The organism is Roseibium sp. RKSG952 (genome assembly GCF_009711355.1).
This window is the reverse complement of the sequence record NZ_SMMF01000907.1, coordinates 1-49,857: the sequence shown is the minus strand read 5'-3', so window position 1 is coordinate 49,857 and position 49,857 is coordinate 1. Positions and strand designations below refer to the sequence as shown.

Annotated in this window: 43 protein-coding genes; 41 read left to right on the top strand and 2 right to left on the bottom strand. The window is 58.6% G+C overall.

The window, feature by feature from the left end:
* Positions 1-464 precede the first annotated feature (464 nt).
* From E1297_RS18060 to dnaE, 24 genes are all read left to right on the top strand, one after another.
* Positions 465-830 carry an NADH-quinone oxidoreductase subunit A gene (locus E1297_RS18060; protein ID WP_155140759.1) on the top strand — a complete coding sequence of 122 codons (366 nt, stop codon included), beginning with the start codon at positions 465-467 and terminating at the stop codon, positions 828-830.
* The gene (locus tag E1297_RS18055; RefSeq protein WP_155140757.1) at positions 821-1,402 is read left to right on the top strand and encodes an NADH-quinone oxidoreductase subunit B family protein; all 582 of its coding nucleotides are present in this window, start codon (positions 821-823) and stop codon (positions 1,400-1,402) included. The genes E1297_RS18060 and E1297_RS18055 overlap by 10 nt, the downstream gene beginning before the upstream one ends.
* Before the next feature lie 80 nt (positions 1,403-1,482).
* The gene (locus E1297_RS18050; protein WP_155140755.1) at positions 1,483-2,088 is read left to right on the top strand and encodes an NADH-quinone oxidoreductase subunit C; all 606 of its coding nucleotides are present in this window, start codon (positions 1,483-1,485) and stop codon (positions 2,086-2,088) included.
* Between the two features lie 13 nt (positions 2,089-2,101).
* Positions 2,102-2,536 (top strand): GFA family protein, encoded by a 435-nt coding sequence (locus tag E1297_RS18045; RefSeq protein WP_155140753.1) that lies wholly within the window; start codon positions 2,102-2,104, stop codon positions 2,534-2,536.
* The gene (locus tag E1297_RS18040) at positions 2,529-3,713 is read left to right on the top strand and encodes an NADH-quinone oxidoreductase subunit D (protein WP_155140751.1); all 1,185 of its coding nucleotides are present in this window, start codon (positions 2,529-2,531) and stop codon (positions 3,711-3,713) included. Before E1297_RS18045 ends, E1297_RS18040 begins: the two co-directional genes overlap by 8 nt.
* A gap of 71 nt (positions 3,714-3,784) precedes the next feature.
* The gene (locus E1297_RS18035; RefSeq protein WP_155140748.1) at positions 3,785-4,972 is read left to right on the top strand and encodes an NADH-quinone oxidoreductase subunit E; all 1,188 of its coding nucleotides are present in this window, start codon (positions 3,785-3,787) and stop codon (positions 4,970-4,972) included.
* Positions 4,973-4,980: 8 nt separating this feature from the next.
* Positions 4,981-6,285: an NADH-quinone oxidoreductase subunit NuoF gene (gene nuoF / locus E1297_RS18030; RefSeq protein WP_155140746.1), complete on the top strand. Its 1,305-nt coding sequence runs from the start codon at positions 4,981-4,983 to the stop codon at positions 6,283-6,285.
* A 27-nt stretch (positions 6,286-6,312) separates the two neighbouring features.
* Entirely contained in the window at positions 6,313-8,409 is a 2,097-nt protein-coding gene (nuoG, locus tag E1297_RS18025; protein ID WP_155140744.1) for an NADH-quinone oxidoreductase subunit NuoG, read from the top strand.
* Positions 8,410-8,424: 15 nt separating this feature from the next.
* Positions 8,425-9,480, top strand: a complete 1,056-nt coding sequence (gene nuoH / locus E1297_RS18020) for an NADH-quinone oxidoreductase subunit NuoH (RefSeq protein WP_155140742.1) — start codon at positions 8,425-8,427, stop codon at positions 9,478-9,480.
* A gap of 8 nt (positions 9,481-9,488) precedes the next feature.
* Positions 9,489-9,713, top strand: coding sequence for a hypothetical protein (locus tag E1297_RS18015; protein WP_155140740.1), 225 nt, complete (start codon positions 9,489-9,491; stop codon positions 9,711-9,713).
* Positions 9,714-9,737: 24 nt separating this feature from the next.
* On the top strand, positions 9,738-10,226 hold the full coding sequence (gene nuoI / locus E1297_RS18010; RefSeq protein ID WP_155140738.1) for an NADH-quinone oxidoreductase subunit NuoI: 489 nt from the start codon (positions 9,738-9,740) through the stop codon (positions 10,224-10,226).
* Between the two features lie 96 nt (positions 10,227-10,322).
* On the top strand, positions 10,323-10,937 hold the full coding sequence (locus E1297_RS18005; RefSeq protein WP_155140736.1) for an NADH-quinone oxidoreductase subunit J: 615 nt from the start codon (positions 10,323-10,325) through the stop codon (positions 10,935-10,937).
* A gap of 100 nt (positions 10,938-11,037) precedes the next feature.
* Complete coding sequence (gene nuoK, locus E1297_RS18000; protein ID WP_155140734.1) at positions 11,038-11,346, top strand: NADH-quinone oxidoreductase subunit NuoK; 309 nt, start codon at positions 11,038-11,040, stop codon at positions 11,344-11,346.
* Between the two features lie 9 nt (positions 11,347-11,355).
* Positions 11,356-13,356: an NADH-quinone oxidoreductase subunit L gene (gene nuoL / locus E1297_RS17995; protein ID WP_155140732.1), complete on the top strand. Its 2,001-nt coding sequence runs from the start codon at positions 11,356-11,358 to the stop codon at positions 13,354-13,356.
* Complete coding sequence (locus E1297_RS17990) at positions 13,356-14,873, top strand: NADH-quinone oxidoreductase subunit M (RefSeq protein WP_155140730.1); 1,518 nt, start codon at positions 13,356-13,358, stop codon at positions 14,871-14,873. Before nuoL ends, E1297_RS17990 begins: the two co-directional genes overlap by 1 nt.
* 33 nt (positions 14,874-14,906) lie before the next feature.
* Positions 14,907-16,340: an NADH-quinone oxidoreductase subunit NuoN gene (nuoN, locus tag E1297_RS17985; RefSeq protein WP_209015835.1), complete on the top strand. Its 1,434-nt coding sequence runs from the start codon at positions 14,907-14,909 to the stop codon at positions 16,338-16,340.
* 23 nt (positions 16,341-16,363) lie between these two features.
* A complete protein-coding gene (locus E1297_RS17980) occupies positions 16,364-17,161 on the top strand; it encodes a biotin--[acetyl-CoA-carboxylase] ligase (RefSeq protein ID WP_155140726.1) in 798 nt (265 codons plus the stop codon).
* A gap of 19 nt (positions 17,162-17,180) precedes the next feature.
* Entirely contained in the window at positions 17,181-18,848 is a 1,668-nt protein-coding gene (locus E1297_RS17975; protein ID WP_155140724.1) for a ribonuclease J, read from the top strand.
* A 35-nt stretch (positions 18,849-18,883) separates the two neighbouring features.
* Positions 18,884-19,288 carry a methylmalonyl-CoA epimerase gene (gene mce, locus E1297_RS17970; RefSeq protein ID WP_155140722.1) on the top strand — a complete coding sequence of 135 codons (405 nt, stop codon included), beginning with the start codon at positions 18,884-18,886 and terminating at the stop codon, positions 19,286-19,288.
* A gap of 6 nt (positions 19,289-19,294) precedes the next feature.
* Positions 19,295-19,576 (top strand): DUF1467 family protein, encoded by a 282-nt coding sequence (locus E1297_RS17965; protein ID WP_155140720.1) that lies wholly within the window; start codon positions 19,295-19,297, stop codon positions 19,574-19,576.
* A gap of 519 nt (positions 19,577-20,095) precedes the next feature.
* Positions 20,096-21,424: a proline--tRNA ligase gene (gene proS / locus E1297_RS17960; RefSeq protein WP_155140718.1), complete on the top strand. Its 1,329-nt coding sequence runs from the start codon at positions 20,096-20,098 to the stop codon at positions 21,422-21,424.
* Positions 21,425-21,489: 65 nt separating this feature from the next.
* Positions 21,490-22,794, top strand: a complete 1,305-nt coding sequence (locus E1297_RS17955) for a lipoprotein-releasing ABC transporter permease subunit (RefSeq protein ID WP_244327799.1) — start codon at positions 21,490-21,492, stop codon at positions 22,792-22,794.
* Between the two features lie 9 nt (positions 22,795-22,803).
* Positions 22,804-23,523 (top strand): ABC transporter ATP-binding protein, encoded by a 720-nt coding sequence (locus E1297_RS17950; protein WP_244327798.1) that lies wholly within the window; start codon positions 22,804-22,806, stop codon positions 23,521-23,523.
* Between the two features lie 422 nt (positions 23,524-23,945).
* Complete coding sequence (gene dnaE / locus E1297_RS17945) at positions 23,946-27,443, top strand: DNA polymerase III subunit alpha (RefSeq protein ID WP_155140716.1); 3,498 nt, start codon at positions 23,946-23,948, stop codon at positions 27,441-27,443.
* Between the two features lie 81 nt (positions 27,444-27,524).
* Here dnaE and E1297_RS17940 read toward each other — a convergent pair whose 3' ends face one another.
* Positions 27,525-27,836 carry a VOC family protein gene (locus tag E1297_RS17940; protein WP_209015836.1) on the bottom strand — a complete coding sequence of 104 codons (312 nt, stop codon included), beginning with the start codon at positions 27,834-27,836 and terminating at the stop codon, positions 27,525-27,527.
* A gap of 325 nt (positions 27,837-28,161) precedes the next feature.
* Between E1297_RS17940 and E1297_RS51310 the strand changes: the two genes are divergently transcribed.
* The 15 genes from E1297_RS51310 (at position 28,162) to lpxB (ending at position 43,594) form a co-directional block, all read left to right on the top strand.
* Positions 28,162-28,611 carry a cysteine rich repeat-containing protein gene (locus tag E1297_RS51310; RefSeq protein WP_155140714.1) on the top strand — a complete coding sequence of 150 codons (450 nt, stop codon included), beginning with the start codon at positions 28,162-28,164 and terminating at the stop codon, positions 28,609-28,611.
* Positions 28,612-28,880: 269 nt separating this feature from the next.
* The gene (gene rpsB / locus E1297_RS17930) at positions 28,881-29,678 is read left to right on the top strand and encodes a 30S ribosomal protein S2 (protein ID WP_155140711.1); all 798 of its coding nucleotides are present in this window, start codon (positions 28,881-28,883) and stop codon (positions 29,676-29,678) included.
* A gap of 156 nt (positions 29,679-29,834) precedes the next feature.
* Positions 29,835-30,752 (top strand): translation elongation factor Ts, encoded by a 918-nt coding sequence (gene tsf / locus E1297_RS17925; RefSeq protein ID WP_155140709.1) that lies wholly within the window; start codon positions 29,835-29,837, stop codon positions 30,750-30,752.
* Positions 30,753-30,824: 72 nt separating this feature from the next.
* The gene (gene pyrH, locus E1297_RS17920; protein WP_155140707.1) at positions 30,825-31,544 is read left to right on the top strand and encodes a UMP kinase; all 720 of its coding nucleotides are present in this window, start codon (positions 30,825-30,827) and stop codon (positions 31,542-31,544) included.
* Positions 31,545-31,654: 110 nt separating this feature from the next.
* Positions 31,655-32,218, top strand: coding sequence for a ribosome recycling factor (frr, locus tag E1297_RS17915; protein WP_155140705.1), 564 nt, complete (start codon positions 31,655-31,657; stop codon positions 32,216-32,218).
* 40 nt (positions 32,219-32,258) lie between these two features.
* Entirely contained in the window at positions 32,259-33,026 is a 768-nt protein-coding gene (locus E1297_RS17910) for an isoprenyl transferase (RefSeq protein ID WP_155140703.1), read from the top strand.
* On the top strand, positions 33,026-33,877 hold the full coding sequence (locus E1297_RS17905) for a phosphatidate cytidylyltransferase (protein WP_155140701.1): 852 nt from the start codon (positions 33,026-33,028) through the stop codon (positions 33,875-33,877). Before E1297_RS17910 ends, E1297_RS17905 begins: the two co-directional genes overlap by 1 nt.
* Positions 33,878-33,887: 10 nt before the next feature.
* Positions 33,888-35,108, top strand: coding sequence for a 1-deoxy-D-xylulose-5-phosphate reductoisomerase (locus E1297_RS17900; protein WP_155140699.1), 1,221 nt, complete (start codon positions 33,888-33,890; stop codon positions 35,106-35,108).
* Between the two features lie 174 nt (positions 35,109-35,282).
* Positions 35,283-36,419, top strand: a complete 1,137-nt coding sequence (gene rseP / locus E1297_RS17895) for an RIP metalloprotease RseP (protein WP_155140697.1) — start codon at positions 35,283-35,285, stop codon at positions 36,417-36,419.
* 182 nt (positions 36,420-36,601) lie between these two features.
* Positions 36,602-38,980, top strand: coding sequence for an outer membrane protein assembly factor BamA (bamA, locus tag E1297_RS17890; RefSeq protein WP_155140695.1), 2,379 nt, complete (start codon positions 36,602-36,604; stop codon positions 38,978-38,980).
* Between the two features lie 124 nt (positions 38,981-39,104).
* Complete coding sequence (gene lpxD / locus E1297_RS17885; protein ID WP_155140693.1) at positions 39,105-40,142, top strand: UDP-3-O-(3-hydroxymyristoyl)glucosamine N-acyltransferase; 1,038 nt, start codon at positions 39,105-39,107, stop codon at positions 40,140-40,142.
* A gap of 55 nt (positions 40,143-40,197) precedes the next feature.
* On the top strand, positions 40,198-40,662 hold the full coding sequence (gene fabZ, locus E1297_RS17880) for a 3-hydroxyacyl-ACP dehydratase FabZ (protein ID WP_155140691.1): 465 nt from the start codon (positions 40,198-40,200) through the stop codon (positions 40,660-40,662).
* 6 nt (positions 40,663-40,668) lie between these two features.
* Complete coding sequence (gene lpxA / locus E1297_RS17875) at positions 40,669-41,466, top strand: acyl-ACP--UDP-N-acetylglucosamine O-acyltransferase (RefSeq protein ID WP_155140689.1); 798 nt, start codon at positions 40,669-40,671, stop codon at positions 41,464-41,466.
* A 30-nt stretch (positions 41,467-41,496) separates the two neighbouring features.
* Positions 41,497-42,354 carry an LpxI family protein gene (locus E1297_RS17870; protein ID WP_155140687.1) on the top strand — a complete coding sequence of 286 codons (858 nt, stop codon included), beginning with the start codon at positions 41,497-41,499 and terminating at the stop codon, positions 42,352-42,354.
* A gap of 10 nt (positions 42,355-42,364) precedes the next feature.
* The gene (lpxB, locus tag E1297_RS17865; protein WP_155140684.1) at positions 42,365-43,594 is read left to right on the top strand and encodes a lipid-A-disaccharide synthase; all 1,230 of its coding nucleotides are present in this window, start codon (positions 42,365-42,367) and stop codon (positions 43,592-43,594) included.
* Between the two features lie 39 nt (positions 43,595-43,633).
* On the opposite strand, the gene E1297_RS17860 is transcribed toward lpxB, so the two are convergent.
* Positions 43,634-46,060, bottom strand: a complete 2,427-nt coding sequence (locus E1297_RS17860) for a methyl-accepting chemotaxis protein (RefSeq protein ID WP_155140682.1) — start codon at positions 46,058-46,060, stop codon at positions 43,634-43,636.
* 355 nt (positions 46,061-46,415) lie between these two features.
* Here E1297_RS17860 and E1297_RS17855 point away from each other — a divergent pair, with 355 nt between their 5' ends.
* Both E1297_RS17855 and E1297_RS17850 read left to right on the top strand, forming a co-directional pair.
* Positions 46,416-48,173 carry an ABC transporter permease subunit gene (locus E1297_RS17855; protein ID WP_244327800.1) on the top strand — a complete coding sequence of 586 codons (1,758 nt, stop codon included), beginning with the start codon at positions 46,416-46,418 and terminating at the stop codon, positions 48,171-48,173.
* Positions 48,174-48,184: 11 nt separating this feature from the next.
* On the top strand, positions 48,185-49,495 hold the full coding sequence (locus tag E1297_RS17850; RefSeq protein ID WP_155140680.1) for a nitrate/sulfonate/bicarbonate ABC transporter ATP-binding protein: 1,311 nt from the start codon (positions 48,185-48,187) through the stop codon (positions 49,493-49,495).
* Positions 49,496-49,857: the final 362 nt, after the last annotated feature.

The window sequence follows — 49,857 nt, the reverse complement described above, 5'->3', positions numbered from 1 at the left end:
TCGCGGGTTCGAGCCCCGTCACTCGCGCCATTCACGGACGCCTTTTCTTGTTTGAAATCTCCCATTCAATCTGCCGGTGGTCCGCATTTTTGACTGAAATGCGGTAAATGCCCTGCGGTTTATATCGGCCTTGTGCTGTAAGGGCTTGATTCTTCGCTGCTGGGATTGAACTCTACGGCTGCGGCGAATTGGTCCTCGCCCTGTGCATAGTTTTACAAGTGCTCTAAAATACGCAGTATTGCACGGGTCAGGGGTGATGCCTGTTGTGCATTAACAACTGTGGCAATGGTTTGGCAGGCGAGGGGTCTTGCGTTGCACGGGGTCGTGAGCTAAGCGTGCGCTCGCATGTTGGTTTTTATAAATCCGACAGGGCTTGCCACGGCGCGCTGTAAGACGACTTGGCCGTTGCAGCTCCGGCACCGGATCACCTCCCGATCCGATCGATATGCAAGGACGCGAAACACATGGAAGAGCTTCTGCGGGAATATGCCCCGATCGTCGTGTTCATCGGCATTTCGCTGGTGATCGGCTTGGCCCTGCTCATCTCGCCGTTTATGATCGCCCACAAGAATCCGGATCCGGAGAAACTCTCCGCGTATGAGTGCGGTTTCAACGCATTTGACGACGCGCGCATGAAGTTTGACGTGCGGTTTTATCTGGTTTCGATCCTGTTCATCATCTTTGACCTTGAAGTTGCCTTCCTGTTTCCCTGGGCAGCGACTTTCGGCGACCTCGGCTGGTTCGGTTTCTGGTCGATGATGATCTTCCTGGGCGTCTTGACCATCGGCTTTATTTACGAATGGAAAAAAGGAGCGTTGGAATGGGATTGACCAATACATCCGGCACTCTGATTGCCGACAAGCCCAAGGGCGTTATCGACCCCAATACCGGCAAGCCGGTCGGAGCGGACGACCCGTTCTTTCTGGAAGTCAATGACGAGCTTGCCGACAAGGGGTTCCTGGTCACATCGACCGACAATCTGATCCAGTGGGCGCGCACCGGCTCGCTCATGTGGATGACATTCGGTCTGGCCTGCTGCGCGGTCGAAATGATGCAGATGTCCATGCCGCGCTATGATGCCGAGCGGTTCGGATTTGCACCACGCGCCTCTCCGCGCCAGTCCGATGTCATGATTGTCGCGGGCACGCTGACAAACAAGATGGCACCGGCTCTGCGCAAGGTCTATGACCAGATGCCCGAGCCGCGGTATGTCATCTCGATGGGGTCCTGCGCCAATGGCGGTGGTTATTACCACTATTCCTACTCCGTGGTTCGTGGTTGTGATCGGGTTGTGCCTGTTGATATCTACGTGCCCGGATGCCCGCCGACAGCTGAAGCGCTGCTTTATGGCGTGCTGTTGCTGCAAAAAAAGATCCGGCGGACCGGAACGATTGAGCGCTAAGCGCGAGTTTTGAAAAATGATGCCTGGCGGAACGGTCCGCCAGAACTCAAGAGGCTCCTGAGGAGTGAGGTCAGAGGAACATGGACGAGACGCTCAAGGAACTGGCTGAGCATATTGAATTAGGGCTTGGCGAGTCCCTTCTGTCCTGGACCGTCGATTATGGCGAGTTGACGCTGAGTGTTGCGGCGTCCGACATTCTGGATGTGGTACGGTATCTGCGCGACAATAGCTCCTGCAAATTCGTCAACCTGACGGATATTTGCGGTGTGGACTGGCCGGCGCGCGAAAAGCGCTTCGATGTGGTGTATCATTTCCTGTCCCCCATGCAGAACCAGCGGATCCGCGTGAAGCTGGCAGCGGACGACAACACGCCGGTTGCGTCGATCACGCCGCTGTTTCCGGGAGCTGCCTGGTTTGAACGTGAAGCCTATGACATGTACGGCGTTCTGTTCTCCGGTCATCCGGATCTGCGCCGCATCCTGACCGACTACGGTTTTGACGGGTTTCCGTTGCGCAAGGACTTCCCGCTGACGGGCTATGTCGAAGTTCGCTACGACGACGAAAAGAAGCGGGTGGTTTACCAGCCGGTCCAGCTCAATCAGGAATTCCGCAATTTTGACTTTTTGTCTCCTTGGGAAGGTACGGACTACGTGCTTCCGGGCGACGAAAAGGCAACCACGAATTAAGGTGGGTGCGGAGATGGGTGAGCGGCTATCTGGTGGATGCCTTTGCGGGGATGTGCGGTTTACCGCGGTTCCTGTCGATCAGACCATGCAGGTGTGTCACTGCGAGATGTGCCGCAAGTGGACCGGTGGGGTTCTCATGGCTGTCGCGTGCGGGCCGCACGTCGAGTTCGAGAGTGAAGCGGCTTTGAGTGTCTACAAGTCTTCCGCCTATGGTGAGCGCGTGTTTTGCAAGTCCTGCGGGTCGACACTCGCATGGCGGCTACAGGACGGATCGCACGCCTCGATGTCGGCGCAAGCTTTCGACGATCCGGCCCGGTTCGCGCTGACGAGCGAAATCTTCGTGGATGAACAGCCGGCCAATTATGCCTTTGCGAACAAGACGCAACGGATGACTGGCCCGGAAGTCTTCGCATTTTATGCAGCAAAGCAGGAACCTCAAAATGGCTGAGGCTCAAGTTCGAAATTTTAACATCAACTTCGGTCCGCAGCACCCGGCCGCGCACGGCGTGTTGCGCCTTGTGCTGGAGCTGGATGGTGAGGTGATCACCCGTGTTGATCCCCATATCGGCCTACTTCATCGCGGCACCGAAAAGCTGATCGAGCACAAGACCTATCTGCAGGCCGTTCCTTACTTCGACCGGTTGGACTATGTGGCGCCGATGAACCAGGAGCATGCGTTTGCTCTTGCGGTCGAGCGTCTTGTCGGTGTCGAGGTGCCCAAGCGCGGACAGCTGATCCGGGTTCTGTTTTCTGAGATTGGCCGTTTGCTGTCGCATCTTCTGAACGTGACCACTCAGGCCATGGACGTTGGTGCGTTGACGCCGCCGCTGTGGGGCTTCGAGCCGCGTGAAGAGCTCATGGTTTTCTACGAACGGGCTTGTGGCGCGCGGATGCACGCCGCATACGTTCGTCCGGGCGGGGTCCATCAGGACCTGCCGCGCGACCTGCTCGACGATATCTGGAACTTCTGTGACCCGTTCCTGCAGACGCTGGACGACATTGAGGGCCTCCTGACCGACAACCGCATCTTCAAGCAGCGGAATGTTGATATTGGCGTGGTCGATCTGGACGATGCATGGGCTTATGGCTTTTCCGGCGTGATGGTGCGTGGCTCCGGCGCTCCGTGGGACCTGCGCAAGTCGCAGCCTTACGAGTGCTATTCCGAACTGGACTTCGATATTCCGATCGGCAAGAACGGCGATTGCTACGACCGCTATCTGATCCGCATGGAAGAGATGCGCCAATCGGTGCGGATCATGAAGCAGTGCCTTGAAAAACTGACGGTGGAAACCGGTCCGGTATCGTCAATCGACGGCAAGATTGTCCCGCCGAAGCGCGGTGAAATGAAGCGGTCGATGGAAGCTTTGATCCACCACTTCAAGCTCTACACGGAAGGTTACCACGTTCCGGAAGGCGAAGTGTATGCGGCTGTCGAGGCGCCCAAGGGTGAATTCGGCGTCTATCTGGTGTCCGACGGCACCAACAAGCCGTATCGCTGCAAGATCAAGGCTCCGGGCTTTGCGCATCTTCAGGCGCTGGACTTCATGTGTAACGGCCACATGCTTGCGGATTGCTCTGCTGTGCTCGGGTCGATGGATATTGTGTTTGGTGAGGTCGACCGGTAATCCGGCTTCACCCTTTTTGAGCCCGGGCTGCTTCGTGTGGCCGGGTTTTGCAACAAGACGGGGATTACACCATGGCGGTTCGCAGACTTGCCGCGGAACAACCTGAGAGCTTCGCGTTCACGCCGGAAAACCTGGCATGGGCGAAAAAGCTGATTGACCGGTACCCGGCAGGACGTCAGGCCTCTGCTGTCATTCCGCTGTTGTGGCGGGCGCAGGAACAGAATGAAGGCTGGGTCAGCGAGCCGGCAATCCGCTGTGTCGCGGACTTGCTCGACATGCCGCATATCCGCGTTCTGGAGGTTGCGACTTTCTACACCATGTTCCAGCTGCAGCCGGTCGGCAAGAAGGCGCATATTCAGGTTTGCGGCACGACGCCTTGCATGCTGCGCGGCGCTGGCGACCTGATCAATGTCTGCAAGAGCCGCATTGCCAAGCACATGCACGAACTGTCGGATGACGGCATGTTCTCTTGGGAAGAAGTTGAGTGCCTCGGCGCCTGTGTGAACGCTCCGATGGTCCAGATTTTCAAGGACACCTATGAAGATCTGACCGAAGTAACTTTCAACACGCTTCTCGATGACATTGAAGCGGGCCGCGAAGTAACGCCTGGCCCGCAAAATGGCCGGCGTTTTGCCATGGCCGAGGGTGGGCAGACCAGCCTCACCGATGTAAAGGACGCGACCAAGGGCGCTGATCCGGTGCCGCACATTGTTGATGGCGCTGAAAAGGCTTCTCATGCTTTTGCAGGTCCGGCAATCAATGCAGGCGGCAACGATTATGACGGTGTGCCAGTGCCAGCCGAAGAGGCTGTTGCCCGGGTCAAGGCCGCATTTGCGGCCAAGCAGGCGGGGGCGGCTCCTGCCCCGGTCGAAAAAAAGGTTGAACAGGCCGCCAAAAAGCCTGCAGAACCCGCACCGGCATCCAAGGCCAAGCCCGAGCTTTCTGCTGTTTCCGCCGAAGGCGCGCAGCCCGAGCTTTTGGAAGCTGCCCGAGGCGGCAAGTCGGATGACCTCAAGAAGCTCAAAGGCGTAGGCCCGAAGCTTGAGGCAACCCTGAACGAGTTGGGAGTGTTCCATTTCGATCAGATCGCGTCCTGGAGCGAATCAGAAATCGCCTGGGTCGACGAGAACCTGAAGTTCAAGGGGCGGATCGAGCGCGACGGCTGGGTCGAGCAGGCCAAAACGCTTGCCAATGGCGGCGAGACAGAATTCTCCAAACCATCGGAAGCCGGAAAGGCGTCCGACAAGAGCGACAGTTAGGAGAAGACATGCTGAAAGATCAGGACAGGATCTTCACGAATATCTACGGTCTTCACGACTGGGGTCTTGAAGGCGCGAAAAACCGTGGCCACTGGGATGGTACCAAGGCGCTGCTCGAAAAGGGGCGCGACTGGATCATCGGTGAAATGAAGGAATCTGGCTTGCGCGGCCGGGGCGGTGCGGGCTTCCCGACCGGCCTGAAATGGTCGTTCATGCCGAAGGAATCCGATGGCCGCCCGGCGTATCTGGTGGTTAATGCCGATGAATCCGAGCCCGGCACCTGTAAGGACCGCGAAATCCTGCGCCATGACCCGCATACGCTGGTCGAAGGCTGTCTGGTCGCCGGTTTTGCGATGAACGCTGTTGCGGCTTACATCTATGTGCGCGGTGAGTTCATCCGCGAACGCGAGCGCCTGCAGGCCGCGATCGATCAGGCTTATGACGCCGGTTTGATCGGCAAGAACAACAAGAACGGCTACGATTTCGACATCTACGTCCATCATGGGGCAGGGGCTTATATCTGTGGCGAGGAAACCGCGCTGCTGGAAAGCCTTGAGGGTCGCAAGGGTCAGCCGCGGCTGAAGCCGCCGTTCCCGGCCAATGTCGGCTTGTATGGCTGCCCGACGACCGTGAACAATGTGGAATCCATTGCTGTCGCACCGACCATTCTGCGTCGGGGCGGTGCTTGGTTCTCCTCGTTGGGCCGCCCGAACAACACCGGCTCCAAGCTGTTTTGTGTGTCAGGTCACGTCAATCAGCCGGCGACCTTCGAAGAAGAGCTCGGAATGCCGTTTTCCGAGTTGATCGACAAGCACTGCGGTGGGATCCGCGGTGGTTGGGACAATCTTCTGGCTGTGATCCCGGGTGGTTCGTCCGTGCCTTGCGTGACGGCCGACGAGATCAAGGATGCGCCGATGGACTTCGACGGGTTGAAGGAGAAGGGCTCTGCGCTTGGAACTGCGGCCGTGATCGTCATGGACAAGTCCACCGACATCATCAAGGCGATTGCCCGGATCAGCTATTTCTACAAGCACGAGAGCTGTGGCCAGTGCACGCCCTGCCGGGAAGGCACCGGCTGGATGTGGCGCGTGATGGAGCGGATGGTCAAGGGCCAGTCCTCGCGCGAGGAAATCGACATGCTGTTCAATGTGACCAAGCAGGTTGAAGGCCATACCATCTGCGCGCTCGGGGATGCGGCTGCATGGCCGATCCAGGGTCTGATCCGGAATTTCCGCCCGGTGATCGAACAGCGCATCGATGATTACATCGCCAAACCGAAAGCACCGGCGGCGACGCTGGTTGCTGCGGAATAAGGCGCCACGGGATTTGGAGAGCAGCCGATGACGAAGCTCATCATTGACGGCAAAGAGGTAGAGGTCCCGGCGGATTACACCCTGCTGCAGGCCTGTGAAGAGGCTGGCGCGGAAGTCCCGCGGTTCTGTTACCACGACCGTCTGTCGATTGCGGGCAACTGCCGCATGTGTCTGGTCGAGGTCAAGGGCGGACCGCCCAAGCCGACCGCATCCTGCGCCATGTCGGTACGGGACCTGCGTCCGGGACCGAATGGCGAGCCGCCGGTGGTCGAAACCAAGAGCCCGATGGTCAAGAAGGCGCGTGAAGGGGTGATGGAGTTCTTGCTCATCAACCACCCGCTCGACTGCCCGATTTGCGATCAGGGCGGGGAATGTGACCTCCAGGACCAGGCGATGGCCTATGGTGTAGATGGGTCCCGTTTCGCGGAAAACAAGCGGGCTGTCGAAAACAAGCAGATCGGTCCGCTGGTCAAGACGATCATGACCCGCTGCATCCATTGCACGCGCTGTGTCCGGTTCACGACGGAAGTCGCAGGCGTCTCGGAAATGGGGTTGGTCGGCCGCGGTGAAGACGCGGAAATCACCACTTATCTGGAAGCGGCCCTGTCGTCCGAGCTTCAGGGCAATGCGGTCGACCTGTGTCCGGTCGGCGCGCTGACCCACAAGCCTTATGCGTTCCATGCCCGTCCGTGGGAACTGACCAAGACCGAAAGCGTCGACGTGATGGATGCGGTCGGGTCGGCAATCCGGGTCGACACCCGCGGCAAGGAAGTCATGCGCGTGATGCCACGGCTGAACGAAGCCGTGAACGAGGAATGGCTTTCCGACAAGTCCCGTTACATTTGGGACGGTCTGAAGACCCAGCGCCTCGACCGGCCCTATGCCAGTAAAGACGGCAAGCTGCAGCCGGTGTCCTGGACCGAAGCGTTCCAGATCATCTCCGAGCGAATCGGCAAGCTGGACGGTGCCCGGCTCGGCGCGATCGCCGGGGATCTGGCAAGCGTTGAGGAAATGTTCGCGCTCAAGAAGCTTTTCGAAGCACTTGGATCTGCGAATATCGATTGCCGCCAGGACGGTGCGCGGCTTGATCCGGCCAAGGGCCGTGCAAGCTATATCTTCAATCCGACCATCGAAGGCATCGAGGATGCCGATGCTGTTCTGATCATCGGCTCCAACCCGCGCCACGAAGCGGCCGTGCTCAATGCGCGCATCCGCAAGGCATGGCGGACCGGCAAGGTCAAGGTTGGTCTGATCGGCGAGAATGCTGACCTGACATATGACGCCCGGTATCTTGGGGCGGGGCCGGAAACGCTGGCCGATGTGATTGCGGGCAAGAACAGCTTCGCTGACGTACTGAAGGCCGCGAAGCGTCCGCTGATCATCGTCGGGCAGGGGGCTCTGGCGCGTGTTGATGGCGGGTCGATCCTCGCCAATGCTGCAAAGCTTGCCGAAACGGTGGGTGCTGTCAGCGATGACTGGAACGGTCTGGCCGTCCTGCACACGGCTGCCAGCCGTGTTGGCGGGCTCGATATCGGTTTTGTCCCGGGCGAAGGTGGCCTTGATGTTGCCGGTATGCAGGGGGCTACTGAAAAGGGTGATCTGGATGCGGTCTTCCTGCTCGGTGCCGATGAACTCGACATGGACGCGTTCGGTTCGGCTTTTGTGATTTACATGGGCACCCACGGCGATCGCGGTGCACACCGTGCCGATGTGATCCTGCCCGGAGCTGCCTACACCGAGAAATCCGGTTTCTACGTGAACACCGAGGGCCGGCTTCAGCTGGCCGAACGTGCCGGCTTCCCTCCGGGGGATGCACGTGAAGACTGGGCGATCCTGCGGGCTCTGTCCGGAGCGTTGGGCAAGGCCTTGCCGTTTGACTCGCTCGCGCAACTGCGCAGCGAACTGGCCGACGCCCATCCGCACATGTTGTCCATTGACGCCATTGAAGCCGGTTCGGCAGACCAGGTGCAGGCGCTGGCAAAGGATGCCGGCAACATGGAAGCTGCGGCCTTTGCCAATCCGATCCGTGATTTTTACATGACCAACCCGATCGCACGCGCTTCGGCAACCATGGCGGAATGTTCCGCCCTGGCCAAGTCGCGCGCTGCAGAAGCAGCCGAATAAGGGCAGGGGAACGTAATGTCAGACTTTATGACGACCTATGGCTTTCCGTTTCTCTGGATGGTGCTCCAGAGCGTGGTTTTGCTGGTCTGCCTCCTGGTCATTATTGCTTATGTGCTTTACGCGGATCGCAAGATCTGGGCTGCCGTTCAGATCCGGCGTGGTCCGAACGTGGTTGGCCCCTGGGGTCTCTTGCAGAGTTTTGCCGACCTTTTGAAGTTCGCGCTGAAAGAGCCGGTGATCCCGGACGGGTCCAACAAGACCATGTTCCTGCTCGCACCGCTGGTGTCGGTGCTGCTGTCGCTGTCGGCCTGGGCCGTGGTTCCCGTCGCACAAGGATGGGTGATCGCCGACATCAATGTCGGTATCCTTTACATCTTCGCGCTGTCATCGCTTGGTGTGTACGGCATCATCATGGGCGGTTGGGCGTCGAACTCGAAGTATCCGTTCCTGTCGGCGCTGCGCTCGGCAGCTCAGATGGTATCTTATGAAGTCTCGATCGGCTTTGTGATCGTCACCGTCCTGCTGTGTGCGGGAACGTTGAACCTCACCGGCATCGTGGACTCGCAGCAGACCGGTCTGGCAAACCTGCTCGGCGTGCCGTGGTTGTCGATCCTGAACTGGTACTGGCTGCCGCTGTTCCCGATGTTCGTGATCTTCTTCATCTCGGCGCTGGCGGAAACCAACCGTCCACCGTTTGATATGGCGGAAGCGGAATCCGAGCTTGTCGCGGGCTTCATGGTGGAATACGGCTCCACCCCGTACATGATGTTCATGCTCGGCGAGTATGTTGCCATTGCACTGATGTGCGCCCTGATGACGATCCTGTTCATGGGTGGATGGCTGCCGCCATTCGATTTTGCACCTTTCACATGGGTGCCGGGTGTCGTCTGGTTCCTGTTGAAGTCCTTACTCGTGTTCTTCATGTTCGCCATGGTGAAGGCGATGGTGCCGCGGTACCGTTATGATCAGCTGATGCGTCTTGGCTGGAAGGTGTTTCTGCCGCTGTCGCTCGGAATGGTCGTTGTCGTTGCCGTCGTGCTGCAGGTGATGGACTGGGCGCCAAAAGGGTGAGTGTCTCGATGACCGGCCTGATTGGAGCTGCAGTCGGGCTGTATATCGGCTGGCTTGATGCGAAGATCCTCAAGGGTCTCATCCAGGCCACCGAGATGAAAAACAGGGAAGCGGGCGGCGACGGTGGGTTTGCCGCCAGACATGGGGCCCTCCTCAGGGGGCTGGTTTATGGGATTGGGATGGTCGGGTTTCCGATCATCGGATATTGGGCCGGCAGCGCGCTGACCGGTTGAGCGGAGAAGGAAGGCAACAAGGCGATGGGACTTGATCAAGCTGCCAAATCGCTGTTCTTGAAGGAATTCGTATCGGCGTTCTTTCTCGCCATGCGCTATTTTTTCAAGCCGAAGCCGACGGTGAACTACCCGTTCGAAAAAGGGCCGGTGAGCCCGCGGTTCCGCGGTGAGCACGCCCTGCGGCGTTACCCGAACGGGGAAGAGCGCTGCATTGCCTGCAAGCTTTGCGAGGCGATTTGCCCGGCGCAGGCGATCACGATCGAAGCAGGCCCGCGCCGGAATGACGGCACGCGGCGCACCACCCGTTATGACATCGACATGGTCAAATGCATTTACTGCGGTTTCTGTCAGGAAGCCTGCCCGGTGGACGCCATTGTCGAAGGGCCGAATTTCGAGTTCGCGACCGAAACGCGCGAAGAGCTTTACTACAACAAGGAAAAGCTGCTTGCGAACGGAGATCGCTGGGAACGCGAAATCGCCCGCAATATTGAAATGGACGCTCCTTACCGGTAGGAGCATGACGCAAATCAATCTGGTCCGCTCTGCAAACCGGCTTGGGCGGGCCGTTCTTACGGCCGGTTCCGGCCAGACGACAGGCAGGTCTGTTCAATGATCCTGAGCGCCCTCTTTTTCTACCTCTTCGCCGGGGTAACCGTTGCTTCCGCCTTTATGGTGATTGCGGCCCGCAACCCGGTTCATTCGGTTCTGTTTCTGATCCTCGCGTTCGTGAACTCGGCCGGACTGTTCATTCTGCTCGGAGCCGAGTATCTGGGGCTGCTCCTGATTGTCGTCTATGTCGGCGCGGTCGCGGTGTTGTTCCTGTTCGTGGTGATGATGCTGGATGTGGACTTCGTCGAATTGCGCCAGGGCTTCTTGCAGTATCTGCCGGTCGGCGCGCTGGTCGGCATCATCCTGCTGGTCGAGCTGCTGCTTGGACTGGGCGCCTGGGTGATTGCACCGGAGATTGTTCAGCACGGATCACAGCCCATGCCGCCGCTTGATCAGGCAAACAACATCCAGGCCATCGGCCACGTGCTTTACACAAAGTATGTCTTCTTCTTCCAGGTTGCCGGCCTGATCCTGCTGGTTGCCATGATTGGTGCGATTGTCCTGACCTTGCGTCACAAGGAAAACGTGCGGCGCCAGAACGTGGCCGATCAGGTCGCCCGGACGAGGGAAACTGCCATCGAGGTTCGCAAGGTCGAATCCGGCAAGGGAATTTAAAGAGCGCTTGAAAAAAGCGCGTATCGATAATCTGGCTTGCAGCGAAACCTCCGCGCTGCTTGCCGGTTGGGAAAAGTGAGGGGAGCACGGCGAGGCGCCCATGGAAATCGGTCTGTCGCACTACCTGTCGGTCGCGGCGATCCTGTTCACGATCGGGATCTTCGGGATCTTCCTGAACAGGAAAAACGTGATTGTCATCCTGATGTCGGTGGAGCTCCTGCTGCTCGCCGTCAACATCAATTTTGTCGCCTTTTCATCATTTCTCGGCGACCTAATGGGTCAGATCTTCACCCTGCTGGTCCTGACGGTGGCGGCTGCAGAGGCGGCCATCGGGCTTGCCATCCTGGTGGTCTTCCACCGGAACCGCGGTTCCATTGCCGTGGAAGACGTCAACATGATGAAAGGCTAGGAACACCTCATGTATACAGCCATTCTGTTCCTTCCTGCGATCGGGTTCCTGATCGCCGGCCTGTTTGGCCGGGTGATTGGCTCAAAAGCCTCCGAATACATAACAAGCGGCCTTGTCATCCTGGCCGCCCTGCTGTCATGGATCGCGTTTTTCACGGTGGCCTACGGGGATACCGGGCTCTACCAGATCCAGATCCTTCGCTGGATTTCGGCCGGCGCGCTTGATGTCAGCTGGTCGATCCGGGTGGATACGCTGACCGTGGTCATGCTGATCGTGGTCAACACGGTTTCGGCATTGGTGCATGTCTATTCGATCGGATACATGCATCATGACCCGCACCGTCCGCGCTTCTTTGCCTACCTGTCGCTCTTCACCTTTGCGATGTTGTCGCTGGTGACCTCCGACAACCTGCTTCAGATGTTCTTCGGCTGGGAAGGTGTCGGCCTTGCGTCCTATTTGCTGATCGGGTTCTGGTACAAGAAGCCATCTGCCAATGCGGCGGCCATGAAGGCGTTTGTTGTCAACCGTGTCGGTGACTTCGGGTTTGCGCTTGGCATCTTCGGCGTGTTCTATCTGTTCAACACCATCGACTTCAGCACGATCTTCGCCAATGCCGGTGCGGTTGCCGGGGCTGAGGGCGAGGCCATGACGTTCCTCGGCGCCCATCTGGACGCTTCGACGGCCCTGACGGTTGTGTGTCTGCTTCTGTTCATGGGCGCGATGGGCAAGTCGGCCCAGTTCCTGCTGCACACCTGGCTGCCGGACGCGATGGAAGGCCCGACCCCGGTCTCCGCACTCATTCACGCCGCGACCATGGTGACGGCAGGGGTGTTCATGGTGGCGCGCCTGTCTCCGCTTTTCGAGTATTCGCATACAGCACTTCTGGTGGTGACCTTCTTCGGTGCAACGACAGCGTTCTTTGCTGCCACGATCGGTCTGGTCCAGAACGATATCAAGCGGGTGATTGCGTATTCAACCTGTTCCCAGCTCGGCTACATGTTTGTGGCCATCGGGGTAGGGGCCTATTCGATCGCGATCTTCCATCTCTTCACGCACGCCTTCTTCAAGGCACTCTTGTTCCTGTGTGCGGGTTCGGTGATCCATGCCGTGTCCGACGAGCAGGACATGCGCAAGATGGGCGGCCTGCGCAAGCACATCCCGATCACCTACTGGACGATGATGATCGGTACGCTGGCACTCACCGGCGTGGGCATTCCGCTGACCCATATCGGGTTTGCCGGGTTCGTGTCCAAGGATGCGATCATCGAGGCGGCCTATGCAGCAGCCGGTGGTGATCATCCGCATGCCATGGCCCTTTACGGCTTCTGGCTGACGGTCGCCGCAGCTGCCTTGACCTCGTTCTACTCCTGGCGTCTGACATTCATGACCTTCCACGGCAAGCCGCGCGCGCCTGTCGATGTCATGAAGCACGTACATGAATCGCCCTGGGTCATGACCATTCCGCTGTTCATCCTCTCCATAGGTGCGGTTCTGGCCGGTATGGTGTTCTACAACGACTTCTACGGCTCGGGTCACGATGCCTTCTGGAAGGGTGCACTGTTCCTCGGTGAGGAGAACCACATTCTGCACGCGATGCATGACGTGCCGAAGTGGGTCAAGGTCTCGCCGTTCGTTGCCATGGCAGTCGGTCTTGTGACCGCATGGTACTTCTACATCCGCTCGCCCGAGACGCCGAAACGCCTCGCCGAGCGCCATCAAGGCCTCTATCAGTTCCTGCTGAACAAGTGGTATTTCGACGAACTCTATGACTTCCTGTTCGTGCGTCCCTGCTATTGGCTGTCGCACAAGCTCTGGAAGGTTATGGATCACAAGGTCATTGACGGGCTGGGCCCGCACGGAGCGGTCGCGCTGACGCGGACCGTCACGGCCCGGGTGATCAAGCTGCAGACGGGATATCTCTATCACTACGCATTCGCGATGCTGATCGGTGTTGCGATCCTGATCACCTGGTCGATGTTCACGGGCGCAGGCACTGGAGTGACTCACTAATGCTAGACTTCCCAATCCTGAGCCTGACGACGTTCCTGCCGCTCGTCGGGGTGCTGTTCATCCTCATCGTCAATGGGGACGATGAGAAGGCCCGCAACCAGATGCGCTGGCTTGCTCTGGTGACGACGACCTTTACGTTCCTGTTGTCACTGACCATCTGGTTTGCCTTTGACTATAATAATCCGGGCTTCCAGTTCTTCGAGGACACGCCTTGGCTGGGGGACACGATCCGTTACCAGATGGGGGTTGACGGGATCTCGATCCTGTTTGTGATCCTGACCACTTTCCTGATGCCGTTCTGCATTCTGGCATCCTGGAACGTCCAGAAGCGGGTCCGCGAGTACATGGTCGCGTTCCTCGTTCTGGAAACCATGATGATCGGCACGTTCTGCGCGCTGGATCTGGTTTTGTTCTACATCTTCTTTGAAGCCGGTCTTGTGCCGATGTTCCTGATCATCGGGGTCTGGGGCGGCAAGAACCGGGTCTATGCGTCCTACAAGTTCTTCCTCTACACGCTGCTTGGCTCCGTGCTCATGCTTGTTGCCATCATGGCGATCTACTGGCAGGCAGGGACCACGGATATTCCGGAGCTTTTGGGACACAATTTCCCGGCAAGCATGCAGACTTGGTTGTTCCTTGCCTTCTTCGCAAGCTTTGCCGTGAAGATGCCGATGTGGCCGGTCCACACCTGGCTGCCGGATGCGCACGTTGAAGCGCCGACGGCGGGGTCGGTGGTTCTGGCGGCAATCCTTCTGAAGCTTGGCGGCTACGGGTTCCTCCGGTTCAACATTCCGATGTTCCCGATCGCATCGGACTATTTTGCGCCGCTGATCTTTGCCCTGTCGCTGGTGGCAATTGTCTATGCATCGCTCTGTGCCTTCGTTCAGGAAGATTCCAAGAAGCTGGTGGCCTATTCGTCGATTGCCCACATGGGCTACGGGACGATGGGGATTTTCACCGCAACGGAGCCGGGTGTTCAGGGCGCGATCTTTGCGATGCTGTCGCACGGTATTGTTGCCGCTGCACTGTTCCTTTGCATCGGCGTCATTTACGACCGGATGCATACCCGTGAGATCGAGGCCTATGGCGGCCTTGTGAACCGGATGCCCAAATACGCTGTCATCTTCCTGATTTTCATCATGGCAAATGCGGGTCTGCCGGGAACAAGTGCCTTTGTCGGCGAGTTCCTGACCCTGCTGGGAGCCTTCCAGGTCAATACCTGGGTCGCGCTGCTGGCAACCACGGGCGTGATCCTGTCAGCCGTGTACTCGCTCTACATGTACCGGCGGATCGTGTTCGGCGCGCTGACCAAGGAAAGCCTGAAGAACATTCTCGATCTTGACAGGCGGGAGAAGATGATCCTGATCCCCTTGGTGGTCCTGACAATCTTCTTTGGCTTCTACCCGATGGCATTGCTGGATGTGACACAGGCTTCCGTGACCAACCTGATTGTAGACTATAACGCCGCCCTGAATGCCGCAGACATCAACCCTGCGCATATCGCCGGCCCGCACTGATCGTAAAAGGACGAGACAAGAGCTATGTCAGAAATGACCCAATTGCCTGATCTCCTGCCGGTCCTGCCAGAGTTGGTTCTGGCCGTCGGTGCGATGGTCCTTTTGATGGTTGGCGCCTTTGGCGGTCCGCGCGTCAGCTTTCTGGTCAACGGAATGTCGATGGGCCTGATCGCGGCAACGGCCCTGTTTGTAATGCCTTTTGGCGCGAAAATGGGGACCACCTTCGGCGGTTCCTTCGTGCTGGACCAGTTTGCCTATTTCATGAAGCAGCTGGTGCTGATCGGATCGTTCTTCGCGATTGCCATGTCGTGGGCCTATGCGAAGTCGCAGAACTTCGACAAGTTCGAGTATCCGGTTCTGATTGTCCTGGCGACGGTTGGCATGATGCTGATGTTGTCGGCGAACGACATGATCGCGCTCTATCTGGGCCTGGAATTGCAGAGCCTTGCGCTGTACGTGATTGCGGCGATCAATCGTGACAGCGTGCGTTCGACCGAAGCGGGCTTGAAGTACTTCGTGCTCGGAGCGTTGTCGTCGGGGATGCTGCTCTACGGCATGTCGCTGACCTACGGCTTCACCGCACAAATCAGCTTCGAAGGGATCACCGCCGCTCTGGTTCAGGAGGGTGCATCTCTCGGATTGATCATCGGCCTGACCTTCATTCTTGCGGGCCTCGCCTTCAAGATTTCGGCCGTGCCGTTCCACATGTGGACACCGGATGTCTATGAAGGGGCGCCGACACCGGTGACTGCCTTCTTCGCGGCAGCGCCGAAGGTTGCTGCCATGGGCATGACCATCCGTATCATCATCGATGCGTTTGAACCGGTCACCGCCGATTGGCAACAGATCATCGTGTTCGTGGCGCTTGCGTCCATGCTGCTCGGGGCATTTGCCGCCATCGGGCAGACAAACATCAAGCGTCTGATGGCCTATTCCTCCATCGGCCATATGGGCTATGCGCTTGTCGGTCTCGCCGCTGGCACCCAGGCTGGCGTTGAGGGTGTCGTGTTCTACATGGCAGCCTATCTGGCAACGACACTCGGCGTGTTCTCCTGCATTTTGTCGATGCGCCGCAAGGACGGCATGGTCGAGGAGATCAACGAGCTTTCAGGCCTGTCGCGCACGAACCTGCCGATGGCGATCACTCTTGCGATTCTTCTGTGGTCGCTTGCAGGCATTCCGCCGTTCATCGGGTTCTTCGGCAAGTGGTTCGTGTTTGCGGCCGCAGTCGAGTCCGGGCTCTATGCTCTTGTCGTGATCGGGGTTCTGGCGTCTGTCATCAGTGCCTACTACTATCTGCGGATCATCAAGATCATGTTCTTTGACGAGCCTGCGGAAGCCTTTGAGCGGATGCCGATGGAATTGAAGGTGGTACTCGGCCTGTCCGGTCTGATCGTCACATTCTTCACGTTCATGCCTGCTCCCCTTGTGGAGGCGGCAAGTGCGGCGGCGGTTTCACTGTTCTGATTTTGACCGGCCCTTCACGCAACATGAATGATCAAAAGACTGAAAACCCGGCGCCACCAGCGCCGGGTCTTCGCATTGAAAGGCACAGCTCGGTTTCGTCGACCAATACACTTGCCTTCGCGCGGGCCCGGGCCGGGGATCGGGGCGGTTTGTGGATCCGGGCTGATGAACAAACCGCCGGGCGCGGGCGTTTGGGCCGGAACTGGACATCGCCGGTTGGCAACATGTTTGCCAGTTTTCTGCTGGTTGATCCTCAGCCAAGGGAGCGGATTGCGGAACTGCCGCTGGTGGCAGCCGTGGCCCTTGCCGATGCGATTGACAAGGCGGCTGGAACATTCGGCCTTGCCCGGCTCAAGTGGCCCAATGACCTTCTGGTCGAGGGGGCAAAGCTTTCCGGCATTCTTCTGGAAGCCGAAACACTCCCGGATGGCCGCTTGGCCGTCGTTCTGGGCATAGGGGTGAATTGCGTCTCCCATCCTCAAGGGGGGCTTTATCCTTGTGTCGACTTGAGGGCGCTCGGCTACCGGGTGAGTGCCGATCAGGTGTTTGACTGTTTGCGGCGCGAAATGTCGGAGCGGCTGGAACAATGGGCGCAGCCGGACGGGTTTGAGGCAGTCCGGAAGGCCTGGTTGAATCGTGCCGCTCACCTCGGCAAGCGCATTACCGTCAAGGGCACCCGGGAGGTGACCGGGACTTTTGTCGATCTCGATAACCGAGGTTATCTGGTACTGGAACTTGAGACTGGAGTACGGGAGACCATCTACGCGGGTGACGTCTTCCTGCTGGGCTTTGAGCACAAGGGCTCGCCCGGAACTCCGTGATTATGTGGAGCTGTTGAGTATGGCATTGGCCAACGACCTTGTCTTCCTGCCCCTGGGCGGGGTGGGCGAAATCGGAATGAACCTGGCGCTTTACGGCATCGGTCCGGACGACGACCGGTCCTGGCTGATGGTCGATTGCGGGGTAAGCTTTGCCGGACCGGACCTGCCGGGGATCGATCTGGTCTTGCCCGATATCCAGTTTCTGGAAGAAGTGCGGGACCGGATTGTCGGCATGGTCATCACCCATGCCCATGAGGACCACTACGGCGGAATCATGCATCTGTGGCCGTTCCTGAAGGTTCCGGTCTACGCAACCCCGTTTACGGCGGCGATGCTGGAAACCAAGATCGAGAACGAACCCGGTGTTGACGAGGTGCCGGTCACGGTCATCAAGCAGGGACAGCGGCTTGATATCGGGCCGTTCGATATCGAGGTGGTCGCCATGGCCCACTCGATCCCCGAGCCCTGTGCGCTGGCGATCCGCACACGTGCGGGCATGGTGCTCCATACCGGCGACTGGAAGATCGATCCGACACCCGGCGTCGGTTTGCCGATCGACATGAAACGCCTCGGCGAGTTGGGGCAGGAGGGCGTGATGGCCCTCGTCTGCGACTCGACCAATGCGGTACGCGATGGCACCAGCCCGAGCGAAGCCGATGTCGGGGCCGAACTCAAGAAGGTGATGAAGGATTGCAAGCACCGCATTGCGGTGACGACCTTCGCCTCGAATGTGGCGCGTATCCGGGCCATCGCGGAAGCAGCAGCTGCTGCCGAGCGCGATGTCGTCGTGGTCGGCCGGTCGATGCATCGGGTTATCGAGGTGGCTGGCGAGCTTGGTTATCTCGACGGCCTGCCGCCGTTTCATGACGAAGAGGCCTTTGGTTACCTCCCTCGGGAAAAGGCCGTTTTGCTCTGTACCGGATCGCAGGGTGAGGATCGGGCCGCGCTGGCACGGATTGCGGCTGGAGACCATCGCAATATCGGGCTTTCCAAAGGCGACACGGTGATCTTTTCTTCGCGGACAATTCCGGGAAATGAGAAGGCGGTCATCAACGTGATGAACAATCTCGCCAAGACCGGCGTAGAGATCATTACCGACCGGGATGCGCTGGTGCATGTGTCCGGCCACCCGCGCCGCGGCGAACTGGAGCAACTCTACAAACTGATCAATCCGAAAGTCGTGGTTCCCGTGCACGGAGAACCCATGCATCTTGCAGCACATGCAGAGTTTGCCAAGTCTCAAGGAGTGCGCGAGGTCGTGGTAGGCGGCGACGGGGATGTGATCCGTTTGACCTCCGGGTCGGCGGGGATCGTCGGCGAGGCGCCATTCGGGATCTGGGTCAAGGACGGGGACATTCTGGATGATCCGGAAGTCACCGGCGTCAAGGAGCGCAAGAAGCTGTCCTATGCCGGGTGTGCCGTGATTTCTCTGGCACTGGACCGGGGCGGCAACATGGCCGACAGTCCGCAGATCGCCCTGATGGGTGTTCCGGATTGCGACGATGACGGGGAGCCGATGGAAGACATCGTGCGCGCGGCCGTTCAGGATGCGCTCACCAGTGTTCCGAAGGCCCGCCGCAAGGACCTTGATCTGATGGCCGAAGCCGCCCGCCGGGCCGGGCGTTCGTCGATCCTGGCGGTCTGGGGCAAAAAGACGCTCTGTAAAGTTCTGGTAAGCCGTGTATGACTGCGGCTTGCCCCTGATCGGGGAGGAGTTGTTACATGATTGGACGTTTGAATCACGTCGCGATTGCGGTTTCTGACATTGAAGCGGCGGCTGCTGTGTACCGGGACACGCTCGGCGCAAGTGTGTCGGCAAAGGAAGCGCAGCCGGACCATGGTGTCAGCACGGTGTTCATCACCCTGCCGAACACGAAGATCGAGCTTCTGGAGCCGCTCGGGGAAAATTCGCCGATTGCGAAGTTTCTCGAAAAGAACCCGTCCGGCGGGATTCATCACGTCTGCTATGAGGTCGAGGACATTATCGCGGCGCGCGACAAGCTGAAGGCGGAAGGCGCGCGTGTGCTAGGGGATGGTGAACCGAAGATCGGTGCGCATGGCAAGCCGGTTCTGTTCCTGCACCCAAAGGATTTTCTCGGAACCCTCACGGAATTGGAACAAGCGTAGGATCTGATGTCGGTCGTTTACGGACTAGCGGTTTTTTTCATGATCTGGTGGATCGTTCTGTTTGCGGTCCTGCCTTTCGGGTTTCGCCGGACCCAGGCGGAGGCGGGCGAGGTGTTGCCCGGTTCCGAACCGGGAGCGCCGGAACGGCCCCAGTTTCTCAAGGTGTTCGTGATCACCACGATCGTGGCTGCGCTGGTTTTTGCAGGTTACTTGTTCGTGCGTCAGTCCGGCCTCACCCTCGACGATCTGCCGATCCCGGGGCCGAGTTCCCATCGCACTCAACCATAGAATATGGGCTGCGGCCCCCAATCCGCGACGTATACCGAACATGGCTGCGAAAAAGAAAAAGGCAGAGCTTGCGCTCTGCCTTTTGAAGTTCCGCGTCTAATCCCCTGCGATACGCTTGAAGCTGTTTTTGCTTTTTTGCGTCGGCTGCAGACCACGAAGGTGCGCCAGCAGGTTCTTCCTCCCAAGACTCAGACCGCGATGTCTGTGTAAGGTCATGTCAAATATGACAATCGCCCTTTTTCTTATGAAAACGGAACATATATGAAGCTTACGGCCTTGTCACCTTAATGTCGCAGTCAGCATAATTTTTGTGCTTGCCATAAAAACGGGCGAATTTGCGGCATGAAAATCACCCTCTATCTTTTGCCGTCTTATGATCCTGAAATCGGGAGACTATCTGCCCACTGCCGGAAAATGACGGAAAAAATGCCGCGTTGCACGCTAGGGGCTTGTGTTTCGAGGGCGCATGCGCTTTCACTGCGCCTCCGAAGACATTCACGAAAAACAAGAGACACCTGAATGCGCCTGTCCCGATATTTCCTGCCCATTTTGAAGGAAACGCCCAAAGAGGCGGAGATCGTGTCACACCGCCTGATGTTGCGGGCCGGCATGATTCGACAGCAATCTGCGGGGATCTATTCCTGGCTGCCGTTGGGGCTCAAGGTGCTCAGGAAAGTCGAGCGGATTGTCGAGGAAGAACAGGCACGTGCAGGCGCTGTCCAGCTGCTGATGCCGACCATCCAGCCGGCCGATCTTTGGCGCGAAAGCGGGCGCTATGATGCCTATGGCAAGGAAATGCTGCGCATCACCGATCGCCACGAACGCGACATGCTGTTTGGTCCGACCAACGAGGAAATGGTCACCGACATCTTCCGCTCGTCTGTCCGGTCCTACAAGGATCTGCCGCTCAATCTCTACCACATCCAGTGGAAATTCCGCGATGAGGTCCGCCCGCGTTTCGGCGTGATGCGCGGACGCGAATTCCTGATGAAGGATGGCTATTCCTTCGATCTTGACAAGGAATCCGCCCGCCACGCCTATAACCGGATGTTCGTCTCTTATCTGCGCACCTTTGACCGGCTGGGTCTCAAGGCGATCCCGATGAAGGCGGATACAGGACCGATCGGCGGCGACATGAGCCACGAATTCATCATTCTGGCCTCCACCGGCGAAAGCGAGGTGTTTCTCGACAAGGCCATGCTCGCCTTGCCGACCCCGGCCGAAGACACGGATTTCTCTTCCGACCTGTCGGACATCGTCACGGCCTGGACCGCGCCCTATGCGGCGACCGATGAAATGCACGATGCCGAGGCCTTCAATGCCGTGCCGGAGGCCGAGCGCGTCTCGGCGCGCGGAATCGAGGTTGGTCACATCTTCTATTTCGGAACGAAATATTCCGAGGCCATGAATGCGAAGGTCGCCACCTCCGAGGGCACGGAAGTGCCGGTGCACATGGGGTCCTACGGGATCGGCGTGTCCCGCCTTCTTGGTGCCCTGATCGAGGCCCATCACGATGACGACGGCATTATCTGGCCGGCATCTGTTGCCCCGTTCCATGTCGGGCTGATCAACCTGAAGCAGGGCGACGAGATGACCAATTCCGCCTGCGAGGACATGTATGCCAAGCTGAGCGCTGCCGGACTTGATGTGCTTTATGACGATACGGACGGCCGTGCGGGCGCGAAGTTTGCGACCATGGACCTGATCGGCTTACCCTATCAGGTTGTTGCCGGTCCGCGCGGGCTGAAAGACGGTGTTCTCGAGGTCAAGAACCGGGCCACGGGCGAAAAGGAAATGCTGTCCCCGGAAGCGACGCTGAACAAGCTGGTTGCGGCATTGACGCCGTAATCCGGCTCGCCGATCCTCTATGCGGGATTCGGATATTCGGGGCAGGGCGTTTGAGCGGATAGGACATGAACCAGTCGACGAAAGCTGAAACCGAACCGGACGGGCAGGGTGGTGCGCCCACCCGTCCCTTTGCCGCTTTCGAATGGATGATCGCCGGGCGGTATCTGCGGTCCCGGCGCAAGGAAACCTTCATTTCGGTCATTGCGGGGTTCTCCTTTGCCGGGATCATGCTCGGGGTTGCGACCCTGATCATCGTGATGGCGGTGATGAACGGGTTCCGGACCGAATTGCTCGGTAAAATCCTCGGGATCAATGGCCATATGCTGGTCCAGCCCGTGGACACTGCCCTGACCGACTATGATCCGGTAGCCGGGCGGCTCGAACATGTTCCCGAAGTCGTCAGCGCGATCCCCTTTGTCGAGGGGCAGGCGCTTGTCTCCGGCCCGGGCGGCAGCCTCGGCGGGTTGGTTCGCGGCTTGCACGAAAGCGATATCCGCCGCATTCCGCTGATTTCCGAAAATGTCCGTCTTGGCACACTGGACGGGTTTGACGAGAGCGAGGGCATTGCCATTGGCTCGCGCATGGCCCAGCAACTCGGTGTGACGGTTGGCGACAACATCACGCTGATCTCGCCGAAGGGCAATGTCACGCCGATGGGGGTGACGCCGCGGCTGAAGAGTTATCCGGTGAGTGCGATCTTCGAGATCGGCATGAGTGAATATGACAGCACCTTCCTGTTCCTGCCCCTTGCAGAAGCGCAGGGCTATTTCAACATGGACGGCAGGGCGACCGGGATCGAAGTCTATGTGATGGATCCCGACAAGGTCGGCCTGATGAAAACGGCGGTAGAGGAGGCGGCAGACCGGCCAGCTTTCGTAACCGACTGGAGGCAGCGCAATGTGACCTTCTTCTCGGCTCTGGAAGTCGAGCGCAATGTCATGTTCATTATCCTGACGCTCATTGTTCTGGTTGCCGCACTCAACATCATTTCCGGCCTGATCATGCTGGTGAAGGACAAGGGGCGGGACATCGCGATCCTCAGAACCATGGGCGCGACCCGTGGCTCGATCATGCGGATCTTCCTGATCACCGGGGCAAGTATCGGCTGTGTCGGCACGATTGCAGGCTTCCTGCTCGGGCTTCTGGTATGTCTCAACATCGAGAGCATCCGCCAGTTCGTTTCCTGGTTGACATCGACCCAGCTGTTTGACCCGACGCTTTACTTCCTGTCCAAGTTGCCGGCCGAGATCGATAGCGGCGAGACCATCACGGTTCTGGTGATGGCGCTGGTGCTGTCGCTCCTGGCAACCCTTTACCCGGCGTGGCGCGCTGCGCGGCTCGATCCGGTTGAAGCCCTCAGATACGAATAGGGACGTCCCATGAACCAGCAACCCATGCCCGATGGTGCGGCGGTTCCTGCACTTGCCCTGTCCGGCATCACCCGGACCTTCAGCGAAGGCGCAAGCGCACTCGATATCCTGACCGGCGCCGATTTTTCCCTCGCAGCCGGCGAAATGGTTGCGCTGGTCGCCCCCTCGGGCACGGGCAAATCGACACTCCTGCACATTGCCGGACTGCTGGAACATCCAGACAGCGGCGATGTTTACATTGGCGGGCAGAACTGTTCGGATCTGGATGACGATGCGCGCACGGCGATCCGGCGGAACGACGTCGGATTTGTCTATCAGTTTCACCATTTGCTGCCGGAATTCACGGCCCTTGAAAACATCATGATGCCGCAAATGATCCGGGGCCTGCCGAAAAAGGTTGCAGCCGAGCGGGCACATGAGTTGCTTGACTACATGCGCATGGGGGCAAGGGCGAACCACCGGCCTTCGGAACTGTCGGGCGGCGAGCAGCAACGCGTGGCGGTTGCCCGGGCGGTCGCGAATGCGCCGCGGATCCTGTTGCTCGACGAGCCGACCGGAAATCTCGATCCGAACACGGCCAACTACGTGTTTGAGGCCCTGTCCGCGCTTGTGCGCGCCTCGGGCGTGGCAACTCTGTTTGCGACCCACAATCTGGAACTGGCCAGCCGCATGGACCGGGCCATCACCCTGCAGGACGGCCGCATCGCGCCGTTGGTCAAGCCCATCTGACGCGGCCTTCGGGTTGCATATCTAAAAATGCCGCTCCAGCTGGCACGGTGGAACAAACCAAAAACAACGATTTGGTAACCCTCTTGGAAGAGCGGAGTTTGAGCGGAACAAAAACGAATTGCAAAGAGAACAAAAATAGAACAAACTTCCTCTTGTGAGTTGATGACGCTACGTCGGAGGGGGACATGATCCATTTTGCGCGCGACTTTGCAGCTTTCGGTTCGCTGATCAGTTTTGTGGCAACCCTTGCGGTGTGGGGGGATGTGCTGCTTGCTGCTCCCTGACTAGGGCGGCGTCGGGGAGCGGCTGATCGAGGCCGGTTGTCCGGCGCCTGTTGAAGCTGGTGAAAACCGGCGTTCCGGCTCGACAGGCCGGGGGCAAATCGGTTCATTGGGCGGCAACAGACAAAGGCGGTCCATGTCATGAGCGAAGCAATCACACGCACCGGTGAGCAGTCTGCAACCGGTGCCGAGCAGGTGGCGATTTCAAAAGCGCCCGGGTTCGTGCATTTGCGGGTTCATTCGGCCCTGTCGCTTCTGGAAGGCGCGTTGCCGATCAAGAAGCTGCTTGATCTTGCAAAGGCCGATGACCAGCCGGCGTTGGCCATCACCGATACGGGCAATCTGTTTGGTGCCCAGGAGTTTTCCGGAAAGGCGTGGGGCGCGGGCATCCAGCCGATCACCGGCTGCCAGCTGACGGTTGCCTTCAAGGACGGGGTCGAGGACCGCCGCGGCGGAGACGGACTGTCCGATCTGGTTGTGCTCGCGATGAACGAGCACGGCTATGAAAACCTGATGGAACTGAGTTCACGGGCGTTTCTGGACACGGACACCGGTCTGCGCCCGCATGTCAGCCTCGACTATCTGTGCGAGAAGGCGGAAGGTGTCATCGTTTTGACCGGCGGCAGCCTCGGTCCGGTCGGACAGGCGTTGCTTGCCGGGCAAAAGCACAAGGCCCGGGCGCGGCTTGCCCGGCTGGCGGAAGCGTTTCCCGGCCGTTGTTATGTCGAGATCCAGCGTCATGGCATGGAGGAAGAGCGCAAGACCGAGGCTGCCTTGCTTGATCTGGCCTATGGTCTGGATCTCCCGGTCGTTGCCACCAACGAGGCCTTTTTCCCCGCCCGCGGCGATTATGAGGCCCATGATGCCCTGATCTGCATTTCCGAGGGCCGGGTCATCATCGAAGCCGACCGCCGCCGCCTGACCCCGGAGCATTATTTCAAGTCGCGCGCCGAAATGGCCGAGCTTTTCGCCGATCTGCCGGAGGCGCTGGAGGCAACGCTCGAGATTGCGCAGCGGTGTTCGTTCCGGCCCTTGAAGCGGGCGCCGATCCTGCCGCGCTTTGCCGGTGCGGATGCCGATCCGGAAGAAGCGGAACAGGCGGAGGCCGAGGAACTCAAGCGGCAGGCGCGTGACGGCCTTCAGGCCCGCCTTGACGCGCACGGCCTTGCGCCGGGGCTTGAGGAAAAGGACTACTGGGACCGGCTCGACTATGAGACCGGTATCATCGAGCGGATGAAGTTTCCCGGTTACTTCCTGATCGTTGCCGACTTCATCAAGTGGGCCAAGGCGGAAGACATTCCGGTCGGGCCGGGCCGCGGATCGGGGGCCGGGTCGCTGGTTGCCTGGGCGCTCACCATCACCGATCTTGACCCGATGCGGTTTTCGCTCCTGTTCGAGCGCTTCCTCAATCCCGAGCGTGTCTCGATGCCGGATTTCGATATCGATTTCTGCCAGACCCGGCGCGAGGAGGTGATCCGCTACGTTCAGGAGAAATACGGCCGCCAGCAGGTCGCCCAGATCATCACCTTCGGATCGTTGCAGGCCCGTGCCGTGTTGCGCGACGTCGGCCGGGTGTTGCAGATGCCCTATGGCCAGGTCGACCGGCTCTGCAAGCTGGTCCCGGCCAACCCTGCCAATCCGGTCACACTCGGCCAGGCAATCGAGGATGAGCCGCGTTTGCGGGAAGCGGCACGCGATGAGGAGATCGTCGACAAGCTCTTGAACATGGCGCAGAAGCTTGAAGGGCTCTACCGCCATGCCTCGACCCACGCGGCCGGCGTGGTGATCGGCGACCGGCCGCTTGAGCAGCTGGTACCGCTTTACCGCGACCCGCGTTCCGACATGCCGGTTGCGCAGTTCAACATGAAAATGGTCGAGGACGCCGGGCTGGTCAAATTCGACTTTCTCGGCCTCAAGACCCTGACCGTTATCGACACGGCGGTGAAGCTGATCGAGCGGCACGGCATCAAGGTCGATGTTGCCGGTCTGCCGATCGACGACGAACGGACCTACCAGCTTCTGGCGGGGGGCGAGACCTTCGGCGTGTTCCAGCTGGAAAGTCAGGGCATGCGCCGGGCGATCGCCGGGATGAAGCCCGACCGGTTCGAGGACATCATTGCGCTGGTGGCGCTCTACCGGCCCGGCCCGATGGAAAACATCCCGGTCTACAATGCGGTCAAGCATGGCGAGCAGGAGCCGGACTGCCTGCATCCCTTGCTGGAACCGATCCTGATGGAGACGAACGGCATCATCGTCTATCAGGAGCAGGTGATGCAGATCGCGCAGGTCCTGTCCGGCTATTCGCTCGGCGAAGCGGACCTTCTGCGCCGCGCAATGGGCAAGAAGATCGCTGCGGAAATGGAGATCCAGCGCGCCCGCTTTGTTGATGGCGCGGTCGAGCGCGGGATCAAGAAGGACCAAGCCGGGACGATCTTTGATCTTGTTGCGAAATTCGCCAATTACGGCTTCAACAAGTCCCACGCTGCCGCTTATGCGCTGGTGTCCTATCACACCGCCTGGCTGAAGGCGAACCACCCGGTCGAGTTCATGGCAGCCTCCATGACGCTTGACCTTGGCAACACCGACAAGCTCGGCGATTTCCGCCAGGAAGCCCGCCGGATGGGGATCGAGATCCAGCCGCCCTCAATCAACCGCGGGCAGGTCTATTTCGATGTGGCAGACGGCAAGATCCTCTACGCAATGGGGGCGATCAAGGGGGTCGGCGAGCAGGCGGTTGAGCATATTGTCGAGGTGCGCGGCGACCGGCCGTTCAGGGACCTTGGTGACTTCGGCCGCCGCATTTCACCCAAATTCCTGAACAAGCGCACCCTGGAAAATCTGGTGTGCGCCGGTGCTTTCGACGAGCTTGAGCCCAGCCGCGCGCGGGTGCTCGAAGGTCTCGACCGGATCATGGGACTTGCGCAGCGTACGCATGAGAATGCCACCATCGGTCAGAACGACATGTTCAGTGCTGGCGGCGAAGAAACCTTGCAGCTTCCCGAGGTTCCGCTCTGGAGCGCGGAGGAGAAACTCAACCGCGAACATGCGGCGATCGGCTTTTATCTCTCCGCCCATCCGCTGGATGAATACAGCGCGCTTCTGGAGAAGATGCGGGTTCAGCCCTGGTCGAAATTTGCCGAGGCGGTCAAGAAGGGGGCGTCTGCAGGGCGTCTTGCCGGAACCGTTATTTCCAAGCAGGAACGCAAGACCCGGACTGGTTCGCGAATGGGGATCGTGCGGTTCTCCGATGCGACCGGCCAGTATGAAGGGCTGCTTTTCAAGGAGAAGCTCGAACAGTTCCGTGATGTTCTGGAGCCCGGGCGGTCTGTCACCCTGCTGGTCGGGGCCGATATGCGCGATGACGAACCGTCGATCCGGATCGAGCAGGTCGACCCGATCGAAACCGCTCTGGCGCGGGTTCAAAAAAGCATGCGGGTGTTCTTGCGCGACGAACGGCCGGTTGAAAGTCTTGCGCGCCACTTGAGAGTGCGCGGGGAGGGCGAGGTCACGGTCGTGGTTCTCTTGGAAAACGGTGCGCGCGAGGTGGAGGTCAAGCTTCCCGGGCGTTTCCGGCTTTCACCCGAAATCGCCAGTGCCCTGAAAGCCGTGCCGGGCATCACGGACGTTCAAATGGCCTGAACCGGGGCGGCCGGTTCAGAGCGATTGCGCCGGCAAGGTCAGTGCTTTTTGCAGGGCGCAGGCGGGGCCGCGCTGGTGTTTCTACGCAGTTCCGGTCCAGATCAGCTCCAGCCTTATTCCGCCGGGCTCGGCAAACATCATGTGCTTGCGCGGGCCGCCGGCGAGCGGTTCCGGTTCAAACTCGATTGTGACACCCGGCCACTCCCGGATCCTTGCCGCCGAAGCGTTGAGTTCCGCTTCTGTCCCGACTTCCAGTGCGAGATGATGAAGGCCGATCTGGGTCTTTCGATCGAATGGTATTGCCGGTTTTGAGCGGTCCGCCTGCCAGAGCGTCAATCGGCATGTACCGTCGGAGACGGTGGTGCGGGGATAATTGTCGTCTCGGGCGAGCAGGGACCAGCCGAGGCAGCCGGTAAAAAACCGGTTGTCTGCTCAAGGTCCAAAACTGTGAGGCCGAGGTGGTTTATGCCATTGGTGGTCAATGCGTTATCTTCTTGTTGTGTGTGGATGATTGCCCGGAACTAAAACTGATTCGAACAACCGTGAAAAGGCAGGTGGTTTTGTCCTTGATGGGGGCGGGGATCGCGATCATGTAAATCAGAGTCCCTCTGAGCTTTTGTTTTGATTGAAACAACCAATGACCGACATAAACTTCCGTTACGATAGGTTGTCCGGTATAATAAGGCATTCATCTGGGTTTTAGCCGAGGCTTGAACAAATGTGCCGTCTTCAGGGAATGGCGAGTGTTTTTGGTGTGCTTTCAGTCAGCTTTTTGCTGGTATCTACTGACGGCTCTCGTGCAAGTTCACTCATGACAGCGTGCAAGGTCGACGTTGAGACGCTATGCAAAGGTGTTGAGGAGGGCCGTGGCCGCGTGTCGGCCTGCCTATTTGCTCATGGAAATCAGATATCGGGAGCCTGCAAGCCGGAACTTGCAAAAGTAACAAGCAGCAGCATGTTCAAAAAAATGCTCCCGGAAAGCCTGAGCAGTATTCAGGCTAGTGATAAAAAGGTTGCGCTTCAAAAGGTTTGCGGGAGTGATATCAGGTCCCAGTGTAGCGGCGTCAGTGCCGGCCTTGACCGGGTTCTGGCCTGTCTCTACGCGCGTTCGGCGAGCATCAGCAAATCCTGTTATGCCGAAGCAAGGGCCGTGATCGAGGGCAATTGATATTCGGCTGAGATAATTCTTCGCCTTTGTCTGCATCTGCGCAGGGCTGCTTTTGCCGGAACAGCTGCCGAACCGGTATGGCGTTTTCCGTGCAGAAAACAGATGCATGGACCTTGAAATAACAATTCTTCCCAACTATAAGGCGCGCATTCCACACGCAAGGGGCGGAAACCGAGCTTATCGGGTTCCATCCGGTGGCCGACGGACAAAATCCTCCGGCCCACATTCTCTTGCGGAGGTTAAACCGGAAAATCAGGAGACACAGGGCCATGGCTTTGCCCGATATCAACATGCGTCAGTTGCTGGAAGCTGGCGTGCACTTCGGTCACCAGAAGCACCGCTGGAACCCGCGTATGGGTCAGTACATCTTCGGCGTCCGCAATGACGTTCACATCATTGACCTTGCTCAGACCGTTCCGCTGTTCCACCAGGCTCTCAAGGCCGTTTCCGACACGGTTGCCAATGGTGGCCGCGTTCTGCTCGTTGGCACCAAGCGTCAGGCTCAGGAGCCGGTCGCTGATGCTGCGCGCAACTCTGCCCAGTACTTCGTGAATGCCCGCTGGCTTGGCGGCATGCTGACCAACTGGAAGACGATCTCCCAGTCGATCCAGCGTCTGCGCAAGCTCGAAGAAACCCTTGGATCGGACGCCGCCAACGCGCTGACCAAGAAAGAGCGTTTGTTCATGGACCGCGAGCGCGAGAAGCTTGAGCGGAACCTTGGCGGTATCAAGGACATGGGCGGTATCCCGGACCTTCTGTTCGTGATCGACACCAACCGTGAAGCAATTGCCATTCAGGAAGCGCGCCGTCTGGGTATCCCGGTTGCTGCAATCCTCGATTCCAATTCCAATCCGGAAGGCATCACCTACCCGGTCCCGGGTAACGACGATGCGGGCCGTGCGATCACGCTTTACTGTGATCTGATCCAGCGCGCCGCCATTGACGGTATCTCCCGTGCACAGGGCGCTTCCGGCTTTGACATCGGGGAATCCGTTGAGGCTCCGGTCGAGGAAGCCTTGACTGAAGAAGCTCCGGCGGAAGCCGAAGCGGCTGCAGCTGAAGCCTAAGGCTTTCAGGAATATTCTGACGCATGCCAGTCATGCGTCAGGAACCTGTTGAATTGTTCGCAAGGGCTGCAATTTGTTGCAGGCCCGTCATAAAGACACGGAAGCGGTTGGGCTACACCGTGTCATATCTGAAACCTCCCATCCACGAGGCAATCGATGAGCATTACCGCTGCGATGGTAAAAGAGCTCCGCGAAAAATCCGGCGCGGGCATGATGGACTGCAAGACCGCTCTCAAAGAAGCGGACGGCGATATGGAAGCAGCTGTTGACTGGCTGCGCACAAAGGGCCTCGCAAAGGCCGCCAAGAAGGCTGGCCGCGTTGCCGCGGAAGGTCTGGTCGGTGTGGCTGCCCAAGGCAGTAAGGCAGCGGTTATCGAGCTGAACTCCGAAACCGACTTTGTTGCCCGCAATGAAGGCTTCCAGGAGCTGGTCTCCAAGGTTGCTGGCGTTGCGGCCGGAACCGATGGCTCGATTGAAGCCGTGTCTGCGGCCGATGTCGACGGGAAGCCGGTTACGGATGCCATCACCGACGCGATTGCGACCATCGGTGAAAACATGAGCCTGCGCCGTACGGCGGTCCTTTCGGTCGAAAACGGTGTGGTCGCAACCTACGTCCACGGCGCGATTTCCGAGGGTCTGGGCAAGATCGGCGTTCTCGTTGCTCTGGAATCTGCAGGTGACAAGGACAAGCTGAACGCGCTTGGCCGCCAGATCGCCATGCATGTTGCTGCAACCAGCCCGCTGGCGCTGAACACGGAAGAGCTCGACCCGGTTGTGGTTGAGCGCGAAAAGTCGGTGTTCTCCGAGCAGGCACGTGCTTCCGGCAAGCCGGAAAACATCATCGAAAAGATGGTCGAAGGCCGTCTGCGCAAGTTCTACGAGGAAGTCACCCTCGTAAAGCAGGCTTTCGTGATTGATCCGGACAAGACAGTCGAGCAAGCTGTCGAGGCCCTGGCCAAGGATCTCGGCACTGATGTCAAGCTCACCGGGTTCGTTCGCTTCGCACTCGGCGAGGGGATCGAGAAGGAAGAGCAGGACTTCGCCGCAGAGGTGGCGGCGGCCACCGGGCAGTAAGCTCCTTCGAAAAGCGCCGGCATTGACCGGCGCTTTTTTTATGGAAGACAAATTATAAGAACAGGTGCTGCCATGACCAAACCTCTTCGCTGGAAACGCGTTCTGCTGAAATTGTCCGGTGAGGCCCTGATGGGCTCTCAGGCCTTCGGTATCGATCCGATGATCGTGCAACGGATCGCAAAGGAAATCGCGGATGCGGTCGCGCTTGGAGCGCAGGTCGGCGTTGTCGTGGGTGGCGGTAACATTTTCCGCGGCGTGGCTGTCGCGGCCAAGGGCGGCAACCGGGTCACCGGCGACCACATGGGCATGCTGGCGACGATCATGAACTCACTGACGCTGGCGGATGCCTTGCGGCGCCTCAAGGTTCAGGCGCGTGTTCTGTCCGCAGTTCCCGTGCCATCGATCTGCGAGACGTTTACGCAGCGGGTCGCTGACCGTTACATGGAAGACGGCGATGTGATCGTCTTCGCGGGCGGGACGGGCAATCCGTTCTTCACCACCGACAGCGGCGCTGCCTTGCGCGCTGCGGAAATGAAATGCGATGCGTTCCTGAAAGGCACCCAGGTCGACGGCGTCTATTCCGAAGATCCCAAGATCAATGCGAACGCCGAGCGCTACGACACGCTCTCTTATGAAGACGTGATCAAGCGCAATCTCAAGGTCATGGACACCACCGCCATCGCACTTGCGCGTGACAACCAGATCCCCGTTGTGGTGTTTTCCATTCATACGCCGGGAGCGCTGGTGAACGTTCTGAACGAAACCGGTACCTACACGGTTGTGGAAGGCTGAATCTTTTGCCAATAAGCACCGGGCGCCTCTTGTGTTTCGGCGCATCTGTGCCATTTTGGCGCCCGGCTTTCATGGCACATGCCAACAGACAAGAATGAAGTGAGGACAACATGCCGGTAGAAGGTGTCGACCTGGATGATCTGAAGCGCCGTATGGAAGGTGCCCTTTCGGTTCTGAAGACCGATTTTGCGGGTCTTCGCACGGGACGCGCTTCTGCTTCCATGATGGATCCGATCAGTGTTGACGCTTATGGCCAGTCCATGCCGATCAATCAGGTGGCAACCGTCAGTGTCCCCGAGCCGCGCATGGTTGCGGTTCAGGTTTGGGACAAGGGGATGGTGTCGGCGGTTGAAAAGGCGATCCGTGAATCGGCTCTTGGCCTCAACCCGGTTGTTGACGGCACGCTCCTGCGTCTGCCGATCCCGGAACTCAACCAGGAACGGCGTCAGGAGCTGATCAAGGTTGCGCACAAATATGCCGAGCAGGCCAAGGTCTCGATCCGCCATGTGCGGCGCGACGGCATGGACACAGCCAAAAAAGCTGAAAAAGACGGCGAAATCAGTCAAGATGACAGCCGTCATGCGTCGGACGAAGTTCAAAAGCTTACCGACAGCATGATTGCGGAAGTCGATACCCTGCTGGAAAAGAAAGAGCAGGAAATTTCGCAGGTCTGACCGTGTCGGATCTGCGCAGCCCGTTACGCGAGGCTTATACATGAGTGCCACTCCGGATCGAAGCATCACGGCCCCGGAAGCTGCCCGGACTGCGGACGGGCTGCCGGGCCATGTGGCATTTATCATGGATGGAAATGGGCGTTGGGCCCAGGCTCGCGGCCTGCCGCGCACGGAAGGGCATCGGCACGGGCTTGAAGCTCTGCGCCGGACGGTGCGTCATGCCGTGCGGCTCGGTCTCGGCTACATGACCATTTACAGCTTCTCTTCAGAAAACTGGCGCCGGCCGGAAACCGAGGTCAGTTTCCTGATGGGTCTGTTGCGCCGGTTCCTGCAGCGGGATCTGTCGGAAATCCACAACGCCAATGTGCGCATCAGGGTCATCGGTCAGAGGGAGGATCTGGATTCCTCCATCCTGAAGCTCCTGACCGATGCCGAGGCTCTGACCCGGGAAAATTCCGGTATGACACTCGTGGTGGCCTTCAATTATGGTGCCCGGGACGAAATCACACGCGCAATCCGCCGTTTGGCGCAGGAGGTCGCAAGTGGAGAGCTTTCTCCCGAAGCAATTTCCGAAGACGCGTTGAACGCATCACTCGACACCGCCGGTATTCCCGACCCGGATTTGATTATTCGCACCAGCGGAGAGCGGCGGCTTTCTAACTTTCTCATGTGGCAAGCCGCCTATTCGGAGCTGTACTTCAGCCCTGTGCTTTGGCCCGATTTTGATCGTGAGGCCTTTGATGCAGCGCTCGACGACTATTGTGGTCGTGACCGGCGATTTGGCGGTTTGACGGCAAAGGCATTGTAATGTCGGTAGACCGACCGAAGGGGGCCGGTGGTTCCAAGAAATCCGATCTGAAAATCCGTTTCCTGTCCGCAGTGGTCATGGCACCGGCGGTGCTGGTGATAGCCTGGTTTGGCGGTCTCGCATTTTCGCTGCTCGCACTGATCGGGATCCTTCTGTTCATGAAGGAATGGTTTGCCCTGACCGGCACTCGGGACACGTCCAAGCGCGCCTATGCGGGGTATGCGGTTCTGATCGCGATTGCTGCGGCGTTTGATCTCGGATACCCGGGCATGTCGCTTCTGGTGGCCGTTTTTGGTGCCGGGCTGGCCTATCTGCTCGGGGGGGCGGACCGCACAGCACGATGGGCCGCAGAAGGGGTGCTGTATAGCGGGCTGGCACTTTATGGGCTGCTTGGCGCCCGTTCGGGCGACAATGGGCAATTGTTCCTGTTTTTCCTGCTGATTGTGGTTTGGGCAACGGATATCGGGGCCTATTTCACAGGCCGGACTCTTGGCGGGCCGAAGCTCTGGCGGCAGGTCTCGCCAAACAAGACATGGTCCGGAGCAACGGGCGGGTTGGTCGCGGCCAACCTGTTCGGGGTCGGTTTTGTTGCTATGTTTGGTCATGTCAACGTTTGGTGGTGGGTTGTCCTGGCGTCCGTGTTTTCGGTTGTCAGCCAACTCGGCGATTTGATGGAATCAGCCATCAAGCGGCGCTTTGACGTTAAGGACAGCAGCGGGCTGATCCCCGGCCATGGCGGTGTCATGGATCGTGTCGACGGACTTGTCGCAGCCGCGATCACGGCCGCTGCACTTGGCTTGGTTCTCGGGGGAACCTTGGGCGATCCGATGTCCGGATTGTTCTGGAATTAAGGGGAGCGGCATGGACGCAGCAACACAGGCGCCGGCCGGCCGGTCCCGGACGCAATCCGAAACCACGCGCCTGATCGTGTTGGGGGCGACGGGTTCTATCGGTCAAAGCACGCTTGATATCGTCAGGCGGAACCCGGACCGGTTTCATGTTGCGGCGTTGGTCGCCAATTCGAATGTTTCGGAAATGGTTCGCCTTGCCAAAGACGTTCGGCCTGATTGTGTGGTCTGCGCTGACAGCGCAAAGGCTGGCGACCTGCGTGATGCGCTTCAAGGTACGGGCATCGAGGTCGGGGCTGGCGAGGCTGCTGTTTTGGAGGCTGTGGAGCGTCCGGCGGATATGGTCATTGCGGGAATTGTCGGCTCTGCGGGCCTGAAGCCGACCGTTGCCGCCCTCAAGCCGGGCCGCACGCTTGCGCTGGCCAACAAGGAATGCCTGGTATCGGCCGGGGACTTCTTCATGGCCGAGGCGGAAAAGAACGGTGTCCGCGTTCTGCCGGTGGACAGCGAGCACAACGCGATCTTCCAGATATTCGAGGCGGAAAACGCGGATCAGGTTGAAAAGGTCACACTGACCGCCTCCGGCGGCCCGTTCCGGACCTTTAGCCTGAGTGACATGGAGCGGGTCACGCCGCAACAGGCGCTCAAGCACCCGAATTGGGACATGGGGCGCCGGATCACGATCGACAGCGCGACCTTGATGAACAAAGGCTTCGAAGTTATTGAAGCATTTCACCTATTCCCAATAGATCGGTCGCAACTTGACGTGCTTGTCCATCCCCAGTCCATCGTTCATGGGCTTGTGCAATATGCAGACGGATCGCTGCTCGCGCAGCTGGGGGCGCCGGATATGAGAACGCCGATTGCGCGGTGTCTTGTCTGGCCGGAGCGTATGGAAGTTCCTGTCGAGCGGCTCGATCTCGGTGTTATCGGATCCTTGACATTCGAAACACCGGACCTGCAGCGGTTTCCGGCACTCAAACTGGCCTACGAGGCGCTGGACGAGGGAAGTGTTGCGACCGCGACCCTGAATGCAGCTGATGAGGTTGCCGTTGATGTTTTCTTGTCCGGCGGTATCGGGTTTCTGGATATTCCACGCGCAGTTGGGCATACTATCGACGAGGTTCTGGCAAGACATCACGGGTCCGTATTCGGCTGTGCGGAAGATGCACTCGAGATCGATCAACTGGCCCGGGGCATTTGCCGGAAATGGATTTCCGCCTCTGCGGCCTGATCCGGTTACTCGTAGCTGTTTCAGCCGGATCAGGCTGACGTCAGAGTGTGTCGATTTGGCTTTGAGACGCAAGCCGGTATTTCCATATTGGTCTGGCTGCCGTATTTATCCGGCAGATCGTTTGACGGGCGCTGGTCCAGTCATGACAAAACATGAAAAGCGAATGGAAACGCGATGGAATTTCTGTCTTCCTTGTACGGTCTGCTGATTGGCACAATTGTGCCGTTCCTGTTCGTACTGACGATCATTGTCTTCTTCCATGAGCTGGGACATTTCGCTGTCGCGCGCTGGTGCCGGGTGAAAATCGACGCTTTCTCGGTCGGTTTCGGAAGCGAGTTGATTGGCTTTACCGATCGCAAGGGGACGCGTTGGAAACTGTCCGCGATCCCGCTTGGCGGTTACGTCAAGTTTGCGGGCGATGAAAACGCGGCAAGTGTTCCGGATCGTGACCGGATCGCGGCCATGTCGCCCGAAGAGAGGGCGACCGCTTTTGTCGCAAAGCCGGTCTGGCAACGTGCTGCTGTTGTGGCGGCTGGTCCTGTTGCCAATTTCATTCTGGCCATCGCCATCTTTGCGATGATTTTCGGCGTTTTCGGACGGACCGTCATCACACCGATGATCGAAACGGTTCAGCCCAACAGTGCAGCAGCCGAAGCAGGACTTCAGTCCGGTGACATGGTTCTGGCTATTGACGGCAAGCCGGTGCAGACCTTCTCCCAAATGCAGCGCATTGTGTCTGCGAGCGCCGGAATTCCGCTGACGCTTCAGATCGAACGTGGAAATGCAGTGCGAGATGTGGTTGTAACACCGCAATACCGCGAGATCACCGACCGGTTCGGCAATACCCAGCGCCTCGGGCTACTCGGCGTCTCGCGTAGTCCCAAGGCCGACGATCTGATTTCGCAAAAGTTCGGACCGATCAGTGCGATAGGTGAGGGCGCGAAGGAAACGCTTTATATTGTGGAGCGAACCGGTGACTATCTCTGGGGTGTTATTTCAGGCCGGGAATCAGCCGACCAGATCGGCGGGCCGATCCGGGTAGCCCAGGTGTCGGGTCAAGTCGCCAATGAAGGCATTGTCCCGTTGTTGTCATTGGCGGCTGTGCTGTCTGTCAGCATCGGTCTGTTGAACCTGCTGCCGATCCCGATGCTTGATGGCGGGCATCTGGTGTTCTATTTCGCCGAGGCCGTGCGCGGGAAGCCGCTTAGTGCGCGTGTGCAGGACATCGGGTTCAGGATCGGAATCGCGATCGTTTTGATGTTGATGGTTTTTGCGACATGGAATGATGTCCTTCATTTAACCAATCTTTGAATTATTGTGTGGACACTGTAGCCGTGGCATCCGCGCAACGCCTTAGATTTAAATCTTTTTTGGATTTTCGGGGTGGTTGCGCATTTGGAAAAAGGCTGTAAAACGTTTGCGGTTCCTGAGACTCTCGCGTCGAGAGCGCGCCCTCGGGCGAGACGTTTAGTAAAAAAAGGCATAGCGCACTTATGCAGCGATTGCAGAAACTTAATCGTGCCGCTCTTCTCGCGGTTGGCCTCTATTCTACGGGCGCGGTCTTGCCCGAAGTGCTTGGTCCCTTCTCCGCCGCACCCGCCGAGGCGGCGGTCGCTCGCAACATCGTGGTGCGGGGGAATACCCGGATCGAAGAGGAAACCGTCCTCAGCTACATGACGATTGTGCCGGGCAGGAACTACAGCGCTGCGGATGTCGATGAGTCGGTCAAGGCGCTCTTTGCGACTGGCTTGTTCGCAGATGTGAGCATCCAGCCGCAAGGCAGCACTGTCATTGTGAATGTCACGGAAAACCCGATCATCAACCGGGTATCTTTCGAGGGCAACAAGAAGATCAACGACGAGGCACTTGAAACCGCCGTCCGTTCGCAGGAGCGGACGATGCTGACGCGTGCCAAGGTCCAAACGGATGTGCAGAACATCCTGGAAGCCTACCGCCGCTCCGGGCGCTATGGCGCGTCCGTCGAGCCGAAGATCATCGAACGGGGCGACAACCGTGTCGATCTGGTCTTTGAAATCAATGAAGGCGACAAGACAGGCGTCGAGCGGATTTCGTTTGTCGGTAACAATGCGTTCAGTGATCGCCGCCTGCGCGATGTGATCCGGACCCGTGAAAGCGGTTTGCTGAGCTGGATCCGGACAACGGACACCTATGATCCGGATCGTCTGGCCGCTGACCAGGAATTGCTGCGGCAGTACTACAACCGGAAGGGCTATGCCGATTTCCGGATTGTGTCCGCATCTGCCGATCTGGACCGCGAAAACAACATCTTTTATGTAACCTTTACGGTCGATGAAGGCGAGAAGTACGATTTCGGCGATGTCGAAGTTGTTTCGTCGATTTCGGAAATCTCTCCAGAAAGCCTGAATTCGCAAGTGCGTACCCGCAAGGGCGCGACCTTCAACTCGCTGCGCATTGACCAGACGGTTGAAGACTTGACAGTCAAGGTCTCCGAAAACGGCTATGCTTTTGCGCGAATCCGGCCGCAGGCATCCCGTGACTACGACACCAACACGATTTCGCTGACCTACTATATCGAAGAGGGTCCGCGCGCTTACATCGAACGGCTGAACGTCATTGGTAACGATCGGACCCGCGAGTATGTTATTCGCCGCGAGTTCGATCTTGCCGAAGGCGATGCGTTCAACCGGACACTGCTCGACAAGGCAGAACGCCGCCTGAACAACCTCGGCTACTTCGAGAAGGTCACGATCACGACCCAGCAGGGAAGTGCGCCGGACCGGGTTGTGGTGAATGTTCAGGTTGAAGAAAAGCCGACGGGTGAAGTCTCGTTCGGTGTCGGGTATTCCACCGCTGACGGCGTCATTGGTGATGTGTCCGTTACAGAGCGCAACTTCCTCGGCCGTGGCCAGTTCGTGAAGCTTGGCGTTGGCGGTGGTGCCGACACCCAGAATTACGAGTTCCGGTTTGTCGAGCCGTTCTTCCTGGGCCGCCGTGTCGCTCTGGATCTCGAAGCCTACCGCAATGTTCTCGATGCCAACGACTACCGGTCGTATGATCAGGACAAGATCGGTGGCGGGTTCGGCTTTACGCTTCCGCTTCGCGAAGACGAGCTGACAGTCCGGCTGTTCTACAACATCTTCCAGGAAGACAACTCTGATCCGGATGACGTTTCGACGAGTGTTACGAATTGTGATACGGACGATCTGTCGCTTGCGGTCTGTGACTCCCTCGGAACGTACTTGACCTCGCTGGTTGGCTATCAGTTCGTTTACAACACATTGAACTTCAACCTTAATCCGACCGATGGTATTTATGCTGCGTTCGGGCAGAACTTTGCCGGTCTGGGTGGGGATTCCTACTACATCAAGACCACGGCACAGGCTCGCGGTTACAAGGAAATCGTGCCGGATCTTGGAATTGTTGGCTCTTTGTCGGTTCAGGGCGGTCATATCGCTTCTCTCGGTGACGAGCGGTTGCGGGTGTCCGAGCAGTTCATGTTGGGCGGCAATCTGGTCCGTGGCTTCGAGAACCAAGGCATCGGCCCGCGTGATTCCAATACGGATGACGCAATCGGCGGCACCATGTTCTTTGCAGCGACTGCGGAGAGCACCTTCCCGTTCCCGATCCTTCCCGATGAGCTTGGTTTCAGTGGGGCCGTCTTCGCGGATGCCGGTTCTGTCTGGGATGCGGACAGCGATCTGGTCAATCTGGTGAACAACTCGGGTGATGATGTTCTGTCGAATGGCTTCAACCTGCGGGCCTCCGTTGGTGCGGGTATCCGCTGGCAGTCGCCGTTCGGTCCGCTTCGCGCAGACTTTGCCTGGCCGATCATGAAGGAAGACGAAGACAAGACCCAGGTTTTCCGTCTAAGCGGCGGGACCCGTTTCTAACACGGCACGGCTTGGAATGTGATTTATCGGCCGCCGTTTCACGGCGGCCGTTTTTTTTTTGTCCGGAATGCGCTAAATCGGGTCCCCCATACGTTCCGATCTGTTCCCGAGCATGGACCCATTCATGACAGACCCTGTGTTTCTCGACCCGCCAAAGCCGGTCACATTGTCCGATATTGCCGAATGGGCAGGGGCTGAACTCGTGCGGGGGGAAGGCGATCTTTCGATCACCGGCGTGGCCCCGGTCGAGGATGCGCATGCCGGTATGCTGGTCTTCTTTGATAACGTCGCGTATCTCGACCAGCTGTCCACCACCGAGGCAAGCGCCTGTCTGGTTGCGAAGAAACATGCGGCCAAGGTGCCTGAAACTGTCGCCTTGCTGGTTTGTCCGGAGCCCTATCGGGCATGGGCGAAGGTGTTGGCAAAACTCTTCCCCGATGCGATGGTACCGGCCTTTGGTGCGGTCCCGGCTATATCGGAACGGGCGGTAATCGCGCCTGATGCGAAGCTGGAAGACGGTGTCAGTGTTGAAGCGGGCGCAGTGATCGGCTCCGGCGCTGAAATCGGCGCGGGCACAATAGTCCGCTCGAACGCTGTCATTGGTGCCGGGGTCCGGATTGGCCGCGACTGTGTCATCGGAGCCAATGCGTCCCTGCAGTTTGCACTGCTTGGCAACCGGGTATATGTGCATCCGGGTGTCTGTATCGGCCAGGATGGATTCGGGTATGCCATGGGCCCGGGCGGGCATCTCAAGGTACCGCAAATCGGCCGGGTCATCATTCAGGACGAGGTTGAAATCGGGGCGAATACCACAATCGACCGGGGCGCAAATCGCGACACGGTGATCGGCGAGGGGACCAAGATCGACAACCAGGTGCAGATCGGGCACAACGTCGTTGTCGGCCGTCACTGTGTGATTGTTTCCCAGGTCGGAATTTCCGGAAGTGCCACACTGGGAGACTATGTTGCCATTGGCGGGCAGAGCGGTGTTGCAGGTCATGTCACGATCGGAATGGGCGCGCAGATCGCAGCCGTCAGCGTGGTCAATCAGGATGTTCCGCCGGGCGGGCGCTATGGCGGGACGCCGGCCAAGCCGGTAAAGCAGTGGTTTCGCGAAGTCGCCGCCCTGCGCAAGCTTGCAGAACGGGGTGCAGGCAATTAAACGATACGGGTTTTCTTGTTGTATTTCGGCGTGTTGCACGCCAAGGGGCATATGAATGGAAGAGACTGAGAAAAAGACGCTGAAAAGTGCCGATATCATGCGGATCATGGAATTGCTGCCGCATCGGTATCCGTTCCTGTTGATCGACCGGATCATCGAGATGGATGGTGACGACAGCTGTATCGGCATCAAGAACGTCACGATGAACGAGCCGCACTTCACCGGTCATTTTCCGGGGCGTCCGGTCATGCCGGGGGTCTTGCTGATCGAGGCGATGGCTCAGACCGCCGGTGCTCTTTGTGTGGATGCGCGTGGCAACGATGCTCCACCTCAGCTGGTCTATTTCATGACCATTGACAAGGCCAAGTTCCGCAAGCCGGTAGAGCCCGGTGACCAGGTCCGTTTCCACGTCAAGAAAATCAAGCAGCGCGCCAGCATCTGGAAGTTCGACGCTGTGGCTATGGTTGACGGAGCAAAGGTGGCTGAAGCGGAAATCAGCGCCATGCTGGTCGACGCGTGAGGTTACATGACTGATATTCATCCTTCGGCGATCATCGAGCCGGGTGCCGTGCTTGGAGACGACGTGCGGATCGGGCCCTATTGCGTGATTGGCTCTCAGGTCAGGCTCGGCAGCAATGTCGAGTTGAAATCGCATGTGGTTGTCGCGGGAGACACGTCGATCGGAGCAGGGACTGCGATCTTTCCGTTCGCCTCGATCGGCCATCAGGCACAGGATCTGAAGTTCCGCGGCGAAGACGCGACCCTGACGATAGGTGAGCGCTGCATCATCCGCGAAGGCGTCACCATCAATCCGGGGACCGCAGGGGGCGGCCATGAAACGCGGATCGGAAACGACTGCGCTTTCCTGGCGAACTCCCATGTCGGCCATGACAGTTACCTGGGGGACCGTGTTGTCCTGTCGAACAATGTCATGATTGCAGGTCATGTCACCGTCGGCAGCAATGTGATTTTCGGCGGTGGATCGGCTGTGATCCAGTTTACCCGGATCGGGGATCTGGCCTTTGTCGGTGGGATGGCGGGACTCGAAAACGATCTGATTCCATTCGGCATGGTGACGGGCAACCGGGCGAGCCTTGGCGGGCTCAATCTGGTCGGTCTCAAACGCGCAAATTTCGAGCGCGATCACATTCATGCGCTCAGGGCCGCATATCGGGAACTGTTTGAATCGGACGAAGGCACCTTGCGGACACGTGCCGAGGCCGTTGCCGCGGCTTCCAACGGCCAACCTCTTGTGAAGAAGCTGACGGATTTCATTCTGGAAAAGGAAGACCGCCGCTTTTGCACACCGCGTAGTGCTGAGTGATCAGCCGGCCTGACAGGGATCTGTTGGAAAATGACCCCAAGCGCTGAGCCGAGGACTGCGATCATTGCCGGAAACGGCAGCTTGCCCGGTCAGATAACGGCCAGTCTCGAAGGGCGCGGCAAGCGCCCGGTCGTGATCGGCATCAAGGGTGAGATAGATCCAGCGCTGGTGCCTGAGGCCGATACGATCCTGGGTTGGGGCGAGATCGGGCGTCTCTACAAGTTTCTGGCCAAATCGAATTGCCATGAAATCGTGTTGATTGGCGGTGTGTCCCGGCGTCCGGATTATACATCGATCCTCGGGGATCCCGGCACACTGAAGCGATTGCCGCGCATTATCCGGGCATTGGTTGGCGGTGATGACAGTCTGCTGACCAAGGTCATCGGACTGTTCGAGACGGAGGGCTATAAGGTGGTCGGTGTGCAGGACGTAGCGCCGGAGTTGCTCGCAAAAACCGGCATTATGGGCAGGCACAAGCCTGACCGGCAGGCTACCGCCGACATGGAGCTTGCGCTCAAAGCGGTCGGCCGTCTTGGAGAGCTTGATATCGGGCAGGCCGCAGTTGCCATGAACGGGCGGGTTGTCGCGCTTGAAGGGGCGGAAGGCACCGATTTGATGCTGCAGCGCTGTGCCGACATGCGCCGGATAGGCCGCATCCGGCACAAGGGCCGCCTCGGGGTATTGGTCAAGGCCGCAAAGCCCGGGCAGGACCTTCGGGTAGATCTGCCGGCCATAGGGCCGCGGACCATCGAGCTTGCCGTGGAGGCGGGGCTTGCGGGAATTGCGGTGGCGGCCGGGAAGGCACTGATGTCGGACTTCGAGGCGACCATCCGCTTGGCGGATGAAAACCGTCTGTTTGTTTATGGCTTTGACGCCGCAACCGGGTAACAGGACGTTCATGACCGCAGAGACCGACCTGAGTACACCGGTTCATGTTTGCATCGTGGCCGGGGAAGAGTCCGGTGACCAACTCGGGGCGGAGTTGATGCAAGCGCTATCTGACCGGCTCCCGGGCCAGGTCCGTTTCAGCGGGGTTGGCGGTGAGCGGACCAGGGCCCTTGGCCTTGATAGTTTTTTCGATATGTCGGACGTCTCGGTGATGGGGATCAGTGCTGTTCTGGCACGCTTGCCGTTGATTATCAGGCGGGTGTACCAGACAGTCGACGCCATTATCGCGGCAAGGCCTGACATCCTTGTGATCATCGACAGTCCCGATTTCACGCATAATGTCGCAAAGCGGGTGCGCAAGCGCGCGCCGCATATTCCGGTCGTTGGATATGTGTCTCCGTCGGTCTGGGCCTGGCGGCCGGGCAGGGCGCGCAAGATGCGCGCCTATGTCGACGAACTGTTGGCCCTCTTGCCGTTCGAACCTGAAGCCCATCGCCGGCTTGGCGGTCCGAGAACCCATTATGTCGGACATCCCCTGATCGAAAACGTGGGGTCCATGCGGCCGATGCCGGGGGAGCGGCCGGACCTTGCAGACGGGAAAAAGGTTCTCCTTTTGCTTCCGGGAAGCCGGAACAGTGAAATCAAGCGCTTGCTGCCAACCTTTGGTGAAACGGTTGCCCGGATCGCTGAAGCGGACAGGGATCTGGAGATCATTCTGCCAGCTGTCACCCATATCGAGGCGAAAATCCGTGCAGGGGTCAAGGACTGGCCCGTGAAGCCTGTGATCGTTTCCGGTCAGGCGGAAAAGCTGGCGGCGTTTCGCAAGGCCCATGCAGCCTTGGCTGCCTCGGGCACCGTGTCGCTTGAACTGGCGCTTTCGGGCGTCCCGATGGTGATCGCCTACAAGATCGACTGGATCGTCCGGCTCTTGAAGGAGCTGAACAAGGTTCTCAAATTCGCCAGCATCGATTCCATGGTGCTGCCCAACATCATTTTGAACGACAAGCCCATTCCGGAATTTCTCGACAATGAGGCCAACCCCGAAGCCTTGAGCCTCCGGGTTCTGGAGCTTCTGTCGGACACTCCAGAACGGCACCGGCAGATCGAGGCCTTTGCACGGCTGGATCAGGAAATGCGCTTGCCGGATGGCCACAGTCAGAGGGGAGCGGCAGCCGATATCGTCCTGTCCTGTCTCAAGGATGGGCCCATTGCCTCGCGCACTGGTGGAAGCGCTTCGTAGCACTTCCGCCAATCCTGTTTTGCGTCGATTGCCGTTTTGTTAGCTCGCGGCGACCTCTGTCAGAAAATGCTCGACCTCGGTCTTGAGTTGATCGGTCTTGGCTGACAGGTCCCCGGAGGCGCTCAGAACCATATCTGCGGACTGACTGGTTTGGCCGACCGCAAGTGAAAGCTGGTTCATGCTGGCCTTCACCTGGCCAGTACCCTCGGCAGCGCGCTGGATGTTGTCCGAAATCTCCGTGGTCGCGGCTCCCTGCTGTTCGACGGCAGCGGCAATCGCGGAGGCATAGCTGTTGACCTCTTCCATGATCTTCAGGATGTCGGCGATCGCGCTCACCGATTCATCGGTCGCCGACTGGATTTCCGAGATCTGGCCGCTGATTTCCTCGGTAGCTTTGGAAGTTTGGGTTGCAAGCTCCTTCACCTCAGACGCAACAACGGCGAAACCGCGTCCGGCATCCCCGGCACGGGCGGCCTCGATTGTCGCGTTAAGGGCGAGCAGGTTGGTCTGTTCGGCAATCGCCTGGATCAGGCTCACCACTTCACCGATTTTCGAAGCTGCAGCGGCAAGGCTTTCGACCTTGGTGTTAGTCTCGCGTGTGCCGGCTGTTGCCCGGTCCACAATCTCGTTTGTCTTGCTGACCTGCCGGGAGATCTCGCCGATTGAGGCGGCCAGTTCCTCAGACGCACTTGCAACGGTCTGAACATTCTGGGTGGCTTCATCGGTTGCAGACAGCGTCTGCCCGGCATGTCCGGAACTCTCACTGGCAATGCCTGTGAGCGCATGCGCGGTCTGGTCAAGACCGGCAGCTGTGTTGCCAACGGCTGCAAGAACGTCCGTAGCCTTCGTCCGGAAGTCGGAAATCAGCGCTTCGATCCTTTCCTGATGTGCCTGCCGTTTCTCCTGCTCACGCGCGGTTTCGTCTTCAAGCCGTGCCCGCGCAACGGCATTGTCGCGGAAAATTTCGACCGTCCGGTTCATGTCGCCGATTTCATCACGGCGCTTGGTGTCCCCGATATCGATCTGGACATCGCCATCCGCCAGCCGGGACATGACATCGGTTGTTTTTCGAATCGGCCGTGTAACCGCAAGGTTCATGGCAAAGGCAAGAGCCGCTGCGCTGGCAACCGCCAGAAACAGCGTCAGCGCAATTGTGAGAAGCGCCTGTTGGCCGGAGGCCTGTGCCTTGATTTCCTGCTCGGCAGCGATCCCCGAAATGATCTGGCGGACCATATTTTCATAGGTCTTCAACTGGTCTTCATTTTCCAGAAGGGCGAAGTGACCAGCCGCGAAATCGCCGAATGCCTTCTCATAGGAGGTTAGCGAACGCCCAATTGCGGTTGCTCTTGCTGCGATTGCCGGATAATTGGCCGCCTCCTCAAGGAGTTTCGTTTCACTCGCCTTGACCGTTTTCAGACCCGCCGATATGGCTGCTTCGGTTTGCCCGTTCGGTGACAACAAAAAGGCGAGAGTTGCAGCCTTGATGGAGATGGCCTCCGCCTTCACCCGAACCGCTTGATCTGCAATCCCGTCGACCTGATTATAGCTTTGCGTCACGTCTTCGGCTTCGCGATAGGCCGTGTCTACAGCGTCGTTCGCTTGTGTGCGTATGGTCTTGGTCAGATTGTCTATGTTCGCAAAACTGGCTTTTACAGCGTCCGTTAAGTCAAAAACCTTTATATAGTCCTTGGTTGTGACAAGTTCTTCAAGTTGACCAACCAGCTCTTGAGTTAGCTCGGCCAGGGATTGCGTGCCCGCCGGATCAACACCCTCCAATGGCTTTTCAGCGATTTCGGTGGCCAAGGGAACCATTGCACTGGCGCGGTCCTTTACCTCCGCCAGTTTGGCCGGGCTGTTTGCTGCCTCATTGAAGAGGTTTTGCAGGGTGAGAGCCTCCTCCTGAAAACCGGAAGCAGCCTGACCTACCTTGTTGGCCAAAAACAGCGTCTCTCTTGTCTTGACGACTTGCCGGCCGAACTTCCGTCTCTCCGAACCGGCAGCCGATGCAATGGAACCAGCGGTTTTTTCGAGGTTTGCAAGGACAGCTTCCAGAAGAATCCGGCGTTGGTTCTGTTGGGATGTCAATTCGAGCATGGTTTCGAAAACCGAGCGGAAATCGGCAATGGCTGTTCGGGCATCAGCAATTACGGCGAGACTGTCCGGGTCGTTGTGCAAATCCCGGGCAAGCAGATCCAGATGACCGGTCAGATCACCGAGCTCGGCGAAGGCGTCTTCGGCCGCGCGTTCATCCAGACTGGAGAGATAGTTTTCCCGGCTGCCTGCAACGTTCTGCAGCGTCGAGATGGCAGTTGTCGAGTATCCGGTGACTTCCACCTTCTCAGACAGGTTCCGGACGGCGAGGGCACCAATTCCGCTGACAACCGCGGTGAGGGCAACCATCGCGGCGAACCCGCCGCCGACCTTCTTCCCGAACTTGATGTCATTGGCTCGCTTGAAAAGATGCATTGCCCCATCCTGAAGATCATTGGTAAAAATCTGGACTAAAGGCTAAGGCTAAAACTTTAGGTAATTGTAAATTTGTGAAATTATCCCGAAAAGTGTGAAGGATTTCTATTTTTGATAGAGCTTATGATTTAAGCTCTCATAAGGCGTATTTCAGTTTGCCGCTCTGACAAGTAGGCCTGTATTGGTCACTGGCTGGTCTGTTGTCGCAGCAAGGTTCACGCATGAAGGCCAGAACCGAGTTGCTGAACTGGTCATTCGTTGGTTACAAAGCTACCCTAACGTCAAAATCACAATCGTTTTGTCGGGGGGAAGGGAACTGGCGGCAGGGGAAGAAAACTCCAAAAGGTCTGTTCGCCTGTCCGGTCCGATCAGCGTTGTTGCGCGGCGGCGCCTGACGCCGTTTTTCGATCTGATTGCAATCCTGCTTGTCATCGGCGTGTTCGTTCTGATCGTCGACGCCACGCTTCCGGCGATGGAGCCGCTGGAACAGCTCAGGGAAACGCCAATTTCGCTCGATCCGGCGCATTTGCCGGAATATGCGCTGAGGACGACATTCCGCATGTTGGTCGCGATGGTGTTTTCGCTGATTTTCACCTTTATCTTCGCACCGATTGCCGCCAAAAACCGCCGCGCCGAAAAAGTGCTGATTCCGGCTCTTGATATTCTTCAATCGGTTCCGATCCTTGGGTTTATTTCCGTTACCATCGTTTTCTTCATGTCTCTGGCGCCTGGCCGCACGCTGGGGGCGGAATTCGCTGCCATTTTCGCGATTTTCACCAGTCAGGCCTGGAACATGGCCTTTTCCTTTTATCAATCGTTGAGAACAGTTCCCACGGACCTGGGTGAAGTGGCAACAAGCCTTAGGTTTCCAGCCTTCATGCGGTTCTGGCGGCTGGAAGTGCCGCTCGCCATGCCCGGGCTCGTCTGGAACATGATGATGTCCATGTCCGGCGGCTGGTTTTTTGTTGTGGCATCAGAGGCGATCAGCGTCGGCGATACGACAATCGCCTTGCCGGGAATTGGCTCCTATATTGCGGCTGCGATTGCAGCCCGGGATGTCGTGGCGATCGGCTGGTCGGTTGGTGCAATGCTGATCGTGATCCTGTTGTATGACCAGCTCCTCTTCCGGCCGCTGGTGGCGTGGTCCTACCGGTTTCGGATTGATCAGGAGAACTACGAAGCGCCACCTCGATCAGTGATTTACGAAGTCTTGCGGAGGTCTCGGGTCGGGCGCGGCATTGGTTCCGTTTTCCAGGCGCTTCTTGGTGGCCTGATCCGCCTGTTGGCGCGCCGGAATAAGCCGCCCCGAAAACCGCGGTCCCTTGGCGCCGCCGGAACGGTCGCCGCCGGACCGTTTGCCAAGCGTCAGATTTGGGGAGATCGGATCTGGTTTATTTTCGTTCTCGGCGTATCTGCCTGGATGACGTACCGGATTTCCGTCTACGTGATGGAAACACTGACCCTCTGGAACGTTCTGGAAGCTTTCGGACTGGGGCTGATTACGGGCGCGCGGGTTTTGATCCTTGTTCTGATCGCAAGCGCGGTCTGGGTGCCGGTTGGAGTTTATGTCGGGCTGCGTCCGGGCTTGTCCCGTATCGTGCAGCCGGTTGCGCAGATCCTGGCTGCCTATCCGGCCAATCTGTTGTTCCCGTTCCTCGTGTCCCTGATTGTCCTTTACAGGCTCAATCCGGATATTTGGCTCACGCCCCTGATCATACTCGGGACCCAGTGGTACATCCTTTTCAATGTGATTGCCGGCGCACAAACGCTTCCGCGCGATCAGCAGGATGTGGCGCGCAGTTTTGGCGTGACCGGCTGGCTCTGGTGGCGCCGTGTCGCCTTGCCCGCCGTGTTTCCTTATTATGTGACCGGTGCAATCACCGCTGCCGGAGGGTCGTGGAACGCCTCGATCGTTGCGGAGTATGCGAGTTGGGGGCACGAGACGGTCACCGCCCATGGGATCGGCGCCTATATTACAGAGGCAACCAACAAGGGCGACTATCATGAAATCGTCCTCGGGATCGCTGTCATGAGTATTTTGGTGATTGCGACCAACCGCCTGTTGTGGCGCCCGCTTTATGACTTTGCCGAGCGCCGGTACCGGATTGACTAGGGAGGGCAGGGATGAGCGGCTCGGGACTTCTTGAAATCGACAAGGTCAGTCAGGCCTTCCCCTTTCCCGGCGGTGGCATGCACACGGTTTTGTCCGGGATCGATCTGTCCGTATCAGAGGGCGAAATCCTCGGTCTTCTGGGCCGGTCCGGATCGGGTAAGTCGACTCTCTTGCGGATCATCGCGGGTCTTGCTCGCCCGGTTTCCGGAGAGGTCCGGTATCGGGGGCACCCGATCATTGCGCCGATCAGCGGCATTGCCATGGTGTTCCAGTCCTTTGCCCTCTTTCCCTGGTTGACGGTGCTCGGAAATGTCGAAATCGGGCTTGAGGCGAAGGGCGTTGTCCCGGAAGAACGCCGGCGGCGGGCCCTTGAAGCGATTGATCTGATTGGACTTGACGGGTTCGAAAGCGCCTATCCGCGGGAGCTTTCCGGTGGCATGCGGCAGCGCGTCGGGCTTGCACGCGCGCTCGTGGTCGAGCCGTCGATTCTCATGCTGGATGAATCCTTTTCCGCGCTCGACGTCCTTACGGCGGAGAACTTGCGAACCGATCTCGTGGAACTCTGGAGCGAGGGTAAACTGCCGATTTCCGGCATCATCATGGTCACCCATTCCATAGAGGAGGCGGTGTCCATGTGCGACCGGGTCGTGGTTCTGGGCTCCAATCCGGGCCGGATCGTGCGCGAAATCCCGATTGACCTACCAAGGCCGAGGGACCGCTACAGCCGGCGGTATCAAGCACTTGTGGAAGAGATTTATGTCGAGATGACCACCCGGCTGGCAACAACCGGCAAGACCGGTGGCAGGCGCCATGCGGTGCGCGGCATCGAGACGGTTTTACCGGAGCTGTCTTTTGCGGAACTGTCCGGCATGATCGAGGAAATCGCGGCACCACCCCATGATGGCCGTGCCGACCTGCCCGCACTGGCCGACCAGTATCTGCTGGGGACGGATGACCTGTTTCATGTCGTTGACACGATGGAACTGTTTGGATTTGCGGTTGTTGAGGGCGGTGATATTGTCCTGACCAGCCTTGGAAAAAAATTTGCGGACATGGAAATCGACGACCGCAAGGCTGTGGTTCGTCAGAAACTGCTGGACACGCTTGCCCTGGCCCAACTGGTCAGGCGGGTTCTTGACGAACGGCGCAATCACACAGCGCCGTGGAGCCGTTTTGCCGATGAACTGGAAGATGTCATGCCGGAAAACGACGCGCTCCAGACCTTGACGACGCTAGTGGACTGGGGGCGTTTTGCAGAGCTGTTTGCCTATGACGCCGACCGCCGCAAGTTCTCACTGGATGATCCGGGTGCTGACGTCTGACAGGATTTTACCCCGCGGCATTACTGTATTTTTCCCATGATTGTCATCAGGGCGAAGCTGGGAAGTTGTATCCGCTATCGGGGAGTCCCCGGTATCAACGGGTTCCTTGGCTCTCCGATCCCGGTTCGCGCCAACGCTTGTCCGGGGTGACGGTCGAGAGACACAGCAAAAGGGCTTAACCTGTTTGAGGAACCTTCTGGGTGAAGACACGCCTCATATTTGCGGGTACCGCCAATAGACGTATTTCGGGAGCCGAGTTGTATACCCGGCTCCCGGATGGAACCAGAAACAGGTACTTATCTGGTCACAGGAGGTAGGCAATAATACCGGAACCTCCGTCTTCATTTCCTGCCACCGCGATA

Coding starts and splice junctions, on each gene's coding strand:
- E1297_RS17965 (WP_155140720.1), top strand. CDS start 19,295: ATGTCGGTCGTTTACGGACTAGCGGTTTTTTTCATGATCTGGTGGATC.
- E1297_RS18040 (WP_155140751.1), top strand. CDS start 2,529: ATGGCTGAGGCTCAAGTTCGAAATTTTAACATCAACTTCGGTCCGCAG.
- frr (WP_155140705.1), top strand. CDS start 31,655: ATGCCGGTAGAAGGTGTCGACCTGGATGATCTGAAGCGCCGTATGGAA.
- E1297_RS17955 (WP_244327799.1), top strand. CDS start 21,490: ATGAACCAGTCGACGAAAGCTGAAACCGAACCGGACGGGCAGGGTGGT.
- proS (WP_155140718.1), top strand. CDS start 20,096: ATGCGCCTGTCCCGATATTTCCTGCCCATTTTGAAGGAAACGCCCAAA.
- fabZ (WP_155140691.1), top strand. CDS start 40,198: ATGGAAGAGACTGAGAAAAAGACGCTGAAAAGTGCCGATATCATGCGG.
- nuoH (WP_155140742.1), top strand. CDS start 8,425: ATGTCAGACTTTATGACGACCTATGGCTTTCCGTTTCTCTGGATGGTG.
- E1297_RS18035 (WP_155140748.1), top strand. CDS start 3,785: ATGGCGGTTCGCAGACTTGCCGCGGAACAACCTGAGAGCTTCGCGTTC.
- rseP (WP_155140697.1), top strand. CDS start 35,283: ATGGAATTTCTGTCTTCCTTGTACGGTCTGCTGATTGGCACAATTGTG.
- nuoN (WP_209015835.1), top strand. CDS start 14,907: ATGACCCAATTGCCTGATCTCCTGCCGGTCCTGCCAGAGTTGGTTCTG.
- tsf (WP_155140709.1), top strand. CDS start 29,835: ATGAGCATTACCGCTGCGATGGTAAAAGAGCTCCGCGAAAAATCCGGC.
- E1297_RS17860 (WP_155140682.1), bottom strand. CDS start 46,060: ATGCATCTTTTCAAGCGAGCCAATGACATCAAGTTCGGGAAGAAGGTC.
- nuoL (WP_155140732.1), top strand. CDS start 11,356: ATGTATACAGCCATTCTGTTCCTTCCTGCGATCGGGTTCCTGATCGCC.
- E1297_RS17910 (WP_155140703.1), top strand. CDS start 32,259: ATGAGTGCCACTCCGGATCGAAGCATCACGGCCCCGGAAGCTGCCCGG.
- E1297_RS18005 (WP_155140736.1), top strand. CDS start 10,323: ATGATCCTGAGCGCCCTCTTTTTCTACCTCTTCGCCGGGGTAACCGTT.
- lpxB (WP_155140684.1), top strand. CDS start 42,365: ATGACCGCAGAGACCGACCTGAGTACACCGGTTCATGTTTGCATCGTG.
- nuoG (WP_155140744.1), top strand. CDS start 6,313: ATGACGAAGCTCATCATTGACGGCAAAGAGGTAGAGGTCCCGGCGGAT.
- E1297_RS18015 (WP_155140740.1), top strand. CDS start 9,489: ATGACCGGCCTGATTGGAGCTGCAGTCGGGCTGTATATCGGCTGGCTT.
- E1297_RS17980 (WP_155140726.1), top strand. CDS start 16,364: ATGAATGATCAAAAGACTGAAAACCCGGCGCCACCAGCGCCGGGTCTT.
- E1297_RS17905 (WP_155140701.1), top strand. CDS start 33,026: ATGTCGGTAGACCGACCGAAGGGGGCCGGTGGTTCCAAGAAATCCGAT.
- E1297_RS17950 (WP_244327798.1), top strand. CDS start 22,804: ATGAACCAGCAACCCATGCCCGATGGTGCGGCGGTTCCTGCACTTGCC.
- mce (WP_155140722.1), top strand. CDS start 18,884: ATGATTGGACGTTTGAATCACGTCGCGATTGCGGTTTCTGACATTGAA.
- pyrH (WP_155140707.1), top strand. CDS start 30,825: ATGACCAAACCTCTTCGCTGGAAACGCGTTCTGCTGAAATTGTCCGGT.
- nuoI (WP_155140738.1), top strand. CDS start 9,738: ATGGGACTTGATCAAGCTGCCAAATCGCTGTTCTTGAAGGAATTCGTA.
- nuoF (WP_155140746.1), top strand. CDS start 4,981: ATGCTGAAAGATCAGGACAGGATCTTCACGAATATCTACGGTCTTCAC.
- E1297_RS18055 (WP_155140757.1), top strand. CDS start 821: ATGGGATTGACCAATACATCCGGCACTCTGATTGCCGACAAGCCCAAG.
- E1297_RS18045 (WP_155140753.1), top strand. CDS start 2,102: ATGGGTGAGCGGCTATCTGGTGGATGCCTTTGCGGGGATGTGCGGTTT.
- E1297_RS51310 (WP_155140714.1), top strand. CDS start 28,162: ATGTGCCGTCTTCAGGGAATGGCGAGTGTTTTTGGTGTGCTTTCAGTC.
- E1297_RS17870 (WP_155140687.1), top strand. CDS start 41,497: ATGACCCCAAGCGCTGAGCCGAGGACTGCGATCATTGCCGGAAACGGC.
- E1297_RS18050 (WP_155140755.1), top strand. CDS start 1,483: ATGGACGAGACGCTCAAGGAACTGGCTGAGCATATTGAATTAGGGCTT.
- E1297_RS17990 (WP_155140730.1), top strand. CDS start 13,356: ATGCTAGACTTCCCAATCCTGAGCCTGACGACGTTCCTGCCGCTCGTC.
- E1297_RS17975 (WP_155140724.1), top strand. CDS start 17,181: ATGGCATTGGCCAACGACCTTGTCTTCCTGCCCCTGGGCGGGGTGGGC.
- E1297_RS18060 (WP_155140759.1), top strand. CDS start 465: ATGGAAGAGCTTCTGCGGGAATATGCCCCGATCGTCGTGTTCATCGGC.
- rpsB (WP_155140711.1), top strand. CDS start 28,881: ATGGCTTTGCCCGATATCAACATGCGTCAGTTGCTGGAAGCTGGCGTG.
- dnaE (WP_155140716.1), top strand. CDS start 23,946: ATGAGCGAAGCAATCACACGCACCGGTGAGCAGTCTGCAACCGGTGCC.
- E1297_RS17850 (WP_155140680.1), top strand. CDS start 48,185: ATGAGCGGCTCGGGACTTCTTGAAATCGACAAGGTCAGTCAGGCCTTC.
- bamA (WP_155140695.1), top strand. CDS start 36,602: ATGCAGCGATTGCAGAAACTTAATCGTGCCGCTCTTCTCGCGGTTGGC.
- nuoK (WP_155140734.1), top strand. CDS start 11,038: ATGGAAATCGGTCTGTCGCACTACCTGTCGGTCGCGGCGATCCTGTTC.
- E1297_RS17900 (WP_155140699.1), top strand. CDS start 33,888: ATGGACGCAGCAACACAGGCGCCGGCCGGCCGGTCCCGGACGCAATCC.
- lpxA (WP_155140689.1), top strand. CDS start 40,669: ATGACTGATATTCATCCTTCGGCGATCATCGAGCCGGGTGCCGTGCTT.
- lpxD (WP_155140693.1), top strand. CDS start 39,105: ATGACAGACCCTGTGTTTCTCGACCCGCCAAAGCCGGTCACATTGTCC.